The sequence below is a fragment of the Duganella sp. GW822-FHT06D06 genome (genome assembly GCF_058799615.1).
The window spans coordinates 1-57,671 of record NZ_JBXALQ010000024.1 but is presented as its reverse complement, the minus strand read 5'-3'; the positions used below and the strand labels follow the sequence as shown (position 1 = coordinate 57,671).

47 protein-coding genes (1 of these 47 running past the window's edge) are annotated in these 57,671 nt (G+C 64.1%); 26 read left to right on the top strand and 21 right to left on the bottom strand.

From position 1 onward, the window contains the following. A protein-coding gene (locus AC1RMD_RS28840; protein ID WP_492931893.1) for an ABC transporter ATP-binding protein crosses the window boundary here: on the top strand, positions 1–449 show its 3' end. Its footprint begins 637 nt before the window's first position; the window shows 449 of its 1,086 coding nt (coding positions 638–1,086); its start codon lies beyond the left edge, outside the window; its stop codon occupies positions 447–449. 16 nt (positions 450–465) lie between these two features. Here AC1RMD_RS28840 and AC1RMD_RS28835 read toward each other — a convergent pair whose 3' ends face one another. Further along, on the bottom strand, positions 466–1,737 hold the full coding sequence (locus AC1RMD_RS28835; RefSeq protein ID WP_492931891.1) for a S41 family peptidase: 1,272 nt from the start codon (positions 1,735–1,737) through the stop codon (positions 466–468). On the opposite strand from AC1RMD_RS28835, the gene AC1RMD_RS28830 reads away from it, so the two are divergent. Further along, the gene (locus tag AC1RMD_RS28830; protein WP_492931889.1) at positions 1,715–2,233 is read left to right on the top strand and encodes an ArsR family transcriptional regulator; all 519 of its coding nucleotides are present in this window, start codon (positions 1,715–1,717) and stop codon (positions 2,231–2,233) included. The genes AC1RMD_RS28835 and AC1RMD_RS28830 overlap by 23 nt on opposite strands. A 3-nt stretch (positions 2,234–2,236) precedes the next feature. Here AC1RMD_RS28830 and AC1RMD_RS28825 read toward each other — a convergent pair whose 3' ends face one another. Beyond that, a complete protein-coding gene (locus AC1RMD_RS28825; RefSeq protein ID WP_492931887.1) occupies positions 2,237–3,244 on the bottom strand; it encodes a LacI family DNA-binding transcriptional regulator in 1,008 nt (335 codons plus the stop codon). 140 nt (positions 3,245–3,384) lie between these two features. Between AC1RMD_RS28825 and rimO the strand changes: the two genes are divergently transcribed. After that, positions 3,385–4,776, top strand: coding sequence for a 30S ribosomal protein S12 methylthiotransferase RimO (gene rimO, locus AC1RMD_RS28820; RefSeq protein WP_492931885.1), 1,392 nt, complete (start codon positions 3,385–3,387; stop codon positions 4,774–4,776). 11 nt (positions 4,777–4,787) lie between these two features. On the opposite strand, the gene AC1RMD_RS28815 is transcribed toward rimO, so the two are convergent. Genes AC1RMD_RS28815 through AC1RMD_RS28800 form a run of 4 tightly spaced genes read right to left on the bottom strand, consistent with a single transcriptional unit; the run spans position 4,788 to position 7,985 of the window. Continuing rightward, positions 4,788–6,035, bottom strand: coding sequence for a radical SAM protein (locus tag AC1RMD_RS28815; protein ID WP_492931883.1), 1,248 nt, complete (start codon positions 6,033–6,035; stop codon positions 4,788–4,790). 11 nt (positions 6,036–6,046) lie between these two features. Next, positions 6,047–6,550, bottom strand: a complete 504-nt coding sequence (locus AC1RMD_RS28810) for a pyruvoyl-dependent arginine decarboxylase (protein WP_492931881.1) — start codon at positions 6,548–6,550, stop codon at positions 6,047–6,049. Continuing rightward, positions 6,547–7,779 (bottom strand): radical SAM/SPASM domain-containing protein, encoded by a 1,233-nt coding sequence (locus AC1RMD_RS28805; RefSeq protein WP_492931879.1) that lies wholly within the window; start codon positions 7,777–7,779, stop codon positions 6,547–6,549. The genes AC1RMD_RS28810 and AC1RMD_RS28805 overlap by 4 nt, the downstream gene beginning before the upstream one ends. Before the next feature lie 17 nt (positions 7,780–7,796). After that, on the bottom strand, positions 7,797–7,985 hold the full coding sequence (locus AC1RMD_RS28800) for a hypothetical protein (protein WP_492931877.1): 189 nt from the start codon (positions 7,983–7,985) through the stop codon (positions 7,797–7,799). 239 nt (positions 7,986–8,224) lie between these two features. Here AC1RMD_RS28800 and AC1RMD_RS28795 point away from each other — a divergent pair, with 239 nt between their 5' ends. Further along, positions 8,225–9,394, top strand: a complete 1,170-nt coding sequence (locus tag AC1RMD_RS28795) for a cystathionine beta-lyase (RefSeq protein ID WP_492931875.1) — start codon at positions 8,225–8,227, stop codon at positions 9,392–9,394. Next, positions 9,391–10,455 (top strand): histidinol-phosphate transaminase, encoded by a 1,065-nt coding sequence (hisC, locus tag AC1RMD_RS28790; RefSeq protein ID WP_492931873.1) that lies wholly within the window; start codon positions 9,391–9,393, stop codon positions 10,453–10,455. The genes AC1RMD_RS28795 and hisC overlap by 4 nt, the downstream gene beginning before the upstream one ends. A 7-nt stretch (positions 10,456–10,462) precedes the next feature. Here the strand turns inward: hisC and AC1RMD_RS28785 are convergent, their stop codons facing one another. Then, positions 10,463–10,831, bottom strand: a complete 369-nt coding sequence (locus AC1RMD_RS28785) for a DUF4870 family protein (RefSeq protein WP_492931871.1) — start codon at positions 10,829–10,831, stop codon at positions 10,463–10,465. 169 nt (positions 10,832–11,000) lie between these two features. Continuing rightward, positions 11,001–11,969: an AraC family transcriptional regulator gene (locus tag AC1RMD_RS28780; RefSeq protein WP_492931869.1), complete on the bottom strand. Its 969-nt coding sequence runs from the start codon at positions 11,967–11,969 to the stop codon at positions 11,001–11,003. A gap of 51 nt (positions 11,970–12,020) precedes the next feature. Here AC1RMD_RS28780 and AC1RMD_RS28775 point away from each other — a divergent pair, with 51 nt between their 5' ends. Next, a complete protein-coding gene (locus AC1RMD_RS28775; protein ID WP_492931867.1) occupies positions 12,021–12,497 on the top strand; it encodes a low molecular weight protein-tyrosine-phosphatase in 477 nt (158 codons plus the stop codon). 82 nt (positions 12,498–12,579) lie between these two features. Then, positions 12,580–13,971, top strand: a complete 1,392-nt coding sequence (locus tag AC1RMD_RS28770; RefSeq protein WP_492931865.1) for a serine hydrolase — start codon at positions 12,580–12,582, stop codon at positions 13,969–13,971. 26 nt (positions 13,972–13,997) lie between these two features. Here AC1RMD_RS28770 and AC1RMD_RS28765 read toward each other — a convergent pair whose 3' ends face one another. Then, entirely contained in the window at positions 13,998–14,930 is a 933-nt protein-coding gene (locus tag AC1RMD_RS28765) for a retroviral-like aspartic protease family protein (protein WP_492931863.1), read from the bottom strand. Between the two features lie 19 nt (positions 14,931–14,949). Between AC1RMD_RS28765 and AC1RMD_RS28760 the strand changes: the two genes are divergently transcribed. Further along, positions 14,950–15,324 (top strand): hypothetical protein, encoded by a 375-nt coding sequence (locus AC1RMD_RS28760; RefSeq protein ID WP_492931861.1) that lies wholly within the window; start codon positions 14,950–14,952, stop codon positions 15,322–15,324. Positions 15,325–15,452: 128 nt separating this feature from the next. Beyond that, positions 15,453–15,782 carry a DUF3471 domain-containing protein gene (locus tag AC1RMD_RS28755; protein ID WP_492931859.1) on the top strand — a complete coding sequence of 110 codons (330 nt, stop codon included), beginning with the start codon at positions 15,453–15,455 and terminating at the stop codon, positions 15,780–15,782. A gap of 15 nt (positions 15,783–15,797) precedes the next feature. Here the strand turns inward: AC1RMD_RS28755 and serB are convergent, their stop codons facing one another. The 3 genes from serB to AC1RMD_RS28740 all read right to left on the bottom strand — a co-directional run bounded on the left by serB (position 15,798) and on the right by AC1RMD_RS28740 (position 21,204). Next, positions 15,798–16,640: a phosphoserine phosphatase SerB gene (serB, locus tag AC1RMD_RS28750; protein ID WP_492931857.1), complete on the bottom strand. Its 843-nt coding sequence runs from the start codon at positions 16,638–16,640 to the stop codon at positions 15,798–15,800. Between the two features lie 71 nt (positions 16,641–16,711). Next, positions 16,712–20,164, bottom strand: a complete 3,453-nt coding sequence (mfd, locus tag AC1RMD_RS28745; protein WP_492931855.1) for a transcription-repair coupling factor — start codon at positions 20,162–20,164, stop codon at positions 16,712–16,714. Between the two features lie 101 nt (positions 20,165–20,265). Next, positions 20,266–21,204, bottom strand: a complete 939-nt coding sequence (locus AC1RMD_RS28740; protein ID WP_492931853.1) for a 5'-nucleotidase — start codon at positions 21,202–21,204, stop codon at positions 20,266–20,268. A 207-nt stretch (positions 21,205–21,411) separates the two neighbouring features. Here AC1RMD_RS28740 and AC1RMD_RS28735 point away from each other — a divergent pair, with 207 nt between their 5' ends. The 4 genes from AC1RMD_RS28735 (at position 21,412) to AC1RMD_RS28720 (ending at position 26,039) form a co-directional block, all read left to right on the top strand. Then, positions 21,412–22,389 carry a choice-of-anchor A family protein gene (locus tag AC1RMD_RS28735; protein WP_492931851.1) on the top strand — a complete coding sequence of 326 codons (978 nt, stop codon included), beginning with the start codon at positions 21,412–21,414 and terminating at the stop codon, positions 22,387–22,389. A gap of 120 nt (positions 22,390–22,509) precedes the next feature. Then, positions 22,510–23,643: a GGDEF domain-containing protein gene (locus AC1RMD_RS28730; RefSeq protein WP_492931849.1), complete on the top strand. Its 1,134-nt coding sequence runs from the start codon at positions 22,510–22,512 to the stop codon at positions 23,641–23,643. Positions 23,644–23,800: 157 nt separating this feature from the next. Beyond that, on the top strand, positions 23,801–25,558 hold the full coding sequence (locus AC1RMD_RS28725; RefSeq protein WP_492931847.1) for a methyl-accepting chemotaxis protein: 1,758 nt from the start codon (positions 23,801–23,803) through the stop codon (positions 25,556–25,558). Positions 25,559–25,700: 142 nt separating this feature from the next. Continuing rightward, complete coding sequence (locus AC1RMD_RS28720) at positions 25,701–26,039, top strand: hypothetical protein (protein ID WP_492931845.1); 339 nt, start codon at positions 25,701–25,703, stop codon at positions 26,037–26,039. Between the two features lie 2 nt (positions 26,040–26,041). Here AC1RMD_RS28720 and AC1RMD_RS28715 read toward each other — a convergent pair whose 3' ends face one another. After that, a complete protein-coding gene (locus AC1RMD_RS28715; protein ID WP_492931843.1) occupies positions 26,042–26,956 on the bottom strand; it encodes a lipase secretion chaperone in 915 nt (304 codons plus the stop codon). A gap of 10 nt (positions 26,957–26,966) precedes the next feature. Continuing rightward, positions 26,967–27,881 carry a lipase family alpha/beta hydrolase gene (locus AC1RMD_RS28710; protein WP_492931841.1) on the bottom strand — a complete coding sequence of 305 codons (915 nt, stop codon included), beginning with the start codon at positions 27,879–27,881 and terminating at the stop codon, positions 26,967–26,969. 178 nt (positions 27,882–28,059) lie between these two features. Here AC1RMD_RS28710 and AC1RMD_RS28705 point away from each other — a divergent pair, with 178 nt between their 5' ends. After that, entirely contained in the window at positions 28,060–28,740 is a 681-nt protein-coding gene (locus tag AC1RMD_RS28705; RefSeq protein ID WP_492931839.1) for a TetR/AcrR family transcriptional regulator, read from the top strand. Position 28,741: 1 nt separating this feature from the next. On the opposite strand, the gene AC1RMD_RS28700 is transcribed toward AC1RMD_RS28705, so the two are convergent. Next, positions 28,742–31,084: a penicillin-binding protein 1A gene (locus AC1RMD_RS28700; RefSeq protein WP_492931837.1), complete on the bottom strand. Its 2,343-nt coding sequence runs from the start codon at positions 31,082–31,084 to the stop codon at positions 28,742–28,744. Between the two features lie 174 nt (positions 31,085–31,258). On the opposite strand from AC1RMD_RS28700, the gene glpD reads away from it, so the two are divergent. After that, a complete protein-coding gene (glpD, locus tag AC1RMD_RS28695) occupies positions 31,259–32,803 on the top strand; it encodes a glycerol-3-phosphate dehydrogenase (protein ID WP_492931835.1) in 1,545 nt (514 codons plus the stop codon). 75 nt (positions 32,804–32,878) lie between these two features. On the opposite strand, the gene AC1RMD_RS28690 is transcribed toward glpD, so the two are convergent. Next, positions 32,879–34,378 carry a peptide MFS transporter gene (locus AC1RMD_RS28690; RefSeq protein WP_492931833.1) on the bottom strand — a complete coding sequence of 500 codons (1,500 nt, stop codon included), beginning with the start codon at positions 34,376–34,378 and terminating at the stop codon, positions 32,879–32,881. A 267-nt stretch (positions 34,379–34,645) separates the two neighbouring features. On the opposite strand from AC1RMD_RS28690, the gene ppnN reads away from it, so the two are divergent. Together ppnN and AC1RMD_RS28680 are read left to right on the top strand one after the other, a co-directional pair. Then, entirely contained in the window at positions 34,646–36,016 is a 1,371-nt protein-coding gene (gene ppnN / locus AC1RMD_RS28685) for a nucleotide 5'-monophosphate nucleosidase PpnN (protein WP_332855835.1), read from the top strand. A 55-nt stretch (positions 36,017–36,071) separates the two neighbouring features. Further along, the gene (locus AC1RMD_RS28680; protein WP_492931831.1) at positions 36,072–36,503 is read left to right on the top strand and encodes a GFA family protein; all 432 of its coding nucleotides are present in this window, start codon (positions 36,072–36,074) and stop codon (positions 36,501–36,503) included. On the opposite strand, the gene AC1RMD_RS28675 is transcribed toward AC1RMD_RS28680, so the two are convergent. After that, a complete protein-coding gene (locus AC1RMD_RS28675; RefSeq protein ID WP_492931829.1) occupies positions 36,492–37,346 on the bottom strand; it encodes a sensor histidine kinase in 855 nt (284 codons plus the stop codon). The genes AC1RMD_RS28680 and AC1RMD_RS28675 overlap by 12 nt on opposite strands. A gap of 205 nt (positions 37,347–37,551) precedes the next feature. On the opposite strand from AC1RMD_RS28675, the gene AC1RMD_RS28670 reads away from it, so the two are divergent. Continuing rightward, complete coding sequence (locus AC1RMD_RS28670; protein ID WP_492931827.1) at positions 37,552–37,716, top strand: hypothetical protein; 165 nt, start codon at positions 37,552–37,554, stop codon at positions 37,714–37,716. A 212-nt stretch (positions 37,717–37,928) separates the two neighbouring features. Here the strand turns inward: AC1RMD_RS28670 and AC1RMD_RS28665 are convergent, their stop codons facing one another. The 4 genes from AC1RMD_RS28665 to prfB all read right to left on the bottom strand — a co-directional run bounded on the left by AC1RMD_RS28665 (position 37,929) and on the right by prfB (position 42,506). Beyond that, entirely contained in the window at positions 37,929–38,702 is a 774-nt protein-coding gene (locus AC1RMD_RS28665; protein ID WP_492931825.1) for a substrate-binding periplasmic protein, read from the bottom strand. Positions 38,703–39,165: 463 nt separating this feature from the next. Beyond that, entirely contained in the window at positions 39,166–40,695 is a 1,530-nt protein-coding gene (gene lysS / locus AC1RMD_RS28660) for a lysine--tRNA ligase (protein ID WP_492931823.1), read from the bottom strand. Between the two features lie 26 nt (positions 40,696–40,721). Further along, positions 40,722–41,402, bottom strand: a complete 681-nt coding sequence (locus AC1RMD_RS28655; RefSeq protein ID WP_492931821.1) for an HAD family hydrolase — start codon at positions 41,400–41,402, stop codon at positions 40,722–40,724. Continuing rightward, positions 41,402–42,506, bottom strand: a protein-coding gene (gene prfB / locus AC1RMD_RS28650; protein ID WP_492931819.1) for a peptide chain release factor 2 whose coding sequence is annotated in 2 segments (ribosomal slippage) — positions 41,402–42,424 and positions 42,426–42,506 — 1,104 coding nt in all. Because the reading frame shifts where the segments join, the coding sequence is not laid out codon by codon here. Before prfB ends, AC1RMD_RS28655 begins: the two co-directional genes overlap by 1 nt. Before the next feature lie 270 nt (positions 42,507–42,776). On the opposite strand from prfB, the gene AC1RMD_RS28645 reads away from it, so the two are divergent. From AC1RMD_RS28645 to AC1RMD_RS28610, 8 genes are all read left to right on the top strand, one after another. Beyond that, positions 42,777–44,792, top strand: coding sequence for a bifunctional 2',3'-cyclic-nucleotide 2'-phosphodiesterase/3'-nucleotidase (locus AC1RMD_RS28645; RefSeq protein WP_492931817.1), 2,016 nt, complete (start codon positions 42,777–42,779; stop codon positions 44,790–44,792). An 11-nt stretch (positions 44,793–44,803) separates the two neighbouring features. Then, entirely contained in the window at positions 44,804–45,328 is a 525-nt protein-coding gene (locus AC1RMD_RS28640) for a tetratricopeptide repeat protein (protein WP_492931815.1), read from the top strand. Positions 45,329–45,545: 217 nt separating this feature from the next. Continuing rightward, complete coding sequence (locus tag AC1RMD_RS28635) at positions 45,546–46,703, top strand: ABC transporter substrate-binding protein (RefSeq protein WP_492931813.1); 1,158 nt, start codon at positions 45,546–45,548, stop codon at positions 46,701–46,703. Between the two features lie 79 nt (positions 46,704–46,782). Continuing rightward, complete coding sequence (locus AC1RMD_RS28630) at positions 46,783–47,673, top strand: branched-chain amino acid ABC transporter permease (RefSeq protein WP_492931811.1); 891 nt, start codon at positions 46,783–46,785, stop codon at positions 47,671–47,673. Positions 47,674–47,676: 3 nt separating this feature from the next. Further along, positions 47,677–49,626, top strand: coding sequence for a branched-chain amino acid ABC transporter ATP-binding protein/permease (locus AC1RMD_RS28625; RefSeq protein WP_492931809.1), 1,950 nt, complete (start codon positions 47,677–47,679; stop codon positions 49,624–49,626). Positions 49,627–49,638: 12 nt separating this feature from the next. Next, the gene (locus AC1RMD_RS28620) at positions 49,639–50,364 is read left to right on the top strand and encodes an ABC transporter ATP-binding protein (RefSeq protein WP_492931807.1); all 726 of its coding nucleotides are present in this window, start codon (positions 49,639–49,641) and stop codon (positions 50,362–50,364) included. A gap of 102 nt (positions 50,365–50,466) precedes the next feature. Then, positions 50,467–52,170 (top strand): ShlB/FhaC/HecB family hemolysin secretion/activation protein, encoded by a 1,704-nt coding sequence (locus AC1RMD_RS28615; RefSeq protein ID WP_492931805.1) that lies wholly within the window; start codon positions 50,467–50,469, stop codon positions 52,168–52,170. Between the two features lie 41 nt (positions 52,171–52,211). Then, a partial coding sequence (locus AC1RMD_RS28610; RefSeq protein WP_492931803.1) for a two-partner secretion domain-containing protein occupies positions 52,212–57,671 on the top strand: 5,460 nt, incomplete at its 3' end.

The window sequence follows — 57,671 nt, the reverse complement described above, 5'->3', positions numbered from 1 at the left end:
AGCAGTTCGACACGCCGGCCAACATCTACAACGAGCCGGCCAACCTGTTCGTGGCGACCTTCCTCGGTTCGCCGGGCATGAACCTGTTCAAGGGCAGGTTGGAACAGGAGGGCGGCCGCATCCTGTTCCGCAACGACCACATGTCGGTCGACGTGACGGATTATCCCTACCAGCAGCGGCCTGCCGGCAAGCAGGAATGCGTGTTGGGCGTGCGGCCTGAAGACATCGACGTCGGCAATTGCGACGGCGCTGAAAACGTGGTGTGCGCATCGGTCTCGCTGATCGAGGCGATGGGCGCGCACCGCGTGTTGTGGCTGGACTTCCACGGCACCCAGGTCGCGGGCATCGTGCAGGACCAGCAGCATCTCGAAACCGAGAAAGACATCAGCTTCTCGATCCGCACCAGGCGCATTTCACTTTTCGACGGCGCCAGCGAACAGCGGCTCTGACACCAGCGCTGTTTTCTTATTCCGGCGCTGGGGCGAGCAGTGCACCCGCCGGCGCGCCTGCCGGGGGCGCCAGCACAAAGCGCGGTACCCACAAAACCAGTCCGCTATTGGGCAGCACGAATTTCCTGACGCCGCCGGACTGTGCGCGCCGGGCGGCTCCGCCCGCGCCGGTCAGGGTGCCGAAGCCGAAATCCTGGACCACGTTTGCGAACAGCACCGCTGACGAGTAGGTGGAGGGGCCGATAAGCACTTCCACCTTGCCCTTGAAGAGCTGGGGCAGGCCGGTCTGCGGCTCATGCCACGTCTGGATCTCGCCGTCGACGATCTGGCCTGCGGTTTCTCCCCGTTGCGGGTTCGCTTCGGCTACTCTTTTGGTGTAGGTCGAGCCGGTGCGGTATGGACGCGTGGCGATATACGGCATCAAGCCTTCGAGCCACAGCTGGTCGTCGCCGCCGCCGTTGTCGCTGATATCAATGAGCAGAGTGCCTGTCTCCTCCTGGCGCATGCGAGCGAACGAGGTCTGCGCCAGGCCAAGGAATCGGTCCAGGAATTCGTGGCTGAAGGAGCCGGCCTTGAGTACGGCCTTGCCTCCGGGTTTGAGCTCGAAATCGAACTGGCGCTCAAAGCTTGTTGCCGCTTGCAGCACCGCGGGCTTGCTTGCGCTTGCCGGAACGTTGACCGACCATCGCCGGCCTCCGCGCGACAGCTCAAGCCGATACTGCGCGGCTGCGCCATACATCTTCCAATGATAGAGCCACCAGCGCTTGGCCAATAGCGTCGACCGGAACAGGGGCGTGTCGCCGTGCATCCGATTGAGTAGTTCGGTCGTCGCCAGCTCCGCCGGTACGCCGTTGATCGAGAGGATGCGCGCGCTTGCCAATTCGGTTGACCCCGCGCCCAGCGCGGCGCGGATGTACAGCTTTCCCGCGCCATCGATATCGACCTCGAAAGGGAAGAAGGCGCCGCCGGACGCAAGATGGGCCGTGCTGTCCGCGAGCCAATCCGAGTAGCCGACGAAAAAATGGGCATCGGCGAATATGGGATTCAGCGTCGACAGGCGCCGCCATGTCTCGTCGCGGGTCAAGTCCGCTGTCGTGTCCATGGCCAGCGCGCGCAATGCCCGCTCCACCGACTCCGGGTTGGCCGAGAAGCCTGGGTTGGGATGCGCGCTGTCGATCGTCCGCCGGACGAAGGCCAGATCGTCCCGCAGCTGTGCCGCGCTGATGCGCGGTTCCGTGGCCGCAGGCGCTGCAGGCGCGAACAGGGTGAACGCCAGCAGGGCCAGCATGTTTGGCGGTGGCGCCAGCGTGGCGGAGATCGCGCTGCAACTTGGTCGCCATGCCGATGGTTTGTACTACCACCTGAAAGTGCTGTGCAAGGCCAGCCTGATCGTCGAGCTGGACGGGCAGGGCGATGACCAACGCCACTACCGGCTCGCCGGCAAGCCGGCGGGGCCTTTGCGCCTTGCGTATCGGATCGACAGCGAACGCCATGTGACGGCATTGCGTAAATTTGCCCATGGTTTGCTACAGGTCGCGGAAAAGGATTTTGCGGGGGCGCTGGAGATCGACGGCGTGGTTACCGCGGGGCCGTCGCGGCAGTTATGGGCGGCCCGTAACAAGGCCTGGCTGAGCCGGGATGAACTGGCGGAGACCAATGCATTGCTCGAACGGCTGTGCGAGTTGATGAGCCGTCCGCGCACCAGCGAACGGGATCAGCTGCTCAGCTGCGCGTTCGTGCTGGCGCCGCACATCCCGGAGCCCAAGCGCAGGGGCGAGCCGTAGCCGTTAGCCGCGCCGGGCCACCGAGCCGCGCATCGTCACCGTGACCGGGAAGTCGCGGACGATCTCGTGCTGGGTGCCGTAGCACAGGTTGAGCAGCCAGCGCACGGCGTTCTGCGTCAACTGCTGCATCGGGATGTGCACCGACGTCAGTCCCGGCGACGAGTACTCGGCCGAGTAGTCATCGTCATAGCCGATCACGGAGACCTGGCCCGGCACGCCGACGCCGGCGCGGTGGAAGCAGGACAGGGCGCCGACCGCCATTTCATCGTTGGCGCAGAACAGCCCGGTGAACTTGAGGCCCTCGTTGATCAACCGCTGGGTGGCGCCGAAGCCGCCCTCGCGCGAGAAGTCCGATTCGATCAGCGTCACCGCCGAACGCTCGATGCCGCTGCGTTGCAGCTCGGCGAAGAAGCCATCGAGCCGCTCCTGGTTATCCGACGTGGTGGCCGGGCCGGAGATCACCGCCAGTTCGCGGTGGCCCGCTTGCAGCAAGGTTTGCGCCGCCAGTTCGCCGCCGTGAAAATGGTCGGGGCAGAACGAGGCGTCCGGCAGCTGCGGGCTGCGGCGATTCAGGAAGGCCATCTTCGGATGCATTTTTTGCAGCGAGATCAGGTCCTCGTCGTACAGGTCATGGCCCAGCACCACGATGCCGTCGCAATCGCGGCCGATCAGGAACTTCACCGCTTCCACCGCCTCGTCGCGCGGCGAGCCGTCGCCGCAGCCGGTGGCCACGACCACGTGCCGGCGCATGGCGCGCAATTCAACGTCGGTCTGTTTGAGGATGGTGCCATAGTAGGCGCCGAAGAACGAGGGTGTAAATATTCCAATCATGCCCAGCGACTGCGCCGACAGCGAGCGGCCGATGGACGAGGGACGGAAGTTGAGTTGTTCGATCGCGGCCTGGACTTTTTTCATCGCCTCGGCCGATACCGGACCGGCGCCTGAAATGGCGCGCGATGCTGTCGACATGCCTACACCGGCGAGCACTGCGACATCTTTCAGCGTTGCCACGAATTCTCCTGAACTGGGTGATGGAAGCGGCGCCGATGCGGGCCACTGGGTTAGCCTCTATCCTAGCATGATCTCCCTATGGCGAATGGGGTATAATGTTCGATTGCTCGTAATTTTCATGGCGTATAAAGCAACCTATCATGCAATCGCAACCACTCTCCCGTCTCCCCAAGCCCGCAACCGGCGCACCTGCGCCTAAAGTCGGCTTCGTCTCGCTCGGCTGCCCTAAAGCGCTGGTCGACTCCGAACAGATCCTGACCCAGCTGCGTGCCGAAGGCTACGAGACTGCCAAGTCCTACGACGGCGCCGATCTGGTCATCGTCAACACCTGCGGCTTCATCGACGCCGCGGTGCAGGAATCGCTGGACGCCATCGGCGAAGCGCTGGCCGAAAACGGCCGCGTGATCGTGACCGGTTGCCTGGGCGCGAAAAAAGACGCCGCCGGCGACGACATCATCATGAAGGTGCACCCGAAGGTGCTGGCCGTGACCGGCCCGCACGCGCTGGCCGAAGTGATGGACTCGGTCCACCTGCACCTGCCCAAGCCGCACGAGCCTTTCCTCGACCTGATCCCGCCGCAGGGCGTGAAGCTGACGCCGAAGCACTACGCCTACCTGAAGATCTCCGAAGGCTGCAACCACCGCTGCTCGTTCTGCATCATCCCGTCGATGCGCGGCGACCTGGTCTCGCGTCCTATCGGTGAGCTGATGCTGGAAGCGGAGAACCTGTTCAAGTCCGGCGTCAAGGAACTGCTGGTGATTTCGCAGGACACCTCGGCCTACGGCGTCGACGTCAAGTTCCGCACCGGTTTCTGGAACGGCCGCCCGATCAAGACCCACATGACGCAGCTGATGGAAGCGCTGGGCGAGCTGGCCAAGTCGTACGGCGCCTGGGTGCGCATGCACTACGTCTATCCATACCCGCACGTCGACCAGGTCATCCCGATGATGGGCGAGCATATCCTGCCTTACCTGGACATCCCGATGCAGCACGCGCATCCCGATGTGCTCAAGCGCATGAAGCGTCCGGCCAGCGGCGAGAAGAACCTGGACCGCATCCTGGCCTGGCGCGCGATGAATCCGAACCTGACCATCCGCTCGACCTTCATCGCCGGCTTCCCTGGCGAGACCGAGGCCGAATTCGAATACCTGCTGGACTTCCTGAAGGAAGCGCAGATCGACCGCCTGGGTTGCTTCGCCTACTCGCCGGTCGAAGGCGCCACCGCCAACGAACTGGCCAATCCGGTGCCGGAAGAGCTGCGCGAAGAGCGCCGCGGCCGTGTGATGCTGCTGCAGGAAGAAATCTCGAAAGCGCGCCTGAAGGCCAAGGTCGGCACCACCGTGCGCGTGCTGATCGATGAAGTCAACCGCAGCGGCGGCGTAGGCCGCTCCAGCGCCGACGCGCCGGAAATCGACGGCGTGGTGTACGTCAAGCCGCCGTACGAGCCGCACAAGAAGCTGGCGGTCGGTCAGTTCTTCGACGTCAAGATCACCACCTCCGACGCCCACGACCTGTGGGGCGAGGCGCAATAAGCCTCGCCGGTTTAACGCGCGACGGCGATGAACACGGCTTTGTTCGATAACATCTCCGGCGCGTAGCAGCCGTCACGGTAGGTGCCGTCCAGGCGCTTGCGTTGCAGTTCCTCGATCACATCGTGGTAGAACTCGAGCTTGTAGTCCGGCTGGCCGCCGGCCGCCGGCGTCTCCCGTATCAGTTTGCCGACGATGGGGTGGAAGGCGTCCACGCAGGCCGCTATCGATCCGATGTGTTCGGTGCGGCCGTAGTCTCCGGCAGCGATGATGGCCGGCGGATCGGGGACGATGGCGAACAGCTGCTGGCCGGCGCGGCACCATCCCACATGGGGTGGGAAGCCCATGGCTTCGACCCCGCTGCTGCCGAAATCCTCGTCGACGCCGAGCTGGAAGTCGAGCGGGACGTTTTCATGCACCCATTTCAAATCACGGTACCAGTGCGCTCGTTCAGCCGGCGTCAGCGGCAGCTGCGGCAAGCGGCCGCCATGATCGTGGAAGGCATTGAACCGCAGCACTGAAATGCCCTGCCTGGCGAAGTAGGCGGTGTAACGCAGCAGGTGTTCCCGGCTATGGTTATGCTTGCCGATCGTCACGCCGATATTGATATCAAGCGGCGCCAGCAGCCGCGCCGGAACCCGCGCCGCGCCGTCCCGCAGCTCGTCGTTGAAGGCGTGGATGCGCGCAATCACGCGTTCGCAGTCGCGACCGGCGAACACGCCCTTGATCGGATAGTCCTCCGCCGGCAACAGCTCCAGATTGTCGTCCAGAATGCCGTGAAAAGTGATGGTGACATTGCCGAAGCCGTTTTCTATGCCGGTCCACAAATACTCCTTCCATTGCGCATCGAGTAGCGGCGCGCCGCTGGTCCACATGTCGCCGCGTTGCATGGTTTTGGTCGGCCTGCGATTGTCTTCCTGATGAAAGTCCCGGTTGTGCGAGTCGCCGAACAGGCGCAGGAACTGGCCGTCCCGGCCAAAACTGTCGGAAATCATGGGGAACACGTGGTAGCCCTGCGCCGTCAGTCCGTCCATGATGCGGCGGCCTTCGAGCAGGTCGATCGAGCGCTTGGCGGCCGCCGGCTGGTTGATGTAAAAACAGTGGGCGCAGGCCTGGCGGCAGGTTTTCCGGCCGACGGTGGTGTCGAGTTGCAGATAGAGGCTGATGTCCGTGGGCCGCAGCTGGCGAAAGGCTAGGTCGAGCGGAATGTTGCCGTGGTCATCGTAGGCGATCGCTTGATTGCGGAAAGGCGCGCTGGACATGAGTCTTCCTTTCACCAGTCTTCCTGCTGGAATACGGCCACCACCAGGACGCAGCATGGCCGGCAGGCGGTGGCGGAGATCGTTGCCTTGCCCTGCCTGGCCGGCGCCGCGCCGCGGCGTTGGCACAGGTCGGCGATCGACAGTTCGACGTCGCGCTCGACCGCCCGCAGCGCGCTGGCGGCATCGGCCGCCGCCGCGTGATGCTCCACGAATACGCCGCCGCCATGGTCGAAGATGGCCCAGCCTATGCCCGCCGCCAGGCCGGTTTCCTGCTCGCCACTGGACGAGGCATGCGCCTGCACCACGTACAGGCGGTTGCCCCAGATCCGGCGCAGCTCCGGCTCCGCCTGCGGGACCGGCTCCCATCCCGGCGGGATCACGCTGGAGAGCGCTATCACGTTGAAATTGCCGATGCCGGTTTTCCACAGCGCGTCGTCGTAGGCGGACAGCTCGGTCCGCCCGTGGCCGATTCCGGCAATGACGGGGATGGCCCGCCGCGCGCCGTCGCCGCTCATGTGACACCTGGCGCGCCGGGGAACTCGGTCAGCAGCAGTTCGGTGCGCCGTTTGAGGCTGGCCTTCACGAAGGGCGTGGAGCCGCAGCCGAGCGGGTCGCCGGTATAGCGTTCGGCCATCACGGCGCAGCGCGAGGTGCAATAGTAGGGATCGCGCGATAGCTCGCAGCTGGGGCATTCCTTGAACTTGTCGTAGGTGAACTGACGGATTTCCTTGAACGAATCCCGCCAGAGCGTTTGGAACGAATGCTCGCGCAGCTTGCCGGCGATGAACTTCCCGTTCGACGCGCAAATCGAGCATGGATACAGCGAGCCGTCGCTCATCAGGTAGGCCATCGCCACGCCGCAGAATTCGCGGCCGGTGGCCTTGGCGATGTTATGGCACTCGTCGAGGAACTTGGCCACGCACAGCCCGACGGTATCGTTCATGGTCTGGTCGTGCAGCTTGTCGGCGAGATACAGGCGGGCGCTTTCCTCGACAATATTCGCCTGCGGCTGATACTGCGGGAAAAACCTGCCGCGCCCGATAGGGCTCATCGGCGTCGATCCGAAAAAGCATTGGTGCTCGCGGGCGAAGTCCAGCAGCACTTGCAACTCGTGCACATTGCCTGCCGTCTGGGTCGACATGATCGCGGTCGGGACGCCATTCCTGCGCAGCAGCAGTATGCGTTCGCGCACATCGTCCCAGGTGGAGCGGATCCGCAACTCCTTGTGGTTCGAGGTGCCGTCGACGCTGACGCTGACCACGCATTCCTCGCGCGGCAGGCGGTCGATCAGGTCTTGCGTGATGTAGGCGCCATTGGTTGCGATCGAGATGACGAAACCGAGCTGGTGGGCGTGATTGACGATGGCCAGGAAATCCGGATGCATCATCGGTTCGCCTCCGACCAGCACCAGGGCAAACACGCCCGCCGCTTTCATCTGTTCGAGGGCGTCGAAGATTTCGGGTGTCGACAATTCCTGCTCCCGCGGCTTGCCGGCCTCGATATAGCAGTGACGGCAAGTCAGGTTGCAGGCGCGGGTAATCTCGAACCAGACGATGAGCGGCGCGCTCAGGTGAAACTCGTCCCTGACGGGAATCGAGGGCAGGCGGTACGCTTCCAGCGCCTCGCGCGACGTGCCATCGAGTAGCGCGGGCGCGGCTGCATGGCTGTACAGTCCGATTTCGCCAGTACCGAATGCCAGGATGAAACCGAAGTCTTCCTGGCGAATGCGGACGTCGGGGACCATGAGCGTCTCGCTGCGGCTCAGATGGCGTTGCCGACCAACACTGCAACGGGGGCGACGGCCTTGGCCGAAACATCTGCTTCGAACAGCAGGTCGATATCCAGCTTGATGCGTCCGTTGCTGGCGATAAACTGCGTTAATTCCTTGCGCTGTTCGTCGGTGAGGTGCAGTTTTAATTCCTGATCTTGATACGGGGTCGGTTTCGACATGGCGTTCTCCTTGCAGAAAGTAAGCGTTGACACGAATTCGATTGCTGGCATGAGTACTAACTTAGCGATGAATGCTCAATTGGAGTTTGAGTATTATCAAAGGTGTCTGGCATGCCTAAAATGAACTATAGTCGCTGGCTGCCACTAGAAATACGCACTTTGTAACGCTTGAGATCGGGAGCGGCGGGTCGCCGTGGCCAGCGCGAAACCCGATCGTGCAAAGCGTTTATAATCAGGCCATGACTATCAAAAAATCGCCGCAGACCACACTCGTCCATACCGACTACCAGGCGCCGGAAGGCTTTGCCGCTTTCCCTGGCGCCATCCATCATGCCTCGACGGTGCTGTTCAAGAACGTGGCGGCCATGCGCTCGGGCGACTGGAAAGAGAAGAACGCCTATACCTACGGCCTGCACGGCACGCCGACCACCTTCACGCTGGAAGCGCGCCTGGCCGAGATCGAGGACGGCAAGTACTGCCTGCTGGCGCCCAGCGGCCTGGCGGCGATTGCGATGGTCGACTTCGCGCTGCTCAAATCCGGCGACGACGTGCTGTTGCCGGACAACGTCTACAACCCCAACCGCGAGCTGGGACACTGGCTGTCGGCCGATTTCGGCATCAGCGCGCGCTACTACGATCCGCTGATCGGCGAGGGCATCGCGGCGCTGATCCAGCCGAACACCAAGCTGATCTGGACCGAGGCGCCAGGCTCGGTGTCGATGGAAGTGCCGGACCTGCCGGCCATCTGCAAGGCGGCGCACGAGCGCGGCGTGGTGGTGGCGCTGGACAACACCTGGTCGGCCGGCCTGGCGCTGCGCGGCTTCGAGCTTGGGGTCGACATCATCATGCAGGCGTTGACCAAGTATCAGTCCGGCGGTTCGGATGTGCTGATGGGCGCCGTCATCATGCGCGACGCCGCGCTGCACGAGCGGCTCAGTCTTTCGCATATGCGGCTCGGCATGGGCGTCGGCGCGGACGACGCCTACCTGGTTTCGCGCGGCCTGCCGACCATGCGTCTGCGCTTCGATGCGCACGACGCGGCGGCGCGCAAGCTGGCCGCGTGGCTGCAGGCGCGCCCGGAAATCACCAGGGTGCTGCATCCGGCCTTTACCGATTGCCCCGGCCACGAAATCTGGAAGCGCGACTTCAGCGGCGCCGGCGGCTTGTTCTCGGTGCTGTTCGACGCCCGCTATACCGAGGCGCAGACCGACCGCTTCATCGATGCGCTCAAGTTCTTCAAGATCGGCTACAGCTGGGGCGGCGCCAACAGCCTGGTGATGCCTTACCGTATCCAGCACATGCGCAAGGGCTGGCAGGACAAGGGCGTGCTGGTGCGCTTCAACGTGGGCCTGGAGGATGTCAACGATTTGATCGCGGACATCGAGCGCGCGCTGGGAGCGCTGCAATGAGCCGCTTCTGGAGCGATGTGGTCCACGGCCTGACGCCGTACACGCCGGGCGAACAGGTGCAGATGCCCGGCCTGGTCAAACTGAACACCAACGAGAATCCTTACGGCCCGTCGCCCAGGGCGATAGCGGCGATGCAGGCGGCCGTCGGCGACCAGCTGCGCAAGTACTCCGATCCCGGCAACGCCGTGGTGAAGGACGCCGTGGCGCGCCGCTTTGGCCTGGGGCGCGAGCAGGTCTTCATCGGCAACAGCTCGGACGAGGTACTGGCGCATACCTTCCATGCCTTGCTCAAGCACGAGCTGCCGTTGCTTTGCCCGGACATCAGCTACAGTTTCTATCCAACCTATTGCAGCTTGTATGGCATCGAGGCGGTGCAGGTGCCGCTGAACCAGCGTTTCGAGATCGACGTCGAGGACTATCGCCAGCCGTGCGGCGCCATCATCATCGCCAATCCGAACGCGCCGACCGGCATCGCGCTGCCGCTGGAACGGATCGAAGCGCTGCTGGCCGACCATCCCGAGCAGGTGGTGGTGATCGATGAAGCCTACGTGGACTTCGGCGGGCAAAGCGCGATTGCGCTGCTGGGGCGCTACGATAATCTGCTGGTGATCCAGACGCTGTCCAAATCGCGCTCGCTGGCCGGGCTGCGGGTCGGCTATGCCGTCGGCCATCCGGAACTGATCGCGGGCCTGGAGCGTGTGAAGAACAGCTTTAACTGCTATCCCCTGGGCCAGGTGGCGCAGGCCGGCGCGGCGGCCGCGCTCGACGACCTGGCCTACATGGAGCAGACGTCGCAAGCCATCATCGCCACGCGCGCATGGCTGGCCGCGCAGATGCAGGCGCTGGGCTTCGAGGTGCTGCCGTCGGCGGCCAACTTCATCTTCGCCCGCCATCCCGGTCACGACGCGGCGCAGCTGGCGGCGGGCTTGCGCGAGCGGGCGATCCTGGTGCGCCACTTCAAGCAGGCGCGCATCGATCAGTTCCTGCGCATCTCCATCGGCACGGACGAAGAGTGCGCGAAACTGGTCGACGCGTTGAAAGCGATATTGCCGGCGGAGTGACGCTGGTTTAAGCGCGGATGTCGGCAGGCTCGTTGCGGTTGATGCGTTGTATCCCGACGATCAGGCGATAGGCCTTCCACAGCCATGCGCCCAGCCAGACCAGGTAGGCCAGGGGGATGCCGATGATGGTGACAAACAGCAGCGCGCCAACGACGACCCACGCCACATACCACCAGAACGAGCGGATCATCCAGCTGTGATGGCTGTAGACGAAGGTGCCCTCGGTGGAAGGGCGCTGCAGGTAGTTGAGCGCCAGCGGAATGACGGAAAACAGGCCCAGTGAAAAGAGGAAGCTCACCGCATGCAGGATGTAGAGCCACCAGGCGGTGGTCTTGGCCGATTCGATGCGGCCGTCCAGTATCAGTTCTTGCGACATGATCAGTCCTTTGCTTGAGTGGTGGTTTTTAGTATAGCCACAGAGCGGGATCTGCGGCGCACGTGGCAAAGTATCATCTTTGGCCGCAGCCTGCCAGTGTCCGCAGCGAGCAGGCCGCGCTATCGATGTCGACCAGGCGCAGCCTCATAGCTAAACCATGCCTTGCTCCTTACAGCGGTCGAACCGGGATGCAGATGTCCAGTATCATCGCACCGGTCTTCGGATCCATCGCCCGGTCGGACCTGAACATTTCGAAGCAAGGGCGGTCGTCGCACTGCAAGCCGCTGGAGGGCAGCCAGTTGCGGGTCATCCAGGTCCAGGCGTCGGCGATCTCCGCAGGCTGTCCTTCGAAATGACCGACGGCGTAACGGCCGCCGGGCAGGGTGGCGATGTCGGCCGAGCCGGTGGCGGTGAAGCCATCCGGCACGGTGACGCAGGCATCGTAGCGGCACTTGTCGGGCGGCGTGATGCTCGGGTCGTCGTAGCCGACGCCGTAGCAGACCTGCTGCTCCAGGCCGTGCGACTGTATCCACGGCGACACCGTGCCGCGCCAGAAGGCGCCGATGCCGGGACCGTAAGGGCCGATGTGGCGGTGATAGGCGACCCGCGCGGCGGGCAAATCGATCACTTTAACGTCCATATTGAAATCTCCTGATTCGTGGTTGGAGATGTCATCGTCGCCGATGCCGGTTTGCGGCGTCTGATCGTAGTTGCTCAACACCTGATCCAGATTGCTCTGCGCGCGGCGGCCGCCGCCCAGCGCTTGCGAAGCCAGCCGCTGCTGGGTGTCGCGCCGCCACTCGGTGGGCGTGCAGCCGAACCGCAGCTTGAAGGCGCGCGCGAACGCCTCGCCGGAGCCGAAGCCGCTGGCCAACGCCGTTTCCAGCACCGATTCGGCCGGCTTGCAGCTCAGGCGGAACGCGGCTTTTTCCAGCCGGCGGCGGCGCGCGTAGTCGCCCAGGGTTTCGCCCATCCACGACTGGAAAATGCGGTGAAAGTGGAAGCGCGAGAAGTTGGCGACGTCGGCCAGCTGGGCCAGTTCCAAGGGCTGGTCCAGATGGGCGTCGATGTGGTTCAGCACGCGGTTCATGCGCCGCGCATATTCGGCGCGCGGAGACTGGTCGTTGGGGAGGCTCATTTGGACTAAAATCTATAAAATACAACAATGATGATTATATAAGGAGCGACCGTGGCTGCGAAAACTTCGGTGCTGTTTGTCTGCATGGGGAATATCTGCCGCTCGCCAACGGCGGAGGGCGTGTTCCGCCATCGCGTCGAAGCGGCCGGCCTGGCCGAGCGCTTCCTTATCGATTCCGCCGGCACCCACGGCTATCACGTCGGCGAACCGCCCGATGCGCGCTCGATGGAGCATGCCGCCAACCGCGGCTATGATTTGTCGGCGCAGCGCGCGCGCAAGGTGGCGGCCAGCGACTTCGAAACCTTCGACCATGTGCTGGCGATGGACCACGATAACCTGCGCCTGCTGGAGGCGGCGTGCCCGTCGCAGCACCGGCACAAACTGGGGCTGTTCATGGCGCACGCGCGCCGCAGTCCATCCGATGTGGTGCCCGATCCCTACTACGGCGGCGGCCGCGGTTTCGACCTGGTGCTCGACTATATCGAAGACGCGTCCGATGGCCTGATCGCCGCGCTGAGCGAGAAATAAAGGGATTGCGAAAAAAATAAGTTGGTGGCAGCATACGGCGGTTGATCGCCAATTGAGAGCGATCCGCACCGGGAGATAAAATATGTCGCAACATCGCAAGTGGATGCTGTCCATGGGCTTGGCTACGGCCGTGCTGCTGGGTGGCGCTGTGCAGGCGCAGGATCTGAAACGTCTCGAAACGCTGGTCGACAAGGCCGTCACCCAGGATCATTTTTCCGGCGCGGTGCTGGTGGCCAAAGGCGACCAGGTCTTGCTGGACAAGGGCTACGGCTCCGCCAACCTGGAATGGAACATCCCCAATTCGCCGAGCACCAAGTTCCGCCTGGGCTCAGTGACCAAGCAGTTCACGGCCGCCAGCGTGCTGCTGTTGCAGGAGCGCGGCAAGCTCGCCGTCTCCGACCCGGTCAGCAAATACCTCGGCGGCCTGCCTGCCGCGTGGAGCAAGGTAACGATCTTCCAGCTGCTGAACCACACCTCGGGCATCGCCAATTTCACCGCGACCAAGGAATACCAGGCGATAGAGCCGTTCACCAAGAAGCCGGAGGAATCGGTGGCGCTGGTGCGCGACAAGCCGCTGGAGTTTGAATCCGGCTCCCGCTTCAACTACAGCAATACCGGCTATGTGCTGCTGGGCGCCTTGATCGAGAAGGTCAGCGGCCAGACCTACGACGCCTTCGTGCGCCAGAACATCTTCGAGCCGCTCGGCATGAAGGACAGCGGCTACGACTGGAACGCCAACGTGCTGCCGAACCGCGCCGCCGGCTATGCGCGCGGCAAGAAGGGCATGAACAACGCCGGCTTTATCAACATGAGCGTCCCGCACGCCGCCGGCGCGCTGTACTCCACCACCGGCGACCTGCTGCGCTGGCAGCGCGGCCTGTATGAAGGCAAGCTGCTGTCGCCGGCGTCGCTGGAGGCGATGACCACGCCTTACCACTCCGGCTACGGTTTCGGCCTGGCCATCCAGCAGAAGGACGGCGGCAAGGAAGTGGGCCACGGCGGCGGCATCGAAGGCTTCGCCACCGAGGTGCGCTACCGCATGGCCGACAAGGTCAGCGTGATCGTGCTCAGCAACGTCGAAGGCAGCCAGCTCGACGCGCTGACCGCCGGGCTGACCGCCACCGCGCACGGCGGCCACTATCTGATGCCGGCGGAGCGCAAGGAGATTGCCTTGTCGGCCGAACAGATGGCCGCCATCGCCGGCACCTACAAGATGGCGGACGGCCGCCGCCTGTGGCTGCGCACCAGCAACGGCGGCCTGACGACCCAGCTGCAAGGCCAGGCGTCGCTGCCGATTTATGCCGAGTCGGCGGACAAGCTATTCCTGCGCAAGGTCGATGCGCAGCTGGCGCTGCATCGCGACGCGGCCGGCAAGGTGGAGGCGGTAACGTTGCTGCAAGGCGGCCGCAATCTGCGCCTGCCGCGCGTGGACGAAGCGGCGCCCGCCGATGACAGCCCGGCTGCCGCTCAATAAGGAGACGGCATGAACTTCAAATCTGTTCATGGCCGCTCCGCACCATGCGACGCGGCGAATACCGGGCCGCCCAGATACGAAAAATAGAAGCGTTGCTGAGCGGTCGATAGCAGCACGCGGTGAGCGCGCAGGAAGTCGCGGCCCAATACCATCTGGTGATTCCTGGGGGCGATGTCGCCGTCCGCCGACTCCAGGACCGTGATGCGCGGATGGTTGATCTGTTCCTCGCCGATGGCGAAGCTGTCGAAGGTGGTGATCCATGATTGCCGGGTTTGTCCGTTGAGACCGCGCAGCTTGCTGCCCTTGCGGGTGCCGGCGGCCGCGGGATCAAAGCCCAGGCGCTCGGCGGTGCGTTGGTCTACCAGCGAAATGGTGGCGCCGGTGTCGATCAGGGCCATCAGCTTGCTGCCGTTGATCTCCACCGGCACCATGGCGCGGCTGTCGTGGGCGGGAATGTCCAGCGGCACGTCCAGCGCTTTGGGGTCCCAGTAGGCCAGCGACTTGTCGTCGCAGCCGGCGCCACGGAAGAACCTGAGCTGCTTGTCCGCCAGCGCGATTTCCAGGTCGGCTTGCAGCAGGTAGTCGGCGCCGATGATGCCGCCGTAGCCGGGAAAGTCGTAGCCCTCGACTACGGGGAACCAGGTCCGGCGCACCCGCGCAGGGCCGATGATCACTTCTTTCGGACGCGCCGAAAAGATCGCGGCGCGTCCTCCCACGCCAAGCACAACCTCGCGGCTGCGGATGAGGGTTACTTGCTGGCGGTCGAGTTCTGCGCGCGTCAGCAGGGTCTTGAAGGCGCCGGTGTCGATCAGCATGTGCACAGACTTGCCGTTGATTTGCGCGTCCAGGTAGGGCGTGTCGGAAAAGCGTTCGTCCACGCCGATGTCCAGCGCAGCCAATTCGGTATAGCGGCATTCGGTGGCGGCTTGGCTGGCGACGGCGGTCAGCAACAATGGCATGCAAAGCAGGAAGCGGATCATGGATCAAGTAAGCTGTTGGCAGACATTGATGTTATCATTTTGGCTAACTTTTGTGCTTAACATCGACGATATGATTAAAAATGATATGGCAGGTCCGGCCTCGCCGGCACCCGCAACGCTGGTAGTTGTGGGGCCGCAGGTGATCGAAGTCCTGGGGGCGCGCATGCAAACCGCCGACCAGCTGCTGGCGTTCCTGGCCGAGCACAAGATCGAGCGCATCGAGCTGAGGACCGTGGCCGACGACGAGCCGGATGACGGGACGCCGTTCTACGAAAGAATCGGCAAGGTCATTTATTCATCGACGCGCCGTGGCATCGAGATCGTGCGGGTTGACGGCAGAGATGCGCCGGGCATAACGTCCGCACCCGCATAACTACCGTTCGTCCGGCGGCAGCCGCCGTCCGTCGGATGTTCCGTGCAAATGGTGGTTTTTTGTCTAAAGTGTAGCCATTGCCATCCACATTGTGAGCGATGGCGATATCTACCTGGATGGGAAATATCATGCGTACATTGGTGTGGGCATTGCTGCTGGGCTGCTGCATTTCAGGCGCCGCAGGCGCGGCCGAGAAGCCGTTGCAGGAGACCGACTTGCAAGAGTTTAAGGGCCAGTACGATCTGGCCGACGGCCGGACCTTGACGGTCACCCAGCATCGCAAGAAACTGTTTGTGCAGATGAACAACGGCCCGGAGGTCGAACTGGAGCCGGCGGGCAAGAGCGTGTTCGTCACCCGTTGGGGCGGCTTGCGCGTGGAGTTCGACCAGCGCGACAACGGCAACGTGGCCGGGGTTCGCCTGTTGGGACCGGAGCAGGTGGCGCGCCGGCAGGATTGAGCCGGCGCCCGCTTCTTAGGTCAGCAACGGCAGGATGCCGTCCAGGCCGACGAAGTTGAGCGCCACGTTGGCCTGCTCGCGCACCACCGGCTTGGCGCGGAACGCCACCGACATGCCGGAGATGCTCATCATCTTCAGATCGTTGGCGCCGTCGCCCATGACGATCGCCTGCGATGGTTCGATGCCCAGCTCCGCGCACACGCGTTCGACGGTGCGCTGCTTTTCTTGCGCATCGACGATGCCGCCCACCACGCGGCCGGTCAGGCGGCCGTCGACGATTTCCAGTTCGTTGGCGTGGGTGTAGTCCAGGCCCAGGCGCTCTTTCAAACGCGAGGTGAAGAAGGTGAAGCCGCCCGACACCAGCAGCGTTTTCAGGCCGGCCTGCTGCACCGCCTTGAGCATGGTTTCCGCGCCCGACGACAGTTGCAGGCGCTCCTCATACACGCGCTCCAGCGCTGACGCCTCCAGGCCTTCCAGCAGCGCCACGCGGCGCTTCAGGCTCTCGGCGAAATCGAGCTCGCCGCGCATCGCCGCCTCGGTGATCTCGGACACTTGCGGCTTGAGGCCCTGCATGTCGGCGATCTCGTCGATGCATTCGATGGTGATCAGCGTCGAGTCCATGTCCATCGCGACGAGCTTGAATTCGCTCATCTTGTGGATGCCGATGGAATAGGTGGCGTCCAGTTGGGCAGCCTGGGCCGCCACTTCGATGGTCTGGCGCAGCGCCGGCGAGAAGCTGATGCCTTCGCAGCGCAGCGCCCGTTCGTTCAACCAGGTGATGTTTTTCGGCGCCGTCAGCGCCGCGATGCGTTCCAGTCTGGCCTTGCAGTCGTCCAACCCTTGCAGCACAAGATTCATAGTATTTTTTGCAGTCTTCATAAATGCGTATAGCGTTTTTTGGGCTAAGCGCCCAAGTTACGTGTTTAGGCTCAAGCGGTCAACTGTTTGATCGCACCTTTGATCTGGGCGACACGTGCCGCCAGGTCGGGCATGGAGGCGGTGATCTTCAGTTTGTCCTGGCCATTGAGCTTGATCTGGCGGTTTTTCTGTATCAGCTCGATGATGCGCATCGGGTCGATCGGCGGCTTGGCCATGAACTGCAGGGTGGCCGCTTCGCCATGGGCGTCGATCTTGACGATGCCCACGGTCTTGGCGGCGATCCGCAGGCGGTGGGTCTCGATCAGGGCCCTGACGGGGTCGGGCAGCTTGCCGAAACGGTCGATCATCTCTTCCTGCATGTCGTCGATCTTGTCCAGGACGTTGCAGTTGGCCATGCGCTTGTAAATAGATAGCCGTTCGTGCACGTCGCCGCAGAAATCTGCCGGCAGCAGCGCCGGCACGTGCAGGTTGATCTCGGTGGTGGTGGCCAATGGCGCCGCCAGGTCCGGCTCCTTGCCGGCCTTGAGCGAGCGCACCGCCTCGTTCAGCATGTCCGAGTACAGCTGGAAGCCGATCTCGGTCATCTCGCCGGACTGGTTGTCGCCCAGGACTTCGCCGGCGCCGCGGATCTCCAGGTCGTGCATCGCCAGATAGAAGCCGCTGCCCAGTTCCTCCATCTGCTGGATCGCGTCCAGGCGGCGCTGCGCCTGCTTGGTCAGCGACTGCACGTCGGTCACCAGCAGGTAGGCGTAGGCCTGGTGGTGCGAACGACCGACCCGGCCGCGCAGCTGGTGCAGCTGCGCCAGGCCGAACTTGTCGGCGCGGTGCATGATGATGGTGTTCGCGGTCGGCACGTCGATGCCGGTTTCGATAATCGTGGTGCACAGCAGGATGTTGTAGCGCTGCGCCACGAAGTCGCGCATCACCTTTTCCAGGTCGCGTTCGTGCATCTGGCCGTGGGCCACGGCGATGCGCGCCTCCGGCAGCAGCTCGGTCAGCATCGCCATGCGGTTCTGGATGGTCTCGACCTCGTTGTGCAGGAAGTAGACCTGGCCGCCGCGCTTCAACTCGCGCAGGCAGGCTTCGCGGATGATCGATTCGCCTTCGCTGCGCACGAAGGTCTTGATCGCCAGGCGCTTCTGCGGCGCGGTGGCGATCACCGAGAAGTCGCGCAAGCCTTCCAGCGCCATGCCCAGCGTGCGCGGGATCGGCGTGGCGGTCAGCGTCAGCACGTCGACTTCGGCGCGCAGCGATTTCAGGGTTTCCTTCTGGCGCACGCCGAAGCGGTGCTCCTCGTCGATGATGACCAGGCCGAGGCGGGTGAACTTGACGTCGTCCGACAGCAGCTTGTGGGTGCCGATGACGATGTCCAGCGTGCCGTCGGCCATGCCCTTGATCGCCTGCGTGATCTCCTTGCCGGTGCGGAAGCGCGACATTTCGGCGATGCGCACCGGCCAGTCGGCGAAGCGGTCGGCGAAGGTTTGCGCATGCTGTTCGGCCAGCAGCGTGGTCGGCGCCAGGATCGCCACCTGCTTGCCGCCCATGACGGCGATGAAGGCCGCGCGCAGCGCCACTTCGGTCTTGCCGAAGCCGACGTCGCCGCACACCAGGCGGTCCATCGGCTTGCCCGAGGTCATATCCTTGATGACGTTGTTGATCGCTTCCTGCTGGTCCGGCGTCTCGTCGAAGCCGAAGCTGTCGGCGAAGCGCTCGTAGTCGTGCGCCGAGTATTCGAACGCGTGGCCCTGGCGCAGCGCGCGGCGGGCGTACAGGTTGAGCAGCTCGGCGGCGGTGTCGCGCACCTGTTCGGCGGCGCGGCGCTTGGCTTTTTCCCACGCGCCGGAACCCAGCGCATGCAGCGGCGCGTCTTCCGGCGAGGCGCCGGAGTAGCGCGAGATCACGTGCAGCTGCGATACCGGCACATACAGCTTGGTGTCCTTGGCGTATTCCAGGTGCAGGAATTCGGTCTCGCCTTCGCCCAGGTCCATGCTGGTCAGGCCCATGTAGCGCCCGATGCCGTGGTTGATGTGCACCACCGGATCGCCGATCTTCAGCTCCGACAGGTCGCGCACCATCGATTCGACCTGGGTGACGGCTTCCTGCTTCTTCTTGCCGACGCGGCGGCCGGAGCCGGCATACAGCTCGGTCTCGGTGATGAAAATCAGGTTCTCGTTGGGCGTCGACAGCTCGAAGCCGGCGTGCAGCGGGGCCACGCCCAGCATCAGCCTGGCGCCGGAGGTGGCGAAGCCTTCGTAACCCTCGGCCGGCGTCAGCGCCAGGCCGTATTCGGTGAAGTACTGTTGCAGCGTTTCGCGGCGGCCGTTCGATTCGGCGCAGATCATCACGCGGCGCCCGGCCGGCAGCAGGTAGGCGCGCAGATTGGTCAGCGGGTCTTCGCTGTGGCGGTTGACGGCGATGTTGGGCACCGGCGCCGACAGCTCGGAGGCGCCGCTGTCGGCGTCTTTCGAGATGACCAGCCGGCCGTAGGGCTTGGCCAGCGTGAAGAACTGCTCGTCCGACAGGAACAAGGCTTCCGGCGCCATGATGGGGCGGTCGCGGTCGGATTTCAGGAAGCGGTAGCGCGAGCCGGTGTCGGTCCAGAAGCGCTTGATGGCGGCGTCGATGTCGCCCACCAGGGCCAGCGCCGCGCCCCGCGGCAGGTAGTCGAACAGCGTGGCCGTCTCTTCGAAGAACAGCGGCAGGTAGTACTCGATACCGGCCGAGGCGATGCCGCTCTTGATGTCCTTGTACACCACCGAGCGCGACGGATCGCCCTCGAACTGCTCGCGCCAGCGGTTGCGGAAGGTGGTGCGCGCCGCCTCGTCCATCGGGAACTCGCGGCCCGGCAGCAGCCGCACCTCGTTGACCGGGTACAGCGAGCGCTGGGTGTCGGCGTCGAAGGTGCGGATGGTTTCGATGGTGTCGCCGAACAGGTCGAGCCGGTAGGGCAGGGCGGAGCCCATCGGGAACAGGTCGATCAAACCGCCGCGCACCGAGTATTCGCCGGGCGACATCACCTGCGCCACGTGGGTGTAGCCGGCCAGCGTCAGCTGCGCCTTCAGGCGCGCTTCATCGAGCGACTCGCCTTTTTTGAAGAAGAAGGTGTAGGCCGCCAGGAAGGACGGCGGCGCCATGCGCACCAGCGCCGTGGTGGCCGGCACCAGCATCACGTCGCACTGGCCGCTGGAGATCTCGTGCAGCGTGGCCAGGCGCTCGGACACCAGGTCCTGGTGCGGCGAGAAGGCGTCGTAGGGCAGGGTTTCCCAGTCCGGCAGCAGGTGGCAGCGCAGCTGGTCGCCGCCGAACCATGGGATCTCGTCCAGCAGGCGTTGGCCGTCGCTGGCGTTGGCGACGATCACGGCCAGCATCTGGCCCTGGGATTTGAGTTCGAGCGCGGCAAGCGCCAATGCGTAGGCGTCCGACGAGCCGTGCAGCGCAGGCAGGGCGAAGCGGGTGCCGGGTTTTGGTAGGGAGTTTTTTAAGACCAGGGACACAACACACATTCAACGGTTAATGAGACCTCAATGCACCGCCAGAGGGGCAATGCCGCTGCCGACATTATAGACGAAGCCCCGCCCTCCCGCCGCCCGTCGCTTAAGTCCGCTCACTCCGGCTTGTGCGGCCGGTTGGCGATGCCGAACGGCACATGGACCATCGGTATGTTGCCGCCGGCCGACTTCAGGTGGCTGAGCTGGTCGTCGAAGAAGATGTGCGGCTTGAAGATGCCCAGCACCCGGGCTTTTTCCATGCCGCCCAGGAAAAACGTCTCGTTGGCGGACACGCCCCAGCTCTTCAGCGTGGTGACCACCCGCTCGTGCGACGGCGCGCTGCGGGCGGTGATGATGGCGATGCGCAGGATGCGCTGGTACGACGGATCGCGGCGCTGGGCCCGCTCCTCCAGGCGCTGCATCAGCGACAGCTTCTGGAACAGGTCGGCCAGCGGGCCGGGCTGGTGGGGGATGGCGACCCGCTCCCGCTCGTGCGCATGGAACTCGTCGACATCGTTGTTGCGCTTGAAGACGGTCTCCGATTCGTCGTCGGCGATCACGCCGTCGAAGTCGAAGGCGACCCGCAATTCCTCGTCGTCATCGTCCTCGGTGCGCGAGGGCAGCACCAGGCCGGCCGGATAATTGGCCTCCAATGCATTGCGGACATCTTCCTCATTGGCGCTCAGGAACAAAGAGGTATTGAAGGCCGGCAGGTAGCTGTACGGCGATTTGCCCGTGACGAAGCAGGCGCGCGAGATGTCCAGCCCGTAGTGGGCGATGGAATTCATCACCCGCAGCCCGGTTTCCGGCGAATTGCGCGACATCAGCACCACTTCCACCGGCGCCGACTGCGCGTAGTGCTTGTTGATGTTGAGGAAGCGGCGGATGAAGGGGAAGGCCACGCCCTTGCCCAGGATGACGTCGATATGCTGTTCCTGGTACTTGCGGTACTCCTCGGCCCCGCCTTCCAGGTAGATCTTGTGCGATTCGGTCAGGTCAAACAGCGCGCTGGAGGCGATGCCGATCACCAGTTTGTGCTCGATAGGGTAGGCCATGGTCTAGTCGGTGGGTTGCATAGGTTGCTATATGCATCACTTTAACCGATACGCCCGCATAGCGTGCGGCATATATTGGTATTTGATTGGTCATACGGTGTGAATATTTTTCTTGCCAAGAATATTATTATTGTTGTTAATGAGATATAATTCAGCCCTTGCTTGCGGGTTTCCCCTGTTTCCTAACGAACATACCAATTACATACCATGACTATTTCCACTCTGATGCATCGCATTTTGCCGCTGGTGTTGGGCGCGGCTGCCCTGTGCAGCGCCCAGGCCGCAGCGCCAAGTTTCAACCTGGGTCCGGCGTCGGACTTCAGCGCCTATTTCTACGGCAACGCCAGCAACTTCACCGATATCGAAGGCCGCATGGCCGTCGGCGGCTCCGCCATCACCTCGGGCGCATCGATCGGCTACCGCACCCCGTACGGCGTGACCGCGCCCAGCCTGGTGGTCGGCGGCAACGTCCGACTGAGTGGCGGCGACATCTACGCCGCGCCGCTGGCCAACGTCAACACCAACGCCTCGATCGGCCCGATCACCGAATACACCAAGAATTACAACGGCTATGGCGTGTACGGCGGCACCAACACCTCGTCGTCCTACCTGACGCTGAACCAGGCCGATATTTCGACCTACACCGACTTCGGCGCGGCCAAGACCCAGCTGACCGGCCTGTCGACCACGCTGAACAGCCAGGCCAGCAACGGCACGGTCAACTTCGCCAACGGCGGCATCGAGCTGGTGGGCAACAACAGCGCCGGCCTGCAAGTGTTCAACGTCAACACCCGCAACCTGAGCAACCTGACGCTGAGCAATGTGAAAGACGGCGCCACCGTGGTCATCAACGTGACCGGCACCGGCGACGTGGTCTTCGGCGGCGGCCAGGACGGCCAGCTGGAGCACCTGCGCGCCAATGTGCTGTTCAACCTGAACGACGCCACGGACGTCAAGATCAATACCTTTGTCTGGGGTTCGGTGCTGGCCAACAACGGCGTGCTGTCCGGCGCCGGCCACCTGGAGGGCAGCGTTGTGGCGCGGGCCCTGGTCAGCGCGGTCGAGATCGGCTACGAGCCGTTCAAGGGCTACGTCGCCACCCCGGTGCCTGAGCCGGAAACCTATGCCATGCTGCTGGGCGGCTTGGCGCTGGTGGGCGTGGTTGCACGCCGCCGCAAGGCCTGATTTCGGCCGGCGTCGCGAAAAAAGCTGCCTCGGCAGCTTTTTTTGTTTCTTTTTTGCATGTGTGATTGCCACTGGCCGTGCGCTGGGATACATTGGGGCATCCACCAGGCGGAATCCGGCGTGCTCAATCTCGACACTCTATTGTTGGTACAGGTCTGCGTCACATTGTTGACGACGGCGCTGCTGGTCGCTTCCGCCTGCTACTCCGGCAGCCCGCCCGAATTGCGCTGGTGGGCGCTGGGCAATCTGCTGGTATCGATCGGGCTGGCCATGACCAACCTGGATGGCCTGCCCGCCGTCCTGAATATGGTGGTCGGCTACGGCGTCATGGCGTTCGGCCTGGCGCTGGTGCTGCGCGGCCTGCGCGTGCACTGTTCCGACACGCTGAGCTGGCGCGGCGTGGCCATCATCACCGTGCTGGCGCTGCTGATCTCCGCCTACTTCAGCCTGGTCGTGCCCAGCCTGCGGGCGCGGCTGTGCTTCAGCGGCTTCTATTTCGCGCTGCTGAACTGGCTGTGCGCCGTCACCATCGCGCGCCACGGCGGCTGGCGCGGCATCATCATCAGCGTGGTCGGCTTTTCGGTGCTGGGGCTGGCCTTGTTCGGGCGCGGCGTGCACATGCTGTTCCATGGCGATCCGGCCGACGTGCCCAGTTCACTGGTGATGGGCGCGAGCATGCTGGTGATACCGCTGGCCCAGGTCTGCATCGCGTTCGGCCTGATCCTGATGGTGATGTGGCGCTACGCCGAACGGCTGCGGCGCCTGTCGACGCTCGATGCGCTGACCGGGGCGCTGAACCGGGCCGGCCTGGAAATCCACGGCAAGCGGATCGCCCTGCGCGCCCAGCGCGGCCGCCGCAGCCTGGCCGTGATCATGATCGACGTCGACTTCTTCAAAACCATCAACGATACCTACGGCCATCCTGTCGGCGACGAGGTGCTGCGCCATCTGGCGGGGATACTGAAGCTGGAGTTGCGGCCCTACGACCTGCTGGCGCGCTTCGGCGGCGAGGAGTTCGTGCTGGTGCTGGACGGTTCGGACCTGCCGTCCGCGACCAAGGTGGCCGAGCGCCTGCGCGCGCGCATCGAGCTGGAGCTGGTGGAGATCGACGCGCTGTCGGTGCGCTACACGGCCAGCGTCGGCGTAGTCTCGTCGGACGAGCACGGCTATGACCTGATACGCCTGATCTCCGCCGGCGACGCCGCCATGTATGAAGCCAAGCGCAGCGGCCGCAACCGCGTAATCGGCGGTTGAGCGCCGGCCGCCGGCCGCACCCCTATCCCGTAATTGTGAGCACAGCGCCACACACCGGACGAATCTGGTTGACGCTGCCCTGACTGGGCAGCATATTGTGCTTTGAGGGAATTGTCACACATTCTCTCACCGACCTAACCACTTCAAGAGGTACCGGATGTTCAAGAACTTACTCATCAAGTGGAAGCTCGCCGTGCTGGTGGCGATCATGATGCTTGCGCTGCTGGTGGTGGGCGCGGCGGGCTACGCGGGCATCGTCAAGGTGGGCGGCGCCGTCAACGAAATCGGCGTGGTGCGGCTGCCGTCGATCCAGGGTTTGCTGGCGATGAGCGAGGGTCAGACGGCGGTGGCCGCCGCCACGCTGTACACGGCGGTCTACGAGAACGACTACCAATCGCAGGACAAATTCAGCGAAGCGCAGGAGTTGCGCAAGAAAGCCTGGGCCAGCATCGATCGCGGCTGGAAGCGCTACGAGCCGCTGCCGCAAACGGCCGAGGAAGCGGTGCTGTGGAAGCAGTTCACCGGCGAATGGGCCGCGTGGAAAGCGGTGGACGACAAGATCGGCTCCATCGTCGGCGCCTTGGCCGCCAACAAGGACGAACAGAAACAGAAGGATTTGTTTGTCGAATTCTTCGCGCAGTACCAGTTGTCGCGCCCCTTGTTCCTGAAGGCCGAGACGACGCTGATGAAGATAGAAAAACTCAACGAGGACATCGCGGCCACCAGCGTGGAGGAGGGCGCGGCGGCGATCACCCGCGCGGAATGGGCGATGGTGGCGTCGGGCGTGATCGCGGCACTGGTGGCGATCGGCTGCGCGGCCTACATCACGGCGGCGATCACCACGCCGATCAATGAGGCGGTGCGCGTGGCGCAGACAGTGGCGGCGGGCGACTTGACCAGCCGGATCGAGGTCAAGACCACCGAGGAGACCGGACAGCTGCTGCAAGCGCTCAAGGACATGAACGGCAGCTTGATACGCATCGTCGGCCAGGTGCGCGGCGGGACCGAGACGATAGCGACGGCGTCGACCCAGATCGCCAGCGGCAACCTGGACCTGTCCTCGCGCACCGAGGAGCAGGCCAGTTCGCTGGAGGAAACCGCGTCGTCGATGGAGGAGCTGACCTCAACCGTGCGGCAGAATGCGGACAACGCGCGCCAGGCCAACCAGCTGGCGGCGTCGGCGTCCGGCGTGGCGCTGCGCGGCGGCGATGTGGTGGCGCGCGTGGTGGATACGATGGAGTCGATCAACGCGTCGTCGTCCAAGATCGTCGACATCATCAGCGTGATCGACGGGATTGCGTTCCAGACCAATATCCTGGCGCTGAACGCGGCGGTGGAAGCGGCGCGCGCGGGCGAGCAGGGGCGCGGCTTCGCGGTGGTGGCGTCGGAAGTGCGCAATCTGGCGCAGCGTTCGGCCACGGCGGCCAAGGAGATCAAGGAATTGATCGGCGATTCGGTCGACAAGGTCGGCGCCGGCAGCAAGCTGGTGGCGGAGGCCGGGGCGACGATGGGTGAAATCGTCTCCAGCGTGCAGCGCGTGACCGACATCATGGGCGAGATCACCCTGGCGACGCAGGAGCAGAGCGTGGGCATCGACCAGATCAACATGGCGGTGGGGCAGATGGACACGGTGACGCAGCAGAACGCGGCGCTGGTGGAAGAGGCGGCAGCGGCGGCGGCCTCGTTGCAGGAGCAGGCGGCGGCGCTGGCGGAAGTGGTCAGCGTGTTCAAGCTGGACCAGGTCGTGGCGCCGCGCCCGCAGGCGATGGCGCAGCGGCAGACCCGCCTGGCCGCGGCGCCTGCGCGGGTGGCTGTTGCGGCGCCGGCCGCGCGTCCGGCGTTGAAGGCCGTTGCGGCCAAGGCGCCGGCGCGGCAGACGGCCAGCGTGGCGGGCGACGACTGGGAAGAGTTCTAACAATAAAGTAAGCCACTATCTGGCGCAGCAGCAAAGTCAAGCGGCCTTCGGGCCGCTTTTTTTTACTTTGACATGGCTCAATCGTCGCGGCGCTTACCGGTGCTACGGTGGCAGCGCGACCATGCTGCCGTGAGGAGCGAATATGCCTTCCGTTGACAATACCGATCCAATTGAAAATGTCTCCCGCTCCGCCTATGATGGAAGAGCGGAAGTGCGCTTCGCTGCGATGGAAACACGCCTCGCAGCCGTGGAGGTTGATGTGGCTGTAATACGAACCAGTTTTGCCACCAAGAATGACGTGGCCGAACATCGCGCGGAATTCAGCGCTGCACTGGATCGCCAACATGAAGAATTCAACATGGCCCTGAAGGAGCATCGCGTTGAACTTCGTAAGACGTTGATGAGTCACCTCTGGAGGGTGTACGGCCTTGTCATCGTGCTACTTGGCGGCGTCTATTTCATCGCGCGCTACGTGCACTGAATTCACTCGTAGGCGGCGAGGCGCTTCTGCTCTTCGGCGGAGAACATGGCGTCGCGCAGTTTCTGCAGCGAGGCCGGATCCGCGCCCGGAGCCAGCTGCTGGCGCTGCGCCTGATAGCTGGCGATGCGCCGATGCCAGTCGGCTTCTTCGCGGTCGACATCGGCCAGGCGGGCCGCCGCTGCGGGCGATAACGCGGCGGCGCGCATGCGGTAGATCTCGTTGTCGCCCATGCCTTGCCCGCGGGCCTTCGCCACGGCTTCCTCAAGCTTCAGCACTTTGGTCGGCGCATCGCGTTCGTCGCGCGCCTGCGGCGACAGGCGCGCGTCCAGCGCCGCGATGCGCTCCTTGCGCTGCGCATCGGTCAAGCCCTGGTCGGCGTTGATCTCCAGCCGGGCCACCGCGTCCAGGTCGTAAGCGTCGCTGGCGCTGAACAGCCCCTCGGCTTCGGCGTCGCTGAAGTACGAGCGGCGCAGGCGCTGCATGGCCTCCAGCCGCTGACGCGCACCCTGCGCCAGGTCCTGCGTGGCCGGCAGGCCGCGGTCCACATCGACCAGCTCCCGCTTGTAGGCCAGGTAGGCATCCAGCAGGCGCTTGGCTTGCGCCGCCGGCGCGGGGCTCAGGCGGCGATCCAGCTCGCGGCCGATCTCCACGCGTATCGCCTCCAGCGGCTTCTCGCCCAGTCCCGCCAGATAGTAGTCGAACAGGTAGGCCAGCTCCGCGTTGACGGTCAGCTTGTCGGCCACCTGGCGCACCGCGCCGTCGGGCCGCGTGCCGATCATCGACGGCACAAACGCAAAATAGTTCGGATCGGCGGCGCTGGCCCGCGGCGCCTCGTTGCGCGGCAGCGCCAGATACAGGCCGACGCCGACCACGGCGGCCAGCGCGCCGAAGCGCAGCAGTTTTGCGTTTGTGCTCATCGTGCGCTCCTTACAGTCCCAGTCCCTGCAGGCGATTGGCCTGCTGGCGGAAGATGGTCACCGGGCTGGTCTCGAACAGATTGGTGATGCCCACCAGCTGATTGACCTCGTCCAGGTGGTTCATCGCGTAATCGTCGCGGATCACGCGGCCCAGGTGGCTGGAGCAGCTGCTGACCAAGCCATCGTTCTTGGCGCCGTTGAAGGCGATCGCCGTCAGGGCCAGCACCGGATCGCTGATGTCGAGCAGATTGGTGTAAGGCTGCGCGCCGCTCCACGAGAAGTAGTGCACGCCGCGCACCTGGTAGTCGCCTTCGCCGCAGGCCGAGGTCGGCACGCCTTGCGGATGGCGGCTGTTGAACGCCAGCGTGCCGGCGGTGCTCAAGGAGGCGGCCGCCGCGCGCGCGTTCTGCGGCAAGGCCGGGCTGCCGGACAGGAAGCTGATCAAGCCGGAGATCGCGTTGGCCAGGCTGTAGCTCACGTCCGGCACCGCGCCGATCAGCACATCGGCCACTTTGGAGCCCTTGTTGACGCCGCCGACGCTGCTGACCGAAGCCACCAGGTCCGGCCGCACCGACGCCACATAGCGCGAGGTGGGGCCGCCGTGGCTATGGCCGATCAGGTTGACCTTGGTGGCGCCGGTCGCGGCCAGGATCTGCTTGACCTGCACCAGCAGCTGCTCGCCGCGCACCTCGGTGCTGTTGGCGGCCGACACCGAGGTCACATGCACATTGGCGCCGCCGCTGCGCAGCGCCGACGCGATGCCGTAGAAGTAGTCGACCGGGCCGATGTTGTCGAAGCCGAACAGGCCGTGCACCAGCACGATCGGATACTTGGTTTGCGTGTAGCCGGCCGCCCAGGACGGCGCGGGCAGGGAGGTCAGGGCGATCAGGCAGACCGCGAGGTACTTCCAGAAGCGTGTTTTCATTGAAGTCTCCGAGTGTATTTTTTGAGGTCCGGGTATTTCCCCGGTCAGCAAAATGTAGCACCGAGCCGTTGGCCGTGCAGTCCGCACGTCAGGCCTGGGGAGCCAATCTGATGGAGCTCTGATCCCAGTTGTTTTCCTGGGCTATAATCAAGACCAAAACTCAAATAAAGAGACTACCTTGCCGTCGCGATTCGACTTCCAACAATTTCAGGCGATGACGCCGCTGGACGGCGTCAATATCTGGGCATATCTGCTCGACCACAACGCGGAACGCATCACCGTCAAGCGCCGCAAGCCGGCGCTGGAAAACCTGGAACGGATCTTTCGCGCCACCTTCAAGCTGGCCAACGACGTCGGCTTCCGCGCCATGAACCTGCGTGACCTGTGCCAGGAGACCGGCCTGTCGATGGGCGGCTTGTACGGCTACATCAGCAACAAGGATCAACTGGCGGAGATGATCGAGGACGTGGTGCGCTACGCCACCCAGGAGATGCCGCGCCTGTTCGACGACGTCACCGAGCCGCTCGACAAGCTGGAAGCGCTGATGCGCGCCTCGATCTATGTGTCCGAGATTTTGCAGCCGTGGTTTTATTTTGTGTTCATGGATTCGCGCGTGCTGCAATCGGCGCAGCGCACCACGGCCAAGGAATCGGAGCTGCACGTGCAGGCTTTGTTCGCCGGCGTGATCGCGCAGCTGCCGCAGCGTCCCGCCGGCAGCCCGGAGCTGCAGGCCGCGCACATCATGGCGATGTTCCAGGACTGGTATGTGAAGCGCTGGAAGTACCGGGCCGCCGATGTCGGCCCGGACCAGTTTGCAGATAGCGCCGTGCGCATGATGCGCGGCTACCTGGCGTCCTGATTTAGTTGTTCGGCGGCGTCGGCTGCGGCGCCGTGCCGGCCGGCTGCGGCGCCACATTCTCCGCGCCCGGCGCCGGGTCGTCCATGTCCAGCGTATGGCGCGCGGCGTCGCCGATGAACTCGTCGAACAGCCACTCGCCGTCCACCTGCGTCAAGCCGGCCGGCACCTGGCGTTCATGCGCCGGCCGGTTCTGCAGCGCCACCTTCATGTAGTCGATCCAGATCGGCAGCGCCACGCTGGAGCCGAACTCCTTGCCGCCCAGGGATTTCGAATCGTCGTAACCCATCCACGATACCGCCACGATGCCGCCGCCGTAGCCGGCGAACCAGCCGTCGACCGCGTCGCTGGAGGTGCCGGTCTTGCCGGCCAGGTCGGGGCGGCCCAGGCGGGCCACGGCGGCGCCGGTGCCGGTGCGTGTGACCTGGCGCAGCATGCCGTCGGTGACGAAGGCGTTGCGCGGGTCGATCACGCGGGCGTCGTCCGGCAGCGTGGTGCGCGGCTTGGCCTCGGAAATGATCTTGCCCGTGCCATCGACGATCCTGGCGATCAGGTAGGGTTCGACGGCGTAGCCGCCGTTGGCGAACACCGAGTACGCGCCCACCAGCTGCGCCGGCGTCACCGAGCCGGTGCCCAGCGCCATGGTCAGGTTCTTCGGATGCTTGGCCAGGTCGAAGCCGAACTTGCCCAGGTAGTTGTGCGCGTACGGCACCGTGATCGAGCGCAGGATGCGCACCGAGGCCACGTTCTTCGACTCGGCCAGCGCGGTGCGCATGGTGATCGGGCCGTCGAACTTGCCGTCGTCGTTTTTCGGGCTCCACGCTTCGTTGCCGGTTTCGGCGCCGGTCAGGTCCAGCGGCACGTCGTTGATCAGGGTCGCCGGCGAAAAGCCTTTTTCCAGCGCCGCCGAATACACGAAGGGCTTGATCGAGGAACCCGGCTGGCGCCAGGCCTGCGTGACGTGGTTGAACTTCTGCAGGTTGTAGTCGAAGCCGCCGACCATGGCGTGATAGCCGCCGCTGACCGAATCGATGGACACGAACGCCGCCGCCACCTGCGGCACCTGCGTGATGCTCCAGCCGTTCTTGTCCTGCATGATGCGGATCACCGCGCCGGGACGCAGGCGCACAGTCTCCTTGGCCTTGTCGGTCAAGGCGTTGGCGGCCAGGCGCAGGCCGTCGCCGCTGATGGTGATCTCTTCGCCGGACGGGTTCTGCACCTTGACCGACTTGGCGCCGGCCTCCAGCACCACGGCCGCGATCAGGCGGTCGCTGCTCGGGCGGCGCTGCAGCGCTTCCTCGATGGCGTCGTCGCGTTCTTCTTCGCCGGCCGGCAGCGTGATGAAGGTCTCCGGGCCGCGGTAGCCGTGGCGCTGGTCGTAGTTCAGCACATTGCGGCGCACCGATTCGTAGGCCGCGTTCTGGTCGGCCTTGAGGATCGTGGTGTAGACGCTGATGCCCTTGGTGTAAGAGTCTTCCTTGAATTGGGCGTACACCACCTGGCGCGCCAGTTCGGCCACGTACTCGGCGTGGGTGTCGAAGCCCTGGCCGCGATGGCTGACGTGCAGCGTTTGGTGCAGCGCCTTCTGGTACTGCTCTTCGCTGATGTAGTCCAGCTCGCGCATCGAGCGCAGCACCACGTGCTGGCGTTGCTTGGCGCGCTTGGGATTGACGGCCGGGTTGTGGCGGGCCGGATTCTGCGGCAGGCCGGCCAGCATCGCCATCTCGGCGATGTCCAGGTTCTTCAGCGGCTTGCCGAAATAGACCTGCGCGGCCGCGCCGAAGCCGAAGGAGCGCTGGCCGAGGTAGATCTGGTTCATATACAGTTCGAGGATCTGCTCCTTGCTGAGCGCCGCCTCGATCTTAAAGGCCAGCATGACCTCATTGAGCTTGCGGCCGTAGAATTTCTCGCGGGTGAGGAAGAAGTTACGCGCCACCTGCATCGTGATGGTGGAGCCGCCCTGGCGCATGGCGCCGCCCAGGTTGGCGCGCGCCGCGCCCAGCGCGCGCCGCCAGTCGATGCCGTTATGTTCGTAGAAGCGCTTGTCCTCGATCGCCAGCACGGACTTCTTCATCATCTCCGGGATGTCCTTGATCGGCACGAAGTCGCGGTGTTCCTCGCCGAATTCGCCGATCAGGGCGTTGTCGGCGGTGTAGATGCGCAGCGGGATCTTGGGCCGGTAATCGGTGATCACCTCCAGCGACGGCAGGTTGGGCGCCACGTACAGCAGCAGGTAGCCCAGCAGCAGGCCGCCGGCGACCAGCGCGGCGACGCCGGCCACAATAAAGCCGCGGATGGCGTTGCGGCGGTTCAGCCATTTGGACAGATTGATGGGGGAAGCAGTCAAGGCGTAGTCTCACGGTAGCAGCGGTAGGCGCGATTATAGACCAACAAAATTCGGCCATCCTTAAATGAAAAATGGCTTTTTATGCAAATATGGTCGCGCGCCCCTATGACTATTGGTGATTTTGTCGTAACGTAACAGCTTCTGAATAATTTTGGCTCTACAACCGGGGAAGACATGGCAGAACCGCAGCACACTCTCGATTGCGACATCCTGATCGTAGGAGGCGGCATCAACGGCGCCGGCATTGCACGCGACGCGGCAGGGCGGGGCTTATCGGTGGTGCTGTGCGAGAAGGACGACCTGGCCTCGCACACCTCGTCGGCCTCCACCAAGCTGATCCACGGCGGCCTGCGCTATCTGGAGTATTACGAGTTCAACCTGGTGCGCAAGGCCTTGATCGAGCGCGAGGTGCTGCTGCGCGCCGCGCCGCACATCATGTGGCCGCTGCGCTTCGTGATGCCGCACGCGCCCGGCCAGCGCCCGGCGCTGATGATACGGGCCGGCCTGATGCTGTACGACCTGCTGGCCAAGCGCGAGCTGTTGCCGGCATCGGCCGGCATCAACCTGCGCGCGCACGCGGCGGGCCAGCCGCTCAAGCCTGAGTTCAAGCGCGGCTTCATCTATTCCGACGGCTGGGTCGACGACGCCCGGCTGGTGGTGCTGAACGCCATCGACGCCTGCGAAAAAGGCGCCACCATCCTGACCCAGACCGAGTGCAAGCGCTTGACGCGCAAGGCCGACGGCTGGGAAGCGGCGCTGCACAAGAGCGGCTGCGGCGATGTGCGCGTCAACGCGCGCTACGTGGTCAACGCGGCGGGGCCGTGGACCGCCAGCCTGCTGCACTCGACGCTGCCGAAAGAGGACGGCAGGACTCTGCGGCTGATCAAGGGCAGCCACATCGTCGTCAAGCGCATCTTCGAGCATGACAATGCCTACATCTTCCAGCACCGGGACGGCCGCATCGTGTTCGCGATTCCCTATGAGCGCGACTTCACGCTGATCGGCACCACCGATCTGGACTACCGCGGCGACACCAACCAGGTCGCCATCAGCGAGGACGAGATCAGCTACCTGTGCGAGCTGGCCAGCCAGTATTTCGTCAAGCCCATAGCGCCGGCCGATGTGGTGTGGACCTACTCGGGCGTGCGGCCGCTGGTGGAAGACGGCGCCGACGCCAAGGCCGTCACCCGCGACTACCGGCTGGAGGTCGACAGCGACGGCCCGCCGCTGTTGAGCGTTTTCGGCGGCAAGATCACCACCTTCCGCAAGCTGGCGGAGGAGGCGGTCGACCTGATCGCCAAGGCGCTGGGCAACCGCCACGGCGCCTGGACCCACAACGCCTGCCTGCCGGGCGGCGACCTGCATGGCGCCGAGCCGCAAAACCGTTCGGTGCTGGAATTCGACACCTGGGTGCGCAACGTGCAGGGCCGCTACAGCTGGCTGCCGCCGCTGCTGGTGGCGCGCTACGCCCGCGCCTATGGCACCCGGATCCACACGCTGCTCGGCGAGAAGGACAGCGTCGCCGCGATGGGCGAGGAGATCGCGCCGGGTCTGTACGCGACGGAAGTGGATTACCTGCGCCGCTACGAATGGGCGCGCAGCGCGCAGGACATCCTGTGGCGGCGCTCCAAGCTTGGCCTGCACCTGCCGCCGGACACCGGCGACAAGCTGCAGGCGTGGCTGGCGGCACACCCGTTCCAGCACAAGCAAGCGGCATAAAAAAAATACCACCGCCCAGAACGCGCTAAAGATCGCGCTCTGTGCCGGTGGTATCTATTTTGACGTGTAAGGCGCTTACTTCACGCCGTGCATCAGCTTCTGGATCAGCGGTGCGATCAGGAACAGCAGCACGCCGGCGGCGGCCAGGGCGTAGAAGCCGTAGCTGTAGCCGACCAGCGCGGACGACACCGACATGCCGGTTTCGCCGCTGACTGCCGAAGCGAAGATGCCCGACAGGTTGTTGCCGATGCCGGTCGACAGGAACCAGCCGCCCATGCCCAGGCCGACCAGGCGGGTAGGCGCCAGCTTGGTCACCATCGACAGGCCGATCGGCGACAGGCACAGCTCACCGACCGATTGCAGCGCGTAGACCATGACCAGAGGCCAGAACGGGATCTTGTTGTCGGCGTTGACCAGCATCGACAGCGCGAACATCAGCAGCGCGAAGGCGGCGCCGTTGAACAGCAGGCCCAGGCCGAACTTGCGCGGAATCGATGGATTCTTGTTGCGCATGGCGACCCAGATGAAGGCGATGATAGGCGCGAAGCCGATGATGGCCAGCGAGTTAAAGATCTGGAACCAGGCCACAGGGAAGGTCCAGTTGAACATCTGGCGGTCGACGATCTTATCGGCCAGGAAGGTGAACGAGCTGCCCGCCTGTTCGAAGAACATCCAGAACATGATGTTGAAGAAGAAGATCAGCAGCATGGCGATGACCTTGTCGCGGGCGACCTTGCCGTTCTTGACACCTTCGATCAGCAGCATCACCGACAGCAGGACGAACAGCACGGACAGCACCACTTGCAGGTTTTGCGCGCCGGCGGCCAGCAGGAAGTACACGACCGGGATCACGCACAGCGAGCCCAGTGCCACGTAGATCATGCGCTTCGGATCGGCGTTCGATGCGTCTGGCGCGCCGATGCCTTGCAGATTGCGGCGGCCGATGAAGAACCACACCAGGGAGATCAGCATGCCGACGCCGGCGGACATGAACACCACTTTGTAAGCGGGCATGCCATGGGCGCCGAAGATGGCGGTGGCCAGCCATTCGGTCAGCACCGGTGCGACCAGCGCGCCGGAGTTGATACCCATGTAGAAGATGGTGAAGCCGGAATCGCGGCGGGTATCGGCGGCGCTATACAGCTTGCCGACCATGGTCGAGATGTTCGGCTTGAACATGCCGTTGCCGACGATGATGGTGGCCAGGCCGAATTGGAACACCACCTGGTCGGGGAAGGCGATCATGAACAGGCCTGCCGACATGAAGGTGGCGCCGATCAGGATCGAGCGCTGGTAGCCGAGGACACGATCGGCCACGTAGCCGCCGAACAGCGCGGCGGCATAGACCAGCGCCAGGTAGGAGCCGTAAATCAGGTTGGCCGAGGACTCACCGGTAGGGTCGCCATTGTAGAACTGCGCTACGACGTAGAGCACCAGGGCCCAACGTATGCCGTAGAACGCGAAACGCTCCCAGAACTCGGTCATGAACAACATCCACAGCGGAGCAGGGTGACCCATGATCTGCTTGAATTCGGGAATAACGACTTCCGTATTGGTGGTGGTAGCACCGCTCATGCGGCTTCTCCTAATTTTATGATCTATGAAAAGTGTCTCAGGTTCCCTTGTGGGGAGCCAAATTGGGCGCCATTTTAATCTACAAATCGCCCCAGCCGTACATTTTGATGGCCGGTCTGCAAAGATATGTCTTTTGTGCTAATAAATATGCACAATCCTGCTATGGCAATCTCCACCCCGCAATGTGCCGGTTTGTCGTATATTGGCACTGCAGGCTTACCTGTTATGCATCGAAATGCATCGAATTTGAATAAGGATTTTCGCATCATGGAACATGACGTTGTCGATACCCTGATTTCGCCCGAAGGCCAGTTGGAAGTGCTTTCGAAGGCGGAAGTAAACAAGCTGCTCGACACTAGCCAGGGCGGTCTCTATAACATCTTCCGCAATTGCGCACTGGCCGTGCTCAATTGCGGCAGCACTATCGACGATGGAAAGGAACTGCTGGAACGATACAAGTCATTTGAGATCAGCATTGTGCAGCGCGAACGCGGCATCAAGCTCGATATCAAGGGCGCGCCGGCGATCGCCTTCGTCGACGGCAAAATGATCAAGGGCATCCACGAACACCTGTTCGCGGTGCTGCGCGATATTGTCTTCGTCAGCAACGAGGTGACGGACAATCCGAAGTTCGACATGGGCAGCACCGAAGGCATCACCGATTCGGTGTTCCATATCCTGCGCAACGCCGGGGTGCTCAAGCCCATGCTCAATCCCAACCTGGTGGTGTGCTGGGGCGGGCATTCGATCAACCGCGCCGAGTACAACTACTCGAAGGAAGTCGGTTATCAAATGGGTTTGCGCGACCTGGATATCTGCACCGGCTGCGGCCCCGGCGCGATGAAGGGCCCGATGAAGGGCGCCACCATCGGCCACGCCAAGCAGCGTTTGCACAAGGGGCGCTACCTGGGCATCTCGGAGCCGGGCATCATCGCGGCCGAGTCGCCGAATCCGATCGTCAATGAACTGGTGATCATGCCGGACATCGAGAAGCGCCTGGAAGCGTTCGTGCGCTCGGGGCACGGCATCGTGGTGTTCCCTGGCGGCGCCGGCACGGCGGAGGAGATCCTCTATATCCTGGGCATCCTGCTGCATCCCGATAACGCCGATATTCCGTTCCCGCTGGTGTTCACCGGACCGGAGACCTCGCGCGAGTACTTCGTGCAGATCAACCAGTTCATCCACGATACGCTCGGTCCCGAGGCGCAGCAGCGCTACAAGATCATCATCGACGATCCTGAGCTGGTGGCGCGCGAGATGCAGGCGGGGATCAAGCAGGTGCGCGAGTTCCGCAAATCCCGCAGCGATGCCTACTACTACAATTGGGGCCTGAAGATCGACCCTGAGTTCCAGCATCCGTTCGCGCCGACGCACGAGAACATGCGCAACCTGAGCCTGCACAAGAACCAGGAAGTGCACCTGCTGGCGGCCAATCTGCGCCGGGCGTTTTCGGGTGTGGTGGCGGGCAACGTCAAGGACGAGGGCATACGCGCGATCGAGAAGTTCGGCCACTTTGAAATCCATGGCGACAAGGAGATCATGGGGCCGATGGATGCGCTGCTGGCGTCTTTCGTGGCGCAGCATCGCATGAAGCTGGCGGGCAAGCAGTACACGCCTTGCTATCGCGTGATCCAGTAATACCAACCGGCGTCCGCGCGCAGCTGGCGCGGACGCCGGACAAATTCAAGTGACGATGACAGATCCGATTTCCATACAGTGCCTGTGTGGCGCCGTGCATATTGAATTGGGCGGCGAGCCAGCCGCGCGGGCGAACTGCCATTGCGGCTCATGCCGCGATTTCTACGGAACGCCGATGCTGTCGGCGACGGCGTGGCCCGAAGCGTCCGTCCGTATGACGAAGGGCGAAGCCGCCATCTTCGCACACCCGAGCAAACAATTGTCGCGCGCATTTTGCGCCGGCTGCGGTGAAACCCTGTTCGGCACAAATCGTCTGGATATGCGGGTGGTGCCCAACGGCCTGGTGGCGCGCGCCGCAGGCGGCGCGCTGCCGGTTGACCTGAGTCCGACCATGCATCTCTTCTACCGCCATCGCGTCATCGATGTCGCCGACGCGCTGACCAAGTATCTGGACGGCTGGGACGGCCCGGAGTTCTCACTCGATTAGTCTGGTTTGACCAAGCAGCTCGATTATGAACAGGCAGCCGTGACCGAGCTCGCTTTCGACCGTGAGTGAGCCGCCATTCGCTTCGACGCTACGTCGCGCAATCGACAATCCGAGCCCCAGGCCGCTCTTGTTGGCCCCGCTCTGCGTGAATGGCAAGAACATGTCGCGCGCAGCATCCGGACTAAGCCCTGGTCCGCTGTCTTTAACTTTGAGTCGTATGCGGTCTGCGCTGGCGTCGGCGCTAAGCGTGACGATGCCGTCCCTGCCGCTGAATTTGAACGCGTTTTGCAGCAGGTTTCCGAGCGCGGAGAAAAGCAGGTCTTTGTCCGCATCGACCATCAGCTTGGAAGAAATCTCTTCGACACGCAGGCTGCACTTCAACAGTTTAGCTTCCAACGAAGCCGCGTACTTAACTTCTCCAATCACGGCGTCGGCTATTCCGTTGTCCAGGCAACGATTGAGCGTCCGGAACTCGTCGATGGTGAAGGTTTCATTCAGGTCAATCGAAAGGTCGGACACGGCCTGGCAAAGGTCGCCGTAGTCATGCACCACCTCATTGATCGAATATCCCAGCGTCAAGAGATCGGCACCGTGGATAGCGGCCGACACACCGACCTCGGCGTGGCGCTCGGGATCGCCGGACGCGAGACCCGAGATAGTCTGGGCGTCGCATGCCTCGCCTTGGTCTTCGGCTTTGAGCGTGCGAATAAGCTGATCAAGGAACATGGGGATGCCATGTTCCAACTGCAGCTGGTTCGGAAGTCTATCGAGGCGGCCGGAAACCTTGTCGCGGCAGCGTCGCTCAAGTTCAGTCCGGTTTGATACCAAGAAATCATGCATCATGTCTATTCTCGCAGGTGAACCTATGCCCAAACGAAGGCACCCGCGCGGAGCGCCGCTGCGGGCGGGGTGGGCGCCAAGAGCTAGACGCAAGACCCAGTGTTGCGCATTATGATCTAGGGCGTCTGTGTGTTTCCGAACATTGTTTGCCGCACGATTTTTTGTCCGGAGCAGTGTTTGTCTACGCCTCCTGATGGGGTTGAACACTATGACCGCCATCCGCCCAGCCAAATCCGGCCACCTGATTTTCATGATGGCCCTCTACCTGCTGGTCGGCTGCGAAACCAGCGATATGCAGAATCGCCCGGCGTTTTTCGTGTGCTCCGATTCAGATCAACCTGGATGCGCCTTCGCTGGTGCTGGTGGCGGATGACAATGGCGAATCGCGCGATGTCCTGCCTATCCCGACCGTCAGCCTGCCGGGCGGGCCCGATCTGAAGGTCAATACCGCAATTGCTTTGTCGCCGCCCATGCAGGCTGCATCAGCGGTGAAGCGCCTGCAGCAGCGCAAGAACGCCTTCGTGCGGGTCGATCAATGTCCGCGCCGCGAGGATAACAAGCGCACCGACTGTGACGCGTTGAGATTCACTTCGCGACCTGTTCGGCGCGTGGCGCGTAGTTGTCGAAGCCGTAGCTGCCGTAGATGCGCTTGACCGAGCCGTCGCGGTACATGGCGCGCAGCAGGGTGTTGAGACGGGCCACCTCGTTGGCGTCCATGCCTTTGTTACAGGCCAGGTACATGTCGTAGTGGGCGAACGTCAGCACCGCTTCCATTCCTGTGATGCCCATTTCATCCATGATGTAGAGGCCGGGCAGGCGTCCCTCCGACCACAATTGAATGCGCTGCATCTTCAGCTTGGGCGCGTTGGTGCGGTTGTAGGGGACCATGTTGAGGTTCAGCTGGTTCGCGCGCAGCAGCGGCACCATCGCATCGCCGATGATGGTGCCGACGGTGTAGGGTCTGGCGTCCTCCAGGCTGTTGAGATGGATATGGTCTTCGGCGCGCGCGTACATCACCCATTCGTTGCGGCCCACCGGGCCTACCCAGGCGAAGCTGGTCTCGCGTTCCGGCGTGCGCGCCATCGAGAACAGGCAGCTGTTGGCGTTTTTGGTGGTCAGCGCCATGGCCCGCGCCCACGGCATCAAGGCTGGCGCGGTGACGGACAATTCGGCTCGCCGCATCAGCTCCAGGATGATGTCGGTGGACAGTCCGGTGGCAGCGCCGGTCTTCTTGTCGGCCCAATTGAAGGGTGGGTATTCTTCGGTGTAAAGCGTGATGGTGTCGGTCGCCCGCGCAGATGCACACGCGACGAATAGCAGCGCTGCGTGCAGGTAGAGCAGCGTATTGCGACCAGCCATGCCGCTTCCTTTCTTTGAAGTAGAGACTTCTTCGGAGATTACTCGCTTTCCTGGGGGCGGTCGAGAATTACCGGGGGCGCCAGTGGGGGCCGAGGGCGGGGGGGGGCTGGGTATCTTAAATCGCAACTTGGTCTAAATCCGTCCAATCAGGGCCGGTTGAGGCTAAATTGGTCTAGAACTCCCCCTTCAGAGTCTAAAGCAATCCATGAAATCCAGGGCAAAGTCTAATTTGGTCCCGACCTTCAAGCCGAAAGTCTAGAACGAACCATATTTCCTTTCAGAGGTCCAATTTTTAGACCTAATTTGAAAGGAGCCAATCATGGCGAATCCTTGACTCCGTCCTTATTCGCCAATCGTCATGCAACGGGGCGAAATGCTTGGCGCTTTGTTTGGCTGCGCTTTCCCGGCGCCTCCTCTCATCCCGGCTGAAAAAAAAGCCGCTCAACGAGCGGCTTTGGCTTGATTACTCTTCGCGGCGCAAGTGCGGGAACAGCAGCACGTCGCGGATGTTCGGCGAGTCGGTGATGATCATCATCAGGCGATCGATGCCGATGCCGCAACCGCCGGCTGGCGGCATGCCGTATTCCAGCGCGCGGATGTAGTCGGCGTCGTAGAACATTGCCTCTTCATCGCCTGCGTCCTTGGCCGCCACCTGCGACAGGAAGCGGGCCGACTGGTCTTCCGCATCGTTCAACTCGGAGAAGCCGTTGGCGATCTCGCGGCCGACCATGAACAGCTCGAAGCGCTCGGTGATGCCTTCGCGGGTGTCCGAAGCGCGGGCCAGCGGCGACACTTCGACCGGATAGTCGATGATGTAGGTCGGTTCCCACAGCTGCGCTTCGGCGGTTTCCTCGAACAGCGCCAGTTGCAGCGCGCCCAGGCCGGCGGTGGCGAACGGCTTGACGCCGAACTTCAGCAGTTCCGTCTTGATGAACTCAGCGTCGTTCAGCTGCTCCGGCGTGTAGCCTGGCGCGTACTTGTTGATCGCGTCGACGATGGTCAAGCGGTGGAATGGCTTGGCCAGATCCAGCTCGCGGCCGCCGTAGGTCAGCGTCGCGGTGCCGTGCGCGTCGATCGCGGCCTGGCGGATGATCGCTTCGGTGAAGTCCATCAGCCAGTGGTAATCGGTGTAGGCCGCGTAGAATTCCATCATCGTGAATTCGGGATTGTGACGGACCGACACGCCTTCGTTGCGGAAGTTGCGGTTGATCTCGAACACGCGATCGAAGCCGCCGACCACCAGGCGCTTCAGGTACAGCTCTGGCGCGATACGCAGGAACATCTGCATGTCCAGCGCGTTGTGGTGGGTGATGAAAGGCTTGGCCGCGGCGCCGCCAGGGATGGCGTGCAGCATCGGCGTTTCCACTTCCATGAACTCGTTCTTTTCCATGAAGCGGCGCATCGACGAAATCGCCGCGGTACGCGCCTTGAAGGTGCGGCGCGTCTCTTCGTTCATGATCAGGTCCACGTAGCGCTGGCGGTACTTGGTCTCCTGGTCGGCCAGGCCGTGGAATTTGTCCGGCAGCGGGCGCAGCGACTTGGTGATCAGGCGCAGTTCCGACACCTTGATCGTCAGTTCGTCGGTCTTGGTCTTGAACAGCGTGCCAACCACGCCCAGGATGTCGCCCAGGTCGTAGTGGTGCAGCGCGGCCATCGCGGCTTCGCCGGTCAGGTCCAGCGTGGCGTAGATCTGGATGCGGCCATCGGCCTTCGGGCCCGACGCATCCTGCAGCGTGGCGAAAGCGGCCTTCTTGCCGGCTTCGCGCTTGAGCATCATGCGGCCGGCCAGCACCACGGTCACGGGAGCGGCTTCCAGCTCTTCACGCGACTTCTCGCCGTACTGCATGTGCAGGTCGGCGGCTTTGTGTTGCGGCTTGAAGTCGTTCGGGAAGGCGATGCCTTGCTCGCGGATGGCGGCCAGCTTGGCGCGGCGCTCGGCGATGATCTTGTTTTCGTCGGGCGCTGCTGCTTGTTCTTGAAGATCCGTAGTCATGGTCTGTTCTTTTGTTGAGGTGATGATTAATTAATTGCGGCGGCGAAGAGCTCGTCGACATCGAGCTCGCTGAAGTCGCGCACGACCGCGATGACGTTGTCGAATTCGGCGAACGCTTCGGCCGGCAGGGTGGTGGTCAGCACCACCGCGCGCATGCCGGCGCGGCGTGCCGCTTCCACGCCCAGCGGCGCGTCTTCGAACACGATGCTGTTGACGGGCAGGGCGCCGCTGCGCTCGGCCGCCAGCAGGAACACGTCCGGCGCCGGCTTGCCGCGGGCGACGTCGGCGGCGCCGGCGATGGCGTCGAACTGCTTGCGCAGATCCAGGCCGTCCAGCGTGAAATCGATGTTTTCGTTCGGCGCGGCGGTGGCCACGGCCAGCTTGACGCCCGCGCTTTTGGCGCGGGCGATGAAGGCCTCGAAACCGGCCACGGTCGCCAGGTGCGGTGCGTACAGCTCGCGGTACAGCGACTCTTTCTCGAAATCGAGCGCGGCGCTTTCTTCCTTGCTCATCTGCTGGCCAAGATAGGTGCTCATGATTTCATGGCCCTGGCGGCCGGCCGTGGCGCGGAAGAATTCCTCCGCGTCGAGGTCGTGGCCGCGACGGGCGAAGAAGGCCAGCCACGATTTGGTGTGGAAGGCCATGTTGTCGACGATGGTGCCGTCCATGTCGAAGATGAACGCGCGCTGCGAATTCGAGGAGCTCATCAGACGCCTTGCTTCAGCGATGCCGAGATGAAGTCGTCCAGGTCGCCGTCCAGCACGCCCTTGGTGTTGCCGGTCTCGAAGTTGGTGCGCAAGTCCTTGATGCGGGACTGGTCCAGCACATAGGAGCGGATCTGGTGGCCCCAGCCAACGTCGGTCTTGGAGTCTTCCAGCTTCTGCTGCTCGCTCATGCGCTTGCGCAGTTCCATCTCGTACAGCTTCGCCTTCAGCATTTCCATCGCCTCGGCCTTGTTGCGGTGCTGCGAGCGGTCGTTCTGGCACTGGACCACGATGCCGGACGGGCCGTGCGTCAGACGCACCGCGGAGTCGGTTTTGTTGATGTGCTGACCACCGGCGCCGGACGCGCGGTAGGTATCGATGCGCAGGTCGGCAGGGTTGATCTCGATGTCGATCGAGTCATCCACTTCCGGGTACACGAACAGCGACGTGAACGAGGTGTGGCGGCCGTTGGCCGAGTCGAACGGCGACTTGCGCACCAGGCGGTGCACGCCGGTCTCGGTGCGCAGGTAGCCGTAAGCGTAGTCGCCTTCGACCTTGATGGTGGCGGTCTTGATGCCGGCCACCTCGCCGTCGGATTGTTCCATGACTTCGACCTTGAAGCCTTTGCGTTCGGCGTAGCGCACGTACTGGCGCAGCAGCATCGACGCCCAGTCCTGGGCCTCGGTGCCGCCGGCGCCGGCCTGGATGTCGACGAAGCAGTTGTTCGGGTCCATCGGATTGTTGAACATCCGGCGGAACTCCATGCCTTCGATGACCAGGCGCACGTTCTCGGCATCGACGATCAGCGCTTCGAGCGTGTCGTCGTCGCCTTCCTCCCTGGCCATGGCGAACAGGTCGCTCATGTCTTTGAGGTCGGTGTCGGCCTTGGTCAGCGCGAAGACGATGGCTTCGAGCGATTTCTTTTCCTTGCCGAGATCCTGGGCCTTTTTCGGGTCGTTCCAGACCGTCGGGTCTTCCAGTTCTTCGTTTACTTGTTCGAGTTTCTCTGACTTTTTATCGAAGTCAAAGATACCTCCGTAGTTCGGCTTCGCGCGAGGTCATATCGGCGAGCAGGGCGGAGAGGGCGTTGATGCGTTCGGCTTCCATGTTTTCTTCTTTTCTAAGGCTGAAATCAAACCTACGATTATACCCTAGCCGGGGCGCTCCCTCCCAGCTAAATAGCCGGCGCCGCCCCGGCGGCGGCCCGGGCAGGCGGGGACCGCGTTCCGATTGAAACGGAAAGCTGACATTTATGCCACAAAAAGCATAAAATGCGCCGTCTCCACCTTAAGTTGCTTGATGCAAGGAAATCCGCTGCGTATGATGTCGCGCATAGCTCCGTTGCCTAAAAATCGCAACCTCAAATATAGTTCATTCATGCGCCCAGCAGTTTGCCGCCTCACCATCGCGTTGCCCTCCTTGTTGCTCGGCTGTGCCGGTCTGCCGCAGGGTACCCCGACGCCCGTGGGCGCCGAGGCCACGCTGGCGCTGCTGGAAACCACCGACCTGCACGCGACGGTGCTCAGCTACGACTACTACAAGCTGAAGGCCGATCCGTCGATCGGCTTCGAGCGCACCGCGACGCTGATCAAGCAGGCCCGCGCCGAATTTCCCAACAACCTGCTGCTCGACAACGGCGACGCCATCCAGGGTACGGCGCTGGCCGACTACCAGGCGCTGGTCGCGCCGGTGGCTTGCGGCGACGCGCTGGCCATCTACAAGGCCATGAACTTGTTGGGCGTGGACGGCGGCGGCATCGGCAATCACGAATTCAATTACGGTCTGGCCTACCTGAACCAGGTCACCGCCAGCCATTTCGACGTGGACGGCGTGCCTGCCGACGCGCCGCGCTGCGCCGGGCCCAACTTCCCCATCGTGCTGGCGAATATCTACAGCGCCCGGACCAAACAGCCCTTGTTCGAGCCATACCGCATCCTCACGCGCCGGATCGGCGCCACCGGACCGGATGGCAAGCCGGTGACGGCGACGATCAAGGTCGGCATCATCGGCTTCGCGCCGACGGTGGTCATGTCCTGGGACCAGCACTGGCTGGAAGGTAAAGTCTACGCCGAAGGCGTGCGCGAAACGGCGCAGAAGTACATTCCGCAGATGCGCGCGCAGGGCGCGGACCTGGTGGTGGCAATCTCGCACGGCGGCCTCGATGGCGCGCCGTACTCGCCGGAGATGGAAAACGCCAACTACTACCTGGCGCAAGTGCCGGGCGTGGACGCGATGATGATCGGCCATTCGCACCAGCCGTTCCCGGATGCGGCCGGCAAGGCGCCGGAATTCGGCCTGCCAAACGTGGACAAGGCCAGGGGCACGGTCCATGGCGTGCCCGCCGTGATGGCCAACCTGTGGGGCAAGCACCTCGGTGTGATCGGCCTGCGCCTGAAGTACGACGGCAAGGCCTGGGTGGTGGACCAGAGCCGCACCACGGTCGAATTACGCGCGACCCGGAACGCCGACGGCAGCTACATCGCCGCCGATCCGGCCGTCGCGCCGCTGGTGGCGGCCGAGCACGAGGCCACCATCCGCTACGTGAAAACACCGGTCGGCACCAGCGACTTCCGCATGACGACCTATTTCGCCGACATCGGCGACATCAGCGCCATCGAGGTGGTGAACCAGGCGCAGACCGCCTACGTGCAGAACTACGTCAAGGCCAACCTGCCGCGGTACGCGGCGTTGCCGGTGCTGTCGATGGCGTCGCCGTTCAAGGCCGGCGCTGCCGGCGCCGGCGACTACACCGACGTCAAGGCCGGCGGCCTGGCGCTGAACAACGTGGCCGATCTGTACCTGTACCCGAACGCGCTGCACGTGGTGAAGGTGGACGGCGCCGGCCTGAAAGCCTGGCTGGAAAAAGCGGCGGAACGTTTCAACCGCATCGATCCGGCCAGCAGCGCGCAGCAGGAACTGGTCAACACCGCCACGCCCGGATTCAACTTCGATATGCTGAGCAGTGCGGACGTCAGCTACCAGATCGACGTCACCAAGCCGCTCGGCCAGCGCATCGCGGCCTTGCAGTACAAGGGCGCGGCCGTGGCGCCGACGCAGGAATTCCTGGTCGCGACCAATAACTACCGCGCCAGCGGTGGCGGCGCTTTCCCTGGGCTGGACGGCAGCAAGACCATCCTGGCCTCGCCGGACGCCAGCCGAGATGTGCTGATCGCCTACATCCAGCAGCGCAAGAACGTCACCCGCGCCGGCAACGGCTCGAGCCGCAGCTGGCGTTTCGCACCGGTGGCTACCAGGGGCGCGGTGGTGTTTCGCTCCGCCCCCAACATGGTGGAACTGGCGAAGGAGGCGGGCTTGAAGGCAGTTTCGCAAATTAAAGCGGACGATGGCGGCGGCAAGGGCCTGGCCCTGTATGCCATCGATTTGTCGTTATGAGTGGAGGGCGCATGAAGCAAGTGCTGGTGGTGAGATTGATGACGATGTTGCTGGCTGCGGGCGCGGCAGGCTTGGTCGCGGCCGGGCCGGTTGACGAAGCGCGCCAGTACCTGCGCGGTGGCGCCGGAGTGGCTGCCAACCTGCCGAAGGCATTTTCGATCTTCAGCACCGCCGCCAAGGCTGGCGATCCGCTGGCCGCCTACTATCTGGGCATGATGTACCGGAACGGCATGGCCGTCGCGCGCGACACCAAGGCCGCGGCGCACTGGTTGCAGTTCGCGGCGGGGCGCCAGATGCCGGCCGCGATGTTCGCGCTGGCGAACCTGTACCTGAGCGGCGACGGCGTCAAGCGCGATGAGCAGGCCGCGCGCCGCCTGATAGAAAAGGCGGCCGACCTGGAGTATCCTGAAGCGGTGATGGCGATGGCCATCGGCCTGCGCGACGGCTCCATGGGCTTCGACCGTAACGAAGCGCTGTCCGAGACGCAGATGCGCTTCGCCAATCGCGCGCTGGCGCAGCGCACCTCCGGCATGTGAAGTCGGCAAACGCCGGTCAACGCCGGCTAAATTCCCGCCCAATTCTTACAGCCAGCTTACACGCGGCGCCCCCTTGGGGCCTTGCTGCGACGCCGCACATCTATCTGTTGCTGCTGTCGATCTACTAACCTACAATGCTCCATCGATGGTGCAGCTATCCAGCCGAGTTTCGCACGTAAGCAGCTACTATAAAAACGTTGTAAACAGGAGATGACAGATGAATTTCAAGTTGAAAATGCTGGTCGCAGGCATGGCACTCGGTTTCTCGGCTTCCTCGATGGCGGCTGAACCCATCAAGATCGGCGTGGCCGGTCCTTTCACCGGCGGTTCCGCGCCGATGGGCGTGTCGATGCGCGACGGCGTCAAGCTGGCCGTGGCGGAGATCAACGCCAAGGGCGGCCTGCTGGGCCGTCAGATCCAGCTGATCGAACGCGACGACGAAGCCAAGAACGAACGCGGCGTGCAGATCGCCCAGGAACTGATCAACAAGGAAAAAGTCACCGCCACCGTCGGCTACATCAACACCGGCGTGGCACTGGCCTCGCAGCGCTTCTACCAGGAAGCCAAGATCCCGGTCATGAACAACGTCGCCACCGGCTCCATCGTCACCAAGCAGTTCGCCGACCAGCCGGAGAACTACATCTTCCGCAACTCGGCCAACGATACGATCCAGTCGCACATGATCGTGCAGGAAGCGATCGATACGCGCAAGTTCAAGAAGGTCGCCATTCTGGCCGATTCCACCAACTACGGCCAGCTCGGTCGCGAGGACCTGGAAAAAGCGCTGGATAAAAAAGGCGTCAAGGCCGTCGCCATCGAAAAATACAATCTGAAGGACGTCGACATGACGGCCCAGCTGCTCAAGGCCAAGCAGGCCGGCGCCGACGTGGTGCTGACCTACGGTATCGGCCCGGAGCTGGCGCAGATCGCCAACGGCATGGAAAAACTGGGCTGGAAAGTACCGCTGATCGGCAGCTGGACGCTGTCGATGGCGAACTTCATCGACAACGCCGGCAAGAACGGCAACGGCACCCGCATGCCGCAGACCTTCATCCAGGAGCCGTCCACGCCCAAGCGCAAAGCCTTCATCGACGCTTACGTGAAGGCCTACCATCCGCCTGGCGACCGCATGCCGTCGCCGGTGTCGGCAGCGCAGGGCTACGATTCGATCTACCTGCTGGCGGCCGCCATCAAGCAGGCCGGTTCCACCGAAGGTCCGAAGGTCAAGGCCGCGCTGGAAAGCCTGAACGAGAAGGTTGAAGGCGTCGTCACCACCTACAGCAAGCCGTTCAGCAAAGACAACCACGAAGCGATCACCGCCGACATCACGGTCTTCGGTGAAGTCAAGGACGGCAAAGTATTGCCGGTCAAGTAAGCTCGCGCCGCATTGGTACCGGCCAGTCTTGAGGATTCAAGCCTGGCCTTTTTCTTGTCGTCCTACAGTGGTGGTCATCATGGAAATCTTCCTGCAACTGGCATTCAGCGGCATCGCGCTCGGCATGATCTACGCCGTCATCGCCTTCGGCTATCAGCTCACCTTCGCCACCTCCGGCACGCTTAACTTCGGCCAGGGGGAGTCGCTGATGCTGGGCGCACTGGTCGGGCTTAGCCTGGTTGGCACCATCCACGGCGGGCCTTACATGAGCTACCTGCTGATGATCCCGCTGGTGATCGTGTTCGGCGCGCTGCAAGGCATGTTCGTCGAATGGATAGGCGTGCGGCCGGCGATCAAGATCAAGTCGGAATTCGGCTGGATCATGTCGACCATCGCGCTGGCCATCATCTTCAAGAACGTGGCCGAGAATATCTGGGGCAAGGACGACCTGACCTTCCCGTCGCCGCTGAGCTCCGCGCCAATCCAGGTGCTGGGCGCGAACGTGCAACCGATGCAGGTGGCGGTGATCGTCGGCGCGCTGGCGATCATGGCGGCGGTGGAGATCTTCAACCGCAAATCGATCTACGGCAAGGCCGTGGTGGCCACCGCCAACGACCGCGACGCGGCCGGCCTGATGGGCATTAACACCCGCATGGTGATCACCTTCTCGTATGCGCTGTCGTCGGCCACGGCGGCCTTCGCCGGCGTGCTGGTGGCGCCGCTGACGCTGACCGGCGCCACCATGGGCGCCTCGCTCGGCCTGAAGGCGTTCGCGGTGGCCATCATCGGCGGCTTGACCTCCGGCGTCGGCGCCATCGTCGGTGGCCTGATACTGGGCATCGCCGAGACCACCACCGGCTACTACATCTCGACCGGCTACAAGGAAGTACCGGGATTGCTGCTGCTCCTGCTGGTACTGGCGATCAAGCCGTCCGGCCTGTTCGGCAAAGCCGCCATCAAAAAGGTCTGATCCATGAATAAGAAACTCCTCGCGGCGAGCGTGTTGGGCCTGGCGGTGCTGGTGCTGTATCCGGTGCTGATCCCGAATCCGTACTACATCCATCTGTTCGAAACGATTTTGATCTACGCGATCCTGCTGTTCGGGCTGGACATCGTGGTCGGCTATACCGGTCAGGTATCGCTGGGCCACGCGGGCCTGTTCGGCATCGGCTCCTACGCCACCGGCGTGATGGTGTTCAAGCTGGGCGCACCGTTCTGGATCGCGATCCCGGCCAGCGTGGCCGGCGCCGCGGTGTTCGGCGCCATCCTCGCGCTGCCGGCCCTGCGCGTCACCGGCCCGTACCTGGCGATGGTGACGCTGGCCTTCGGCACCATCATCCAGATCCTGATCAACGAGATGACCTTCCTCACCGAAGGCCCGATGGGCATCAAGATCGGCAAGCCCACCATCATCGGCCAGAAGCTCGGCGAAGTCGGCTACTACTACATGGTGGCGGCGCTGATGGTGGTGTCGCTGATCGTCGTGCACCGGATATTGAAATCGAACCTGGGCCGCGCCTTCGAGGCGCTGCGCGACAGCCCGATCGCCTCCGATTGCATGGGCGTTTCGGTGTATCGCTACAAGGTCTACGCCTTCATCATCAGCGCCGGCTTTGCCGGCCTGGCCGGCAGCCTGTATGCGTATTCGGAAGAGTACATCTCGCCCAACACCTACAACTTCGAGCTGACCATCCTGTTCCTGCTGGCGGTGATCATGGGCGGCCGCAAGACCCGTTCCGGCGCGCTGATCGGCGCGATGATCGTGGTGATGCTGCCTAGCCTGTTGGCCGATATTGAGCTGTTCCGCCAGATCGCCACCGCCGCCGCGGTGTTGGGTGTGATCGGTTCGGCCTACATGCTGGCGAAAAAACGCTCGACGCCGCGCGACGTGCTGGTGCCGCTGGTTGCCACCATCGGCATGGCGGCGTTCTCGTACAAGCTGGAAAACATCGTCGACTGGCGCCTGACGGTGTTCGGCCTGATGACGCTGTTCGTGGTCTACTATCTGCAGGACGGCATCGTTGGTTTCCTGTTCAGCCTGGTCGGCAAAGGCGCCGTGCATGCGAAGGCGGTGGCGGCCAGCGGCGTTGAACCGTTCTCGCGGGCCAAGGGGGGCAATGCCGGCGACACGCTGCTCAGCGTCGACCAGATCCTGATGCAGTTCGGCGGCCTGAAAGCCCTCAACCAGGTGGACCTGAACGTGCTGCAGGGCTCCGTGCACGGCCTGATCGGCCCCAACGGCTCGGGCAAGAGCACCATGATGAATGTGCTGACCGGGATCTACAAGCCGACCGCCGGCAAGGTGTCGTTCAGCGGCGCGGTGATCTCCGGCCGCACGCCGTCCGAGATCGCGCTGGGCGGCGTGGCGCGCACCTTCCAGAACGTGCAGCTGTTCGGCGAGATGACGGCGACCGAGAACGTGCTGGTTGGCCTGCACAACACCTTCGCATCCAACGTGCTGGATGTGATGCTGCAAACGCCGCGCTACAAGCGCGAGGAAAGCGCCGCGCGCGAGCGCGCCGCCAGCATCCTGGAGTTTGTCGGCCTGTCGGACATGGCCGACGAGGAAGCGCGCAATCTGCCGTACGGCAAACAGCGCCTGCTGGAGATCGGGCGCGCGCTGGGCCTCAGTCCGCGCCTGCTGCTGCTCGACGAACCGGCGGCCGGCCTGACCGCGCCCGACATCAAGGAGCTGATGGCGATCATCCGCAAGATCCGCGACCACGGCATCACCATCATCCTGATCGAGCACCATATGGACGTGGTGATGTCCTTGTCCGACACGGTGACGGTGCTGGACTTCGGCCAGAAGATCGCCGAAGGCAAACCGGCCGCGGTGCAGAGCGATCCCAAGGTGATCGAAGCCTACCTGGGCGGCAGCGGCGAAGAACACGGTGGCACCAAAGCGCCTGCGGCGCATTAACGAGGACAGCACATGCTATCGATTACCAATCTGCACGCGTCGTACGGCAAAGTCGAAGTCCTGCACGGCATCTCGCTGGAGGTCCCGAAGGGCAAGTTGGTCACGCTGATCGGCTCCAACGGCGCCGGCAAGACCACCACCATGCGCGCCATCTCCGGCATGATCAAGCCCAAGGAAGGCAAGGTCACGCTGGGCGGCAAGGACATCACCGGCGCCGATTCGCACATGATCGCGCGCGCCGGCCTGGCGCATTCGCCGGAAGGGCGGCGCGTGTTCGCCTCGATGACGGTCACGGACAACCTGCTGCTGGGCGCCTTCCCGCGCTTCACGCGCGCACGGCCCAAGGGCGACATCAAGCACGACCTGGAAAAGGCGCTGGAACTGTTCCCGCGCCTGAAGGAACGCCAGCACCAGCTGGCCGGCACGCTGTCCGGCGGCGAGCAGCAGATGCTGGCGATGGCGCGCGCCGTCATGCTCAACCCGGAAGTGATCCTGCTCGACGAGCCGTCGATGGGCCTGGCGCCCATCCTGGTGGAAGAGGTATTCCGCATCATCCAGCGCCTGAAATCCGAAGGCGTGACGATGCTGCTGGTGGAGCAGTTCGCCGCCGCCGCGCTCAACGTGGCCGATTATGGCTACGTGCTGGAAAATGGCACGATCTCGGTGCACGGCCCGGCCGAGAGCCTGAAGACCGACCCGAAAGTGATCGCCGCCTACCTCGGCGGGCAAGGGCACTAAGCAACTATCAGAATAAAAGTTATATATTTTAAAATAAATTAATTGCCACATAGAAACTCAATAGATATAATTTGCAACTATTGAGTTTCTGTAAGGCAATAAATGCAACAAAAAAGCAGTCGGTTGCGCGGCGCGGTACTGCTGTGCAGCCTGGTCCACCACGGCGCGCACGGCCAGAGCCAGGCCGAGATCGCGGCGCAACAAATCCAGCGTCAGCAACAAAAGGAGCGGGCACAGAACGAGCAGGCCGAGGAGCAGCGGCCCGCCGTGCGGCTGCCGCGCGAGCCGGTCCAGGCCGCGGCCGGCTATCCTCTGAACGAGACCCCGTGTTTCCCGATCCGCCACATTGCCCTGCAGGGCGACCAGGCGGCGCGGTTCGCCTGGGCGCTGGACGCGGCCGCCGATGCCGCCGGCCGGTGCCTGGGCAGCAGCGGCGTGAACGCCGTGATCGGCAAGGTGCAGAACGCGCTGATCGCGGCCGGCTACGTCACCACTCGCGTGCTGGCCGCGCCGCAGGACCTGCGCGGCGGCGAGCTGCAACTGGTGCTGGTGCCGGGCCGCATCCGCGCGATCCGTTACGCCGCGCCGGCGGCCGGCGCCAGCAACGATCGCGCCTCCTGGCGCACCGCGCTGCCGGCCCGGCCCGGCGACCTGCTCAGCCTGCGCGACATCGAGCAGGGGCTGGAAAACCTCAAGCGCGTGCCGACCGCCGAGGCCGATATCGAAATCGTGCCCGGCGAGCAACCCGGCGAAAGCGACCTGCTGATCAAATGGCGCCAGGCGCTGCCGGTGCGCCTGAGCCTGTCCGCCGACGACAGCGGCAGCGACTCCACCGGCAAATACCAGGGCGGCGCCACGCTGTCGCTGGACAATCTGCTGGGCTGGCAGGAGCTGGCCTATGTCAGCGTCACCCGCGACCTGTCCGGCGCCGGCTCGGGCCGCGACCACGGCACCCGCAACTACGCGCTGCACTATTCGATGCCGGCCGGGTATTGGCTGTTCTCGCTCAACGCCAGCCGCTACCGCTACTACCAGGGCATCGCCGGCGCCAACCAGACCTATGTGTACAGCGGCACCAGCGGCAACCTGGAGTTCAAGGCCGCGCGCGTGCTGTACCGTGACGCCACCCGCAAGACCAGCGCCTCGCTGCGCCTGTACCGCCGCCGCAGCAACAACTTCATCGACGATACCGAAGTGCAGGTGCAGCGCCGCCAGATGGGCGGCCACGAGCTGGGCCTGTCGCACAAGGAATTCCTCGGCGACGCCACGCTGGACGCCAACCTGCTCTACAAGCGCGGTTCCCATCTGTTCGGCACCTTGCCGGCGCCCGAGGAGCCGTTCGGCGACGGCACCGCGCGGCCCACCATCGTCAATGCCGACGCCACGCTGACGTTGCCGTTCGCGCTGCGTTCGGCCAGGCTGCAATACCAGGCCAACTGGCGCGCGCAATGGAACCGCTCGACGCTGATCCCGCAGGACCGCTTCGCCATCGGCGGGCGCTACACGGTGCGCGGATTCGACGGCGAGGCCAGCCTGTCGGCCGAGCGCGGCTGGCTGCTGCGGAATGACCTCGGCTGGTCGGTCAACGAGCGAACCCAGTTGTACCTGGGCCTGGACTATGGCCAGGTCGCGGGCCCGCACGCCGCCGCGCTGGCAGGCACCAGCCTGGCCGGCGGCGCGCTCGGCTGGCGCGGCCAGTTCGGCGGCGCCCAGATCGATCTCTTCATCGGGCGGCCGATCCGCAAGCCCGAGCATTTCCGTACCGCCCCCAATGCCGGCGGTTTCAACGTCAACTATCAGTATTAAATTTTTTTGCCGGCCTCAACCCCGCCGGCGGAAGGACCCCAATGAACAAGCTCTGCTACCGTATCGTCTTCAACCAAGCCCGAGGCCTCTGCATGGCCGTACAGGAAACCGCCCGCAGCAGCGGCAAGGGCGCGGGGCAGGCGGGCCCGGCGGGGACTGCGGCGGTGGGCGGCCGGCAAGGCGGCATGGCGACGCGCTTGCGCAGCCTGGCCCGCGCGCTGCTCGGTGCGTTTGGCGGGACGGCCTTGCTGGCCGGACTGGCCTCGGCGCAGATCATTGCCGATCCGAACGCGGCAGGGCGCCAGCAGGCCACGGTGCTCAACGCGGCCAACGGCGTATTGCAGGTCAACGTGCAGACGCCGAGCGCGGCGGGCGTGTCGCGCAACGTCTACAGCCGCTTCGATGTGCCCAAGACGGGCGCCGTGCTGAACAACTCGCGCACCGCCGTGCAGAGCCAACTGGGCGGCTGGATCGACGCCAATCCGTGGATGGAGCGAGGCAGTGCGCGGGTGATCCTGAACGAAGTGAACTCCAACGATCCGAGCCAGTTGCGCGGCTATATCGAGGTGGCCGGATCGCGCGCGGAAATGGTGATCGCCAATCCGGCCGGCATCGTGGTCGACGGCGCCGGATTCATCAACGTCAGCCGCGCCACGCTGACCACCGGCAAGCCCTTGCTGGACGACACCGATGGCGCGCTGCGCGGCTACGCGGTGCGGGGCGGCATGATCAGCATCGGCGGCGCGGGCCTGGACGCGCGGCAGACCGACTACACGGCCCTGATCGCGCGCTCGGTGCAGCTGAACGCCGGCTTGTGGGCGCAACAGCTGGAGGTGACGACCGGCGTCAACGACGTCGCCCTGACCGCCGGCGGCGCGGCGACCCCGGCGGTGGCCGGCGGGGAGGCGCCCCGTTACGGCATCGATGTCTCGCAGCTGGGCGGCATGTATGCCAACAAGATCACGCTGGTCGGCACTGAGGCCGGCGTCGGCGTGCGCAATGCCGGCGCGCTGGGCGCGGCGGCGGGCGAGCTGGTCGTCACCACCGAGGGCAGGCTGGAAAATACCGGCAGCCTGGCGGCCAGCCTGGCTTTGTCGGCCACGGCGCGGGATGGCGTGGCCAACAACGGCGCCATCTCCGCTGGCGGCGCGCTGGCGCTGAACACGCCGGCGGGGGTGGCGAACAGCGGCACCATCAGCGGCGCGGCCGGCCTGCAGTTGGCGGCCGCCAGCCTGGGCAACAGCAATCTGATCAGCAGCGCCGGCCGCGCGGTGCTGGCGGTGCAGGGGGATGTCGAGAACGGCCACGGCGTGATCCAGGCGCAAAGCCTGGCGCTGAGCAGCACCGGCGGCGGCATCAATAACCAGTCGGGCAAGATACTGCAGAGTGGAGCGGTGGCGCTGGATGTGGTGGCGGCCAGCCTGCATAATGTGGGCGGCGGGCAGGTCGGCGCTGCGCCGGCCGCCGCAGGCGCGGATGGCACGGACAACGGCGGCATCAGCAACGGTGGTGCGGGCGCCGGCACGGGTACGGGCACGGGCGGCGACAGCGGCGCAGGCAGCGGCAACGCAGGCGGCACCGGGAGTGGCGCCGGCACCGATGGCGGCGGCGCCAACACCGGCACCACGCCGCCCGTGCCCGTCGCGCCGGGCTTCGTCCATGTGGCCGGCGCGATCAACAACGATGGCGGCCAGATCCTCTCCGGCAGCGGCATCGCGCTGACGGCCAGCGCGCTCGACAACATAGCCAGCCAGATGAACCTGTCGTCGCTGACGGTCCGTGGCGGTGCGCTCAACAACCGCGCCGGGCAACTGAACGTGCAGCGCGGCGCCAGCATCCGCGGCACCACCCTCGACAATCATGCGGGCCAACTGGTCATCGGCGGCAACGCCGAGCTCCAGGTCCAGGGCGTGGACAATGGCAGCGGCTTGTTGACGGCAGGCGGCGACCTGGCACTGAGCAGCGGCGCCATCGTCAACCGCGACGGCAAGCTGGTCTCAAGCGCGCGCGCAAGCATCGTCGCCACTGGCGCGGTGGACAACCACAACGGCCAGATCCAGGCCGTGCGCGGCCTGGCGCTCGACGCCGGCGGAAAACTGGACAACCAGTCCGGCGCCATCGAAGCCATCGGTGCTACCGGCGCCCTGCATGTGCGCGCCGGCGAGATCGACAGCACCCAAGGCCGCATCGTCAATGCCGGCAACGGCGCCAGCGACATCGGCGCCGCCGGCAATCTGCTGAACACCGGCGTCATCGGCGCGAACGGCGCGTTGACGGTTGCCGCGCAGACCATGCAGAACCAAAGCGGCGGCACCGTCCGGGCAGCAGGCAGTCTGGTGCTGGCCGTCAGCAAACAACTGGACAACCTGGGCGGCATCACCAGCGGCGCCGCGCTCGATTTCAACGAAGGCGCCGCGACGTTGAACAATGGCGGCCAGATGGCGGCCGGCGGCGACATCCACATCGCCGTGCTGCATGCTGGCAATGACGGTGGCCAGATCGGCACCGCAGCCGCTTCCGGCGCCAGCCTGGCGCTCAGCGCGGCCGATATCAGCAATCGCGGCGGCAGCCTGTTGGCCGACCGCGACCTCGGCATCACCGCCTCGAAAGGCGACCTGGACAACAGTAAAGGCTTGATCCACGGCCAGCGCGATGCCACCATCAATGCCGCGCAAACCTTGCTCAACCAGGGCGGCGTGATCGAAACGGTCGGCGCCGGCAGCAAACTCAGCCTTGACACCGGCGCCATCCAGAACCAGAGCGGCCGCATCGTCAACGCCGGTGGCGGCGACAGCTTGGTCGTCGCCGCCGGCGCCATCGTCAGCGACGGACTGATCGGCGGCAACGGCAAGCTCGCGATGACGGCCGCCACCGTGAGCAACGGCGGCACACTGTCCAGTGGCGGGGGATTCAACCTGGCCGTCAGCCAGCAGCTCGACAACGCCGGCCTGATCAGCAGCGCCGGCGCGCTGACCCTGGGCAACGCCAAGGCCGACATGCGCAACACCGGCCAGATGGTCGCGGCGGGCGACATCAATGTGCAGGCGCACAAGGTCGCCAATGCCGGCCAGATCGCCACATCGGCCGGTTCCGGCAGCGGCATCATCCTGCACGGCACGGCGTTGGATAACCGTGGTGGCGGCATCGTCGCCGGCGGCGCCGTCGATATCCAGCTGGACGGTGCGCTCAACAACAGCAGCGGCACCGTGCAGGCCGGCCGGGACCTGACCATCGCCGCCACGGACACGTTGAACAACAGCGCCGGCGTTATCGAGGCGATGGGCAGTGCCAGCCGCATGCAACTCAATGCCGGATCCATCGTCAATGCCGGCGGCCGCATCGCCAACGTTGGTAGCGGCGATACCGGCATCACGGCGGAAGCTGATCTCCAGAATACCGGCCTGATCGCAGGCAATGGCGACGTCAAGGTAAGGGCTGATACCGTGCACAACGGCCAGGGCGGCGCGCTCACGTCGGGCAAGGACATGACGCTGGCGGTGGAGCAACTGCTGCGGAATGACGGCACGATCCAGAGCGGCGCCTCGCTGGTGTTCAGCAAGACCACAGGCGACGTCGGCAACAGCGGTTCCATCATCGCCAACGGCGGCTTGCTCATCAAGGCAGGCAAGCTGGTCAATGATAGCGGCCAGATCGCCACCACCCTTGCGAGCGGCGGCGATATCGACATCGAAAGCCAGCAGCTGGGCAACCACAACGGCCGCATTCTTGCCGCCGGCAGCGCCGATCTCCAGGTTGGCGGCGCGGTGGACAACCGGTTCGGCGTGATCCAGGGCGGGCGGAATTTGACGCTGAGCGCCGGCGGCGCGTTCAACAACGGTAACGGCGCCGCCGAGGCGCTGGGCACCGAGGGCCGGTTGTCGGTGCAAGCCAACGGCATCGACAACACCGATGGCAGCATCGTCGGCGCGGGCCGCAACGGCGCCAGCATCGGCAGCGCCAGCTACGTCTTGAACGGCGGCCGCATCGCCGCCAGCGACAAGCTGGACTTGAGCGCGCTATCGGTCAGCAACAGCGCTGGCGCCAGCATGCTGGCGGGCGCGGGCCTCGGCCTGTCGGTGCGCGACCTGTTGGACAACCACGGCACGGTCAGCAGCAACGGACTGATGAACTTCGGCTTGACCACGGCCGTGGTCAACAACGATGCGTGGATCGTTTCCAACGGCGGCATCAATCTGGCCGCAGGCGTGTTGAACAACGATAAAGGACTGATTTCGACGGTCAGGCAGTCGCAGTCGGACCTCGACATTACCGCCGGCAGCGCCAGTAACCAGGGCGGCGCCATCGTAGCCGACCGCAACGCCACGCTGACCGTCGACGGCGCGCTGAACAATACTTTAGGCAGCATCCAGGCCGGCAAGGATTTGCAGGCCACGGCCGGCGCCGCGCTGAACAACACCCACGGCGTGATGGAAGCGGTCGGCGCGGCCAGCGCGGTGAAAGTGCTGGCCGCTTCCATCGATAACACGGACGGCCGCATCGTCAACGTCGGCACCGGCGCCAGCGGCGTAGTCGCGCAGGGCGTGATACTGAACGGTGGCCAGATCGCCGGCAATGGCGATCTGGCAGTAGCGGCGAGGACCTTGCAGAACAACGCCAGCGCCACCATCACCGCAGGCAAGAACCTGGCGCTGGGCGTAACCCAGCAGCTGGATAACCTGGGCGCCATCAGCAGCATCGGCAAGCTGGACTTTACACAGACCACGGTCGCGGTGCGTAACGGCGGCAGTATCGTCGCCGGCAGCACGGCGACGGTCAAGGCCGGCGTTTTCAACAATGACGGCGGCCAACTGGCCACGGTGCGCGGCTCCGGTTCCAACATCGCGCTCCACGCGCAGAGCCTGAGCAACCGCGGCGGCGTGATCCAGTCCGACCGCAATGTGACGGTGGGCGTTGCCTACGCGGCGGACAATACGCACGGTTCCATCCAGGCCAGGCGGGATCTGCAATTCGCGGCGGGCGCGGTCCTGAACAACAACAGCGGCGTCATGGAGGCGATCGGCGCCACCAGCGCATTGCGCGTGCAGGCTGCTTCCATCGATAACACGGCAGGCCGCATCGTCAACGTCGGCAGCGCGGCGGCGATTGTCTCGGCGCAAGGGGCCATCATCAACAGCGGCCTGATCGCCGGCAATGGCAGCCTGGACCTGGCGGCTGGCAGCCTGCAGAACCAGACCGCAGGCGCGGTGTCGTCCGGTCTGGCGCTGGACTTGGCCGTTACGCAGCAATTGGACAACCAGGGCACGATCGCCAGCGGCGGCACGCTCGAGTTCAGCAAGACCACGGCCGTGGTCAACAACAGTGGCCAGATCGTCTCGGCCGGACAGGCGAGCATCGCCGCCGGCAGCCTGAACAACGATGGCGGCCAGATCGCCACGCTGAAGGACAGCGGCGCCAGCATCGTCATCGCCAGCCAGAGCATGAGCAACCAGGGCGGCAGCGTGCTGGCCAGTGGCGACGCCACGCTGACGGTCGCCGGCGCC

Excerpts from the sequence above, each read along its gene's own strand:
- AC1RMD_RS28835 (WP_492931891.1), bottom strand. The coding sequence starts at position 1,737 with ATGCTGGCCCTGCTGGCGTTCACCCTGTTCGCGCCTGCAGCGCCTGCG.
- rimO (WP_492931885.1), top strand. The coding sequence starts at position 3,385 with ATGCAATCGCAACCACTCTCCCGTCTCCCCAAGCCCGCAACCGGCGCA.
- AC1RMD_RS28815 (WP_492931883.1), bottom strand. The coding sequence starts at position 6,035 with ATGTCCAGCGCGCCTTTCCGCAATCAAGCGATCGCCTACGATGACCAC.
- AC1RMD_RS28810 (WP_492931881.1), bottom strand. The coding sequence starts at position 6,550 with ATGAGCGGCGACGGCGCGCGGCGGGCCATCCCCGTCATTGCCGGAATC.
- AC1RMD_RS28805 (WP_492931879.1), bottom strand. The coding sequence starts at position 7,779 with ATGGTCCCCGACGTCCGCATTCGCCAGGAAGACTTCGGTTTCATCCTG.
- AC1RMD_RS28800 (WP_492931877.1), bottom strand. The coding sequence starts at position 7,985 with ATGTCGAAACCGACCCCGTATCAAGATCAGGAATTAAAACTGCACCTC.
- AC1RMD_RS28795 (WP_492931875.1), top strand. The coding sequence starts at position 8,225 with ATGACTATCAAAAAATCGCCGCAGACCACACTCGTCCATACCGACTAC.
- hisC (WP_492931873.1), top strand. The coding sequence starts at position 9,391 with ATGAGCCGCTTCTGGAGCGATGTGGTCCACGGCCTGACGCCGTACACG.
- AC1RMD_RS28785 (WP_492931871.1), bottom strand. The coding sequence starts at position 10,831 with ATGTCGCAAGAACTGATACTGGACGGCCGCATCGAATCGGCCAAGACC.
- AC1RMD_RS28780 (WP_492931869.1), bottom strand. The coding sequence starts at position 11,969 with ATGAGCCTCCCCAACGACCAGTCTCCGCGCGCCGAATATGCGCGGCGC.
- AC1RMD_RS28770 (WP_492931865.1), top strand. The coding sequence starts at position 12,580 with ATGTCGCAACATCGCAAGTGGATGCTGTCCATGGGCTTGGCTACGGCC.
- AC1RMD_RS28765 (WP_492931863.1), bottom strand. The coding sequence starts at position 14,930 with ATGCCATTGTTGCTGACCGCCGTCGCCAGCCAAGCCGCCACCGAATGC.
- AC1RMD_RS28760 (WP_492931861.1), top strand. The coding sequence starts at position 14,950 with ATGGATCAAGTAAGCTGTTGGCAGACATTGATGTTATCATTTTGGCTA.
- AC1RMD_RS28755 (WP_492931859.1), top strand. The coding sequence starts at position 15,453 with ATGCGTACATTGGTGTGGGCATTGCTGCTGGGCTGCTGCATTTCAGGC.
- serB (WP_492931857.1), bottom strand. The coding sequence starts at position 16,640 with ATGAATCTTGTGCTGCAAGGGTTGGACGACTGCAAGGCCAGACTGGAA.
- mfd (WP_492931855.1), bottom strand. The coding sequence starts at position 20,164 with ATGTGTGTTGTGTCCCTGGTCTTAAAAAACTCCCTACCAAAACCCGGC.
- AC1RMD_RS28740 (WP_492931853.1), bottom strand. The coding sequence starts at position 21,204 with ATGGCCTACCCTATCGAGCACAAACTGGTGATCGGCATCGCCTCCAGC.
- AC1RMD_RS28735 (WP_492931851.1), top strand. The coding sequence starts at position 21,412 with ATGACTATTTCCACTCTGATGCATCGCATTTTGCCGCTGGTGTTGGGC.
- AC1RMD_RS28725 (WP_492931847.1), top strand. The coding sequence starts at position 23,801 with ATGTTCAAGAACTTACTCATCAAGTGGAAGCTCGCCGTGCTGGTGGCG.
- AC1RMD_RS28720 (WP_492931845.1), top strand. The coding sequence starts at position 25,701 with ATGCCTTCCGTTGACAATACCGATCCAATTGAAAATGTCTCCCGCTCC.
- AC1RMD_RS28715 (WP_492931843.1), bottom strand. The coding sequence starts at position 26,956 with ATGAGCACAAACGCAAAACTGCTGCGCTTCGGCGCGCTGGCCGCCGTG.
- AC1RMD_RS28710 (WP_492931841.1), bottom strand. The coding sequence starts at position 27,881 with ATGAAAACACGCTTCTGGAAGTACCTCGCGGTCTGCCTGATCGCCCTG.
- glpD (WP_492931835.1), top strand. The coding sequence starts at position 31,259 with ATGGCAGAACCGCAGCACACTCTCGATTGCGACATCCTGATCGTAGGA.
- AC1RMD_RS28690 (WP_492931833.1), bottom strand. The coding sequence starts at position 34,378 with ATGAGCGGTGCTACCACCACCAATACGGAAGTCGTTATTCCCGAATTC.
- ppnN (WP_332855835.1), top strand. The coding sequence starts at position 34,646 with ATGGAACATGACGTTGTCGATACCCTGATTTCGCCCGAAGGCCAGTTG.
- AC1RMD_RS28680 (WP_492931831.1), top strand. The coding sequence starts at position 36,072 with ATGACAGATCCGATTTCCATACAGTGCCTGTGTGGCGCCGTGCATATT.
- AC1RMD_RS28675 (WP_492931829.1), bottom strand. The coding sequence starts at position 37,346 with ATGATGCATGATTTCTTGGTATCAAACCGGACTGAACTTGAGCGACGC.
- AC1RMD_RS28670 (WP_492931827.1), top strand. The coding sequence starts at position 37,552 with ATGACCGCCATCCGCCCAGCCAAATCCGGCCACCTGATTTTCATGATG.
- AC1RMD_RS28665 (WP_492931825.1), bottom strand. The coding sequence starts at position 38,702 with ATGGCTGGTCGCAATACGCTGCTCTACCTGCACGCAGCGCTGCTATTC.
- lysS (WP_492931823.1), bottom strand. The coding sequence starts at position 40,695 with ATGACTACGGATCTTCAAGAACAAGCAGCAGCGCCCGACGAAAACAAG.
- AC1RMD_RS28655 (WP_492931821.1), bottom strand. The coding sequence starts at position 41,402 with ATGAGCTCCTCGAATTCGCAGCGCGCGTTCATCTTCGACATGGACGGC.
- AC1RMD_RS28645 (WP_492931817.1), top strand. The coding sequence starts at position 42,777 with ATGCGCCCAGCAGTTTGCCGCCTCACCATCGCGTTGCCCTCCTTGTTG.
- AC1RMD_RS28640 (WP_492931815.1), top strand. The coding sequence starts at position 44,804 with ATGAAGCAAGTGCTGGTGGTGAGATTGATGACGATGTTGCTGGCTGCG.
- AC1RMD_RS28635 (WP_492931813.1), top strand. The coding sequence starts at position 45,546 with ATGAATTTCAAGTTGAAAATGCTGGTCGCAGGCATGGCACTCGGTTTC.
- AC1RMD_RS28630 (WP_492931811.1), top strand. The coding sequence starts at position 46,783 with ATGGAAATCTTCCTGCAACTGGCATTCAGCGGCATCGCGCTCGGCATG.
- AC1RMD_RS28625 (WP_492931809.1), top strand. The coding sequence starts at position 47,677 with ATGAATAAGAAACTCCTCGCGGCGAGCGTGTTGGGCCTGGCGGTGCTG.
- AC1RMD_RS28620 (WP_492931807.1), top strand. The coding sequence starts at position 49,639 with ATGCTATCGATTACCAATCTGCACGCGTCGTACGGCAAAGTCGAAGTC.
- AC1RMD_RS28615 (WP_492931805.1), top strand. The coding sequence starts at position 50,467 with ATGCAACAAAAAAGCAGTCGGTTGCGCGGCGCGGTACTGCTGTGCAGC.